Raw genomic sequence first — 57,671 nt, 5'->3', positions numbered from 1 at the left:
CGGTTCCGGAGCGGGCGCCTCCTTCGTATCCACAGCAGAACTGGACCGTACGGTACGGTCGCTCACCGCGCGGGCGCTGTCGCACGACGCCTTCGCACTCGCCCGACGCCTCGACGCAGCCGGCCACCGGGAGACGGACGCCTGGAACGCCGTATGGCAGCTCTACCGCACAGCGACCACCCAGGCGGACCGGCTGGCCGGCAACCTCCCCGCCGACGAACGGATCGACCGCCCCGCCGAGGTCCACGAGGCATGGCAACGGCTCTCCGCCCGCATGACCACCACCAGTGGGCCGCCGGCCAAAGCACAAACTCTGGTGGTGACCGGCTTCGAGACGGTGAAGCAGCGCTACCACGCCACCGCCGACCAACTCGGTGAGCTGACCCGCCACCCCCTGTGGCAGCGCGCCACCACCGCCTTCGAAACCGCCCAGGAAGTACTGGACAAGGCCCGCCTGGGCACCTACCGCCTGTCGGCGGACGACACCACCCTGGGCACGGTCCGCATGCTGTGGGCCCGCACGGTCGAGCTGATCGCCCAGGCAGCCCGCGCGCTGCTGGACCGGCTCGACCGGAGCCGTAACAGGGACGGACTGCGCTGGAACACCGTCCACCTCCTCCACCACACCGCAGAGGAACACCTCTCCCACCTGCGCGGATACCTCCCCGCCGAGGAGAACACCCCGCTGGGCACGTACTACGCCTCAACGGCCGACTCACCCACCCCCGCCGAGAACCGGGACGAACTCCACCGCGCCGCCGAGGTGGTGACCGAAGCAGACGTCGTCTCTCCGACCACCTTGCAGAACCGGATGGACATCAGCTACGCCGAGGCCGGCAAGCTGCTCCGGCGCCTGGAAGACCTGGACATCGTCGGAGCACCCCAACGCGGACGCCTGCGCGAAGTCCGGGCTACACCCGAAGAAGCGACCCGCGTCATCAACGAAGCCCGCGCCGCGGAGGAAGCCGCCCCACACTGGAACCCCACCCACGAACCCTTCCGCACCCGCTGGTTCACCGAAGTCCGCGCAGCCCTCCCCCACAACCCCACCCCGGACGGCCAGCTCACCCGCACCGAGCTGATCACTCTCCTCTTCCAGGAAAGCCGCCACGTCGCCCTCGGCCAAACCGACCGGGACGACGCAGGCCAGCGCGCCAACCAGGCCATGGAGCTGTACCTGAACGGCCGTAGCGACGAGATTCCCGCATTGCTGGCAGGGCAGGCCGAACACAAGGGGGAAGACACCCTGACCTACTCCGCCGAGACGGAGACCACCGCGCAGGACCGACCGCACGCCTCAAAGAAAACACCGTCGGCCCCTGACCCGAACCGACATGCTCAGCAACAGCTCCACGATCCGCAACGACACCTGGCGGGCGTCTCGACCGGCCGCCGGTAAGCTTGGCGTTTAAGGTCCGGCGTCGAACGCGGCTCGAACTTCGTTGGCGTTTTCGCAGTTCAGCGGACGTGAGAGCGGCCTCCGACTGATCCTGTACTCCGTCACAGAGGCAGAAGAATCAGTGCGAAGGCCGTGGTCGTGTGCCTCGCACCAGGCAGAATGAGCGGCATGGCCAGCGAGGGGAACGACAGCTTCAACCTGCCGCGAGGGGCGACAGGTTTCTACCGGCCGAAGGACCCCCCCTTCCCGAGACTGACCTGTCGGCGTTCCGCGCCGTTCTGTATGCCGCTGCCCGCGTCGCTGGAGGCGAAGTAGGTGAGGTGGACGAGCGGGCATACCCCCGGACCTTCCACACCGCAACGGTCGTCGGACGCGAAGGCGAGAACATCGTCCTGTGCCACGCCCACTACCCCTGGGTCGCCTTCGCCAAGGCGCGGCAGGACTGGTATGGAGAGGGCTTTCTCGCGCCGCCGCCGTGGGCTCACGTCTTCGCCAACGCGGGCTTCACTGTCCTGAGCAGCGAACGACTCGCTACGCCGCTCTCCGACCTAGACACCTCAGTGCTCACGCAGGGCGAGTGGCGTGAGGTCCGCTTCTATGGCATCACCACATTGGGTGGAGTCCTCTTCAACGCGTGGGACTGACATACCGGCAGGAAGCGCCGCTGGACGCCAACCGTTAAATGACAGGCTAAACGTCAAGAACGCCTCCGGCGGGCCACCCTGCGGAGGGGGAGGGGCGCCTCGGTCGGGTTCCGGCGGTGGCTGGTGGCGGGAGGGCTCGCGGGGTGGGGTCCCTCCTCGGACGCCGCTCCGCACCCTGCCAGACGCCGCCGGGGGCAAACCGCGCCCCCGGCGACGCCCGGCCACACCGTGATCGCCGCCCAAGGAGGGACCCCACCCCACTCGGCCCGGCCATGGGCGGGCGCGCGCCGGCACGTCGCGTCAGTCCGCTGGTCGACTTCGGCAAATCACCCGTTCGGCACGTGCGCCGGTACCCCTGACATGAGATCAAAGATGGTTCAATAAAGGTGTTGATCGGGAGGGCAACCCCGGTCAACACCCCCCCAAGAGGCAATCGCCCCTTGGACACCTCCCCTTCACCAAGGAGAGCCATATGGCGACGATGACCGTCGCGCGCCACAACCTCAGCGTTTCCGCTGTGGAGACCATCAGGGTGGCGATGCGTCAGTTCGACACCCGCCGGGGAGCCCTGTGGGGCGACCTGCTGCACTTCCTCGCCCGCCACGACCGGGCCGTGTTCGTCATGGACAGCGACCGCGTACTGAGCCGTGACGAAGTAGCTCCCGGCAGCGCGGCCCCCGCCGACGTACTCGAAATGCCCTGGCGGGCCACCAGCGCCGAAGCGGTGGCGTGCCTGACCTCGGCCGGGTACATCTCGGGGCGGCCGACCCTCCTGCGCCACGACTCGGCGCACGACACCTACCTCGACACCGGGCGGGCCTTCGAAGCGATCACCGTGCCGAAGCCGTTCAAGGTGGTGACTGTCGCCTACCGGCACGGCGACGGCCAACTGGCGCACGACTGGACGCTGACCGGAGTGGTCGGTGTACCGGCGGGCAGCTACGTCACCGCCTCCACCGGCGACGTCCGGATGACCATCCGCGCCATCGGCTACACGCAGCAGACCCTGGTGCTGAGCGGCCCCGGCGTGTCCCGGGCCCAGGCCGAGTGCCGGACGTGCGGCGGCCGGTGGCGGGCCAAGGACGGATCGTGGCGGTTCCGCCCGGAGCGGCTGAGCGACGCCTCGTGGTCGTACGACGCCGCCGAGGACCACCGCGACGGCAGCATCGCCTGCCCGGCTGGCGACTGCGCCGGACGCGTCGGCTTCCGCATCTTCTGACCCGGTGCGGGGCGCGGAGAGGGCAACCTCCGCGCCCCGCACCGACCACCCCCATCCCACCCCTTCACCAAGGAGAAGAACCCGCATGACCACCACCCCCACACCCGCGACACTCGCGCCGCTGGACGTCATCCGGGCCGCGGCTGCCGTCGTCGCCGTACGCGGTGGCTACCGCTCCGTCCGCTGCACCGGCGAGACCGAAGTGCCGACCGCCCGGGAGGTCGCGAACTACCTGTCCGGCGGAGAACTGTCCGAGGTGGAGGACCGGACGCACATCGATGCCGCCGTCGCCGAAGCCGCCGACACGGCCGCCGCCGTGTGCGCCTGGTGCATCGCAGGGGCGGGCGAAGGCACGAAGTACCGTACGCGGCTGGCCCGGCTGGTGAAGTCCGGCCGCATGGGGGAGCGGGATCTCGCCCTCGTCGCGTCGGCCGTGGGTGCCTGGCTGAACGACCGCCAGCGCGCGGAGATCGAGACCGAACTGGCCCTCGACGCCCGCCGCTCCCGCCACCGGGGCCAGCTCGGTGAACGCCTCACCTTCACCGCCGAAGTCGTCGCTGTGATCCCGCTGCCGGACCGCTACTACGGCAACGCCGTACAGCATCCCCACCTCGTCAAGCTCCGCGACACCACCGGCAACGTCTACCTCTGGCAGGCCACCACCGAACGGATCCCCGAGCGGCACGCCACCGTCGAGATCGCCGGAACCGTCAAGGCGCACACCAAGTACCGGGGCATCGCGCAGACGAAGCTCTCGTACTGCCTGTGGTCCCTCACCGAGCCCTCGTTCTTCTGAACCACACGGGCACCACGAAACGGCGCAGGGCAACGCGCCACCAACCCCCCTTCACCAAGGAGAAATCGACCCGATGAACCACCCCGACCACCCCAACGACCACGAGCCCGAGAACTGGAACGAGCCCGCCATCCCCCGGATCCCCATCCCCGGCCCCCGCAAGCCCGGCCAGACCGGCGGCACCCCGTCCCCCGATTGGCCGCTCCCGCACCCGACCGGCGACCAGGACTGACCCACAACCACACGCACAAAGTGCGCCGCAGCCCGCCCACGGGCTGCGGCGCACTGCCGTACGAAAAAGGGACGGCCGGCACAAGCGGGCAACCGGCCGACCGTCCGCCTACTGAGCGAATCCCCTTCACCAAGGAAACAACGCAACCGTAGGAGCACCCATCGTAAGCGAGCAGCCCCTCATTGCGTCACACTTGCACACCGAACGATCCATGCCCGACGAAACGAGACCCCGTGGACGCCGAGCCGGCAGCCGACGCCGCTACGCAGCCGGCCACCCGCGCCGAACTCGCCGCAGCGTTCGGAGTCAGCGTCTCCACACTCGAACGCCTGTGGGCCCAACGCGACACCAACGGCCACCCACCGCCCGTCGCCCGTTCCACCGGCCAGCCCGGCCCGCCGCGCCCCCGCTGGCCGGTCGGCGAATGGGGCAGATGGTACGAGGCATATCTCGCCGAACGCCGAGGTGCCACCAGCCGCACCGGCAGCCCGGACGACCTCGGCGGCCCGGCCGACTTCGCCCGCGCCTGCGGCCACGCCGACACCTCCACCATCAGCCACTGGGTGAACGAGCCACCCGCCGGGTTCCCGGAGCCCGACGACTGGATCGACCTGCCCAGCGGCCGGCGACGCCCGCAGTGGAAGCTGAGCCGGATGTGGGCATACGCGGACCGCCGCACCTACCGGGGCCAGCAGGGCGGCCGGCGACCCCGGTCCGAGTCCGACCCGCGCACCGAACTTGCCCGCCGGGCCCTCGCCGCCAACCCCGAAGCACGCAATTCCGAACTCATCCCGGGGTTGCAGAACGAACACCCCGCCTCGCGCTCCACCTGGAATCGCATTCTCAATACCGCACGCAAAAACCCCGGCTGAAACAGAGTGATACGGCTTTCCCATTTCCATTCGCGACGCGCCACGAATATGTGGCCACACGACCCCGTACCCCGTGATGCTGTCGCCCATCGCACCGCACCCACAATGCGTACACATGGAAAGGGAAACCGTGACAGCGAACCGGATGATCGAGCTGCCGATCGAAGAACTGAACCCCTGCCTGATCGGGGTAGCCATGGAAGTAGGCACCCCGGACGGAACCCGCGCCGGTTTCCGCCTCGCCCGATACGAGAAGACCGTACGCGACGACCAGCCGATCTGGATCCTCTTCAGCACCGCCCACCCCTGGCGGACAGAGATCCACGGCGGCAACCGCATCGTCTGCGCAATGAAGCAGGAAGCAGCCGGCCGGACCAACGACTTCTACCCGCCCCAGGCCCCACCGCTGCCGACCGTACCCTCCGCGCCGCCCGCACTGCTCCACCCACACCCGGCCTGGATGCCGCCGGCCCCTGCGCACCAGTAGCACCACCCACAGCACAAACAACCGGTGGCCCCGCCCTGACGCGGTAACAGTCAGAGCGGGGCCACCGCCATGATCACGGCCCGACAGCCACCCCATGGCGTTCCGAAGCCGACCCCTCCGCCGTCCTGAACGTGCGCACGGCCGACTCGGCAACGCCCAGCCGCCCGGCGACGGAGCGAACCCGCTCCAACGCCAGCATCTGAGCGACGATCCGCCCCATGCCCTCACGCAACCTGCCGATGTCCTTCTCCGACTCGGCAAGGACCCGGGCCGCGTACACCTCGACCCTGCGCCGCGCCCCTGCCTCAATGTCGGCGATCTCGTCCTCCGCCGTGAACCAGCTGGTCGCCAGGTCTTCCAGCCGCTGCTCCCGCGCCCGCCGTTCCACAGTCCGGGCCCGGGCCTTCTCCCGCGCCTCTACAGCTCGTGGCTTCCTACGTCCCGTCATTTCCTTTCCCCTTTCATGACACCGAACGGTCGCCTTCTTGGGCCGATCATGCCGCGAGCGGAACAGAAAGTCGGTAATGCGGGGAATATCGTCGCGGCATGGTTGTCCCATGTGCGCTCAGGAGAGCCCACATGGGACAACCATGAACGCGGAGCGGACCGTTTTCCTTCCGGGGGTAATACGCCCCGGAAGGAAAACGGTCGAAGCTCTTGCATTCACAATGTCACGAGGTAGTGTGCGCTCATGATGACCATTCACAAGCTGTCCGCAGGTGATGGTTATCTGTACTACACGCGCGAGATCGCCACCGCCGACGAACGCCGCACCGGCCGTCGCGAGCTGAGCGACTACTACACCGCCGAAGGCAATCCCCCCGGCGTGTGGACCGGCTCCGGCACCGCCGAACTCGGCGTGTCCGGCGAAGTCACCGAACCCCAGATGAAGGCCCTGTTCGGCGAAGGACTCCACCCCGACGCCGACCGCATCATCGAGGAGGCCATCGCCGAGGGCTGTACGCCGCCTGAGGCCATCCGCCGAGCCCGCCTCGGCCGGCGCTACTACCAGTACGAACAGACCGAAGGCCCGCTGGCCGCCCGCATCCAGGACACGATCGAGCAGTTCGAAGCACGGAAGGGCCGGGCCGCCACCGACGAGGAGCGCCGCAAACTCCGGGGCACAGCCGGCGCTTCGGCCTTCCGCGAGGACTTCGGCCGCTCACCGAAGAACGCCGAAGAACTCGCCCGCTACATCACCGCGAACACCCGCTGCGACCGCCGCCCGGTCGCCGGCTACGACCTCGTCTTCCGCAACAAGTACGGCTCCATCCTGTGGGCCCTGGGCGACGAGGAGGCCCGCCTCCAGGTCGAAGCCGCCCACGAACAGGCCATCGCCGAAACCCTCACCTGGATCGAGAAGAACGCCCTCGCCACCCGCACCGGCATCAACGGCATCGCCCAGGAAGACGTACGCGGCGGGCTCATCGCCGCCCGCTACCGCCACTACGACAGCCGGCTCGGTGACCCCCTGCTCCACGACCACGTTGTCGTCGCCAACAAGGTCCGCGGCCTCGACGGCAAGTGGCGCTCCATCGACGGCAAGCTGCTGTACGCGATGGGCGTGGCGGCCAGCGAGCTGTACAACCAGCGTGTCGTCGAGGAACTGTGCCGCCGCCTCAATGTCCGCGCCGAAGAGCGCGAGGTCACGCCGGGAAAGCGCCCGGTGACGGCCATCAGCGGCCTGGACGACGACCTGATGGACGCCTTCTCCAAACGCGCCCAGGACATCCGTGCCCACCTCGAACGCCTCCTGGACGAGTACCGGGACCGCCACGGCAAGGAACCGGACGTCCGCACCCGCCTGGCCCTGATCGAACGCGCCGCGCAGCAGACACGCCCACCGAAGAAGAAGGCCCGCGCCCTCACGGACCTCCGCGCGTCGTGGCGCGCCGAGGCGGTACGCCTCTTCGGCGCCACCCGCATCAACGGCTTGCTCGACACCAGCCGCCGCGCCACCACCGAACCGGCCGCCGAGGTGGACGTGGCCGAGACGGCGAACACCGTACTGGAGGTGGTGTCGGGCGAACGCGCGGTGTGGGGCCGCCGCCACCTCCTCGCTGAAGCCCGCCGCCAGATCGTGCGGATCACCGAAGGCCGGGGAGACACCGCAGGACTCGCCGAAATCATCACGCAGCATGCGCTCGACGAGGGCTCGTTGAACATCACCCCGCCGGATCTCCATACCCCGTTCGCGCCGCTCCGGCGGGCGGACGGCACGAGCGTCTACCGCCGCCGCGAGTCCGAGCTGTACACCTCACCACAGGTACTGGCGGACGAGGAACACATCCTGGACGCGGCCCGCCGCCCGGTTGGACCGGCGTGTTCACCGGCCCAGTTCACGGTGACCGCCGACCGTTTCGAGGGCCCGCAGCTCGACCCCGGCCAGCTCCGCCTGGCCAAAGCGTTCTCCTGCTCGGACCGGCTGCTGGTCGCCGGCATCGGCCCGGCCGGATCGGGCAAGACGACCGCCCTCCAACTGGTGCGCGACGCGGTCGCCGCAGGCGGAGGTCAGCTGATCTGCCTGGCTCCGTCCAGCCGGGCGGCGAAGGTGATGGAGAACGACCTCGACACCGTCGCCCACACCCTGCACAGCTGGCTCGCACACCGCGACCGCCTGGCGGAAGGCCGCCGTATCCGGTCGGACTTCACCCTCCGGCCAGGAGACGTGATCGTGGTGGACGAGGCGGGGATGGCCGGCACCCGCAACCTCGCCCGCGTGGTGGCCGAAGCCGTGGCGGCCGGGGCCCTCGTCCGTCTGATCGGCGACCCGGCCCAACTCGGCGCGGTGGAGTCCGGGGGTGCGCTGCGCCTGGTGGCGAACGAGGTCGGCGCGGTGGAACTGGAAGCCCTTCACCGCTTCCGCACCGAAGGAGAAGCCGAAGCCACCCTGGCGTTGCGCGACGGCGCCCCGGAGGCGGCTTTCCGCTGGCATGTCACCCACGACCGGATGGTGGGCGGCACGGCGGAGGCGATGCTGGACTCGGTGTTCACTGCCTGGCAGACGGATACCGAAGCGGGTCGGCTGTCGTTGATGATGGCGGATGGCACCGACAGCGTCCGCGCGCTGAACGCCCGGGCGCAGGCGTACCAGCTCGCCTCCGGCAACCTCGACCTCACCCGCACCGTGGCCCTGCGCGACGGCCTCCACGCAGCGGCCGGCGACGTGATCGTCACCCGGAAAAACGAACGCCGCCTCCCGCTGAACGGCGCCCGTGACTTCGTGAAGAACGGCGACCAATGGCGCATCGAACGCCTCGACCGATCCGGCAACGCCCAGGTCCGTCACACCGGCCACGGCGGCCGGACCGTCCTCCCCGCCCGCTACCTGCGCCGGCACGTCGAACTCGGCTACGCGAGCACCACCCACCGCACCCAGGGCCTGACCGTGGACACCGCCCACGGCCTGATCACCGCCCGCACCAGCCGTGAGGCCGCGTACGTGATGGCCACCCGGGGCCGCCACACCAACCACCTTCACGTGGCGGCGGAGGAGGGCCAGACGATGCACGACGTCCTGGACACCGTCGCCCGCTCCAGCCGGCCCTCGATCTCCGCCCACGAAACGATCCGTAACGAACAAGACCGCGCCTACGGCATCGCCCAACTGGCGGCCGAATACACCGACGCCCACCACCGCGCCGACACGGCGCGCCTCCACAACCTCACCCGCCGCACCCTCGGCGACGCCGCCGAGCAGTTCATCACCACCGACGCCTGGCCAGCAGTCGAACGCGCCCTGCGTACGGCGGAAGCGGACGGCTGGAACGCTTCCCGCATCCTCACCCGCGCCTACACAATGCGCGGCTTCACCGATGCCGAAGACCCATCAGCCGTCCTCGCCTGGCGCATCCATGCCCACATCACCGAAGCCCGCGCCACCGCCGAACGCACAGCCCACCACCCCCGCCCACTGAAAGACCTCAGCAACGAAACCCTCGCCCGCCTCCTCCAGAAAACCCCCGGCGACAAGACCGCCGAAGCCCGCCACCGACTACGCCTCGCCCAGCACACCCACGACCCGTACGCAGCCCGAGCAGCAGCCGAAGAACTCGCCCACCTACGCCGTACGACCTTCGCGGGCCGCGAACGCCTCAACCCCGCCCGGATCATCGCCGAACGCATCCGCGCCGAACAACGCCTCCGCCACCGCCTCCCGGACGGGCCGCCCCGCGAGCTCGACCACACCGGCCCGCTTCCCGACTGGCTGACCCCGTGCACCGCCCTCCACCACCCCGACACCCCCAACGAATGGCACGCCCACCTCACCGAGCGAAGAACCGCACTGACAGAACGCCTCGCCCACAACGGCGCTCTGCTCGCCACCGAGCTACCTGCCTGGACAACGCCTCTCGGCCCCGTCCCTGATGAAGAAAGCCCGCTCCGCGTCACCTGGAAACACACCGCAGCGCTGATGGACGCCTGGCGCATCCGCACTGGTATCACCGACCCGGCGACTCCGGGTATCGGCGACCAGCCAACCAAGCCCGAAGACGCCCGCGCCTGGACAGCCCTCCATCATCGCATCCAGCAAACCGCTCGCCGCACCCGCGCTCACGCGGCGGCGAAAGCCCGCCCCAACGATCCGACAACAGCAACGGGAATCGCCGTTCGTGCGGCGGAGAGCATCAGCAGATCCCTGCTGAATACCATGTCCACTAACCCCATCGAGCGACGGGCGATCATGACCGCCGCCCGCGCTTTCGCCTCCGCCGCTCTGCGCTTCGTGCTGGAAGGAACAGAACCATCCGAGTCCTGGATCCTTCAGATTCCCCCGCCCGGCGACGATGAAGCCCAACAAGCCCAATGGCGGCAACTCGTCACAGCCGTAACCATCTGCCGCACCATCCACCCCATTCCCCTCGCTGAAACCTCCTCCGACCTCTACCGAATGGCGCTCAACAGAGCCGTCACCCTTTACCAACGCTCCCGAGTCCAACAACATCCCACCCAAAACCACCCCGTCAAAGCCACAGTTGAGAAACACGACCCCCGACGCCAACTGCCCGGCACTGTCGGCCACATCGCGGAGGTTCACACGGACACTGAGACGGGTCGCGGAAGGGCCCTACGGAGATTCCCCCGCTGATCAAAGCGGTCGTCATGCGCCAGGTTATTTGAGCTGCGGCCACACCGAGGTGGATGGACGAGCTCTGCAACGGCAGCGTAGAGGAGAGGCGTTGGCTCACCTCCGCTCGCGCGGAGAGCACTCACCGCGACGGTGAAGCTTCCAAAGGGATAACGACCCACCTCCGCTCGCGCGGAGAGCACCCGGGTACCGGAAACGCGCAGCGCATCTGCATCGACCCACCTCCGCTCGCGCGGAGAGCACACGTTGAACACCGCGGTCTTCATCGCGAACGTCGACCCACCTCCGCTCGCGCGGAGAGCACACCGTGTAGGACACCTGGGTCTGCCGCCGTTCCGACCCACCTCCGCTCGCGCGGAGAGCACTGGTCAAGACGGGAGATCACGCGCTGAATCGGCGACCCACCTCCGCTCGCGCGGAGAGCACATGCGGCTGGACCAACCCTCACCCTGGGCCTCCGACCCACCTCCGCTCGCGCGGAGAGCACCTGCGGATGAACGGCGTCCCCCGGGTCATCGCCGGCCCACCTCCGCTCGCGCGGAGAGCACTCCGCGTTGGCCTTCCTCAGGGCGGCCTGCTGCGACCCACCTCCGCTCGCGCGGAGAGCACACCATGCGCCACTTGCCCCGGCCCGGCGCCGCCGACCCACCTCCGCTCGCGCGGAGAGCACGGTCACGTCTTACCGCAGGTCAGGGCCGGTATCGACCCACCTCCGCTCGCGCGGAGAGCACCCGCCGCAACCACCACCGAGAGGACCGTATGACGACCCACCTCCGCTCGCGCGGAGAGCACCGGTACAGCGGCAGGCGACGGACGAGTCATACCGACCCACCTCCGCTCGCGCGGAGAGCACCGGAGGCCGTCTGTGTTCGAGCAACTCGTAGGCGACCCACCTCCGCTCGCGCGAAGAGCACGTCTCGGCCGCGATGGCGTGGTCGGAGGTGACCGACCCACCTCCGCTCGCGCGGAGAGCACATGGCCGGCCCCAGGCCGACCTGGTGGTGCTCCGACCCACCTTCGCTCGCGCGGAGAGCACGGGAGCTGATCGAGGAAGGCCCCCGGTGGGGCCGACCCACCTCCGCTCGCGCGGAGAGCACCCGCTTGCTCATGCCGCCTTGCCTCCCTGGTTCGACCCACCTCCGCTCGCGCGGAGAGCACGCGCCCCCGGAAGTCCGTCGCCGAATGGGATGCGACCCACCTCCGCTCGCGCGGAGAGCACCGGAGAGGGAGCAAGTTAGTGGATAAGTGCACCGACCCACCTCCGCTCGCGCGGAGAGCACGAGCGCGGCAAGGAGTGGCGTGGCCACGGCTACGACCCACCTCCGCTCGCGCGGAGAGCACCCGAGCCGGTCACCGACGCGGTCGCCAAGCAGCGACCCACCTCTGCTCGCGCGGAGAGCACCCGACCGAAAGGCACCACAGCATGAACACCCCCGACCCACCTCTGCTCGCGCGGAGAGCACGCTGCGGGGCCGGCTGACTTCGGTGGGGTTCAACGACCCACCTCTGCTCGCGCGGAGAGCACGCCTGCACCGCACCACGTGGATGCTGGTCGGCGACCCACCTCTGCTCGCGCGGAGAGCACCCTTTCTGAACTGCGGCGTTAGAGGCGCTTTGCTGTTTCTTTACGATTCGATCGCAGCGCTTGAGGAGCACAGAACATGGCGGGGAGTGTATGACACGGGCTTCGGTTCCCGTGCCGGACAGGTTGCTCGAAGGCCGCTGTCAGTGGCGGCTGTTAGACATGCTGTCGTGATGGATCGTCGCGATGTCGTGTCTGTGGACTGTCGGTTCTGGGGGAAGCAGAAGGGGCTGAAACGCCCGTACCCCGTGGTGGGACACCTTCTGGATACGGGGGCTGTGTTCGGGGTGCTCTGGGATGTTGTCCTGGGGGGCCGGATGCGCAGGCGGATCGCCGGGGCTCTCGGGTTGTCCACCTCTGAGGCACGCTCGGTGTTGTCCTTCTGGGCGGCGCTGCACGACATTGGGAAGATCTCGCCGCCGTTCCAGGCACAGGTGGCCGAGGCGTTCGGCCCGATTCGGGACGATCCCACCTACCTCTTCGCGCCGGGGGCGGACGGGCTGAAGCAGTTCCGCCATGAGACGGCGACTCACTGGGCCCTCGCCGGGCTCTTCGCGGAGGCGGGATATCCGAGCTCCACCCAGATGCGGCGGGCGGTAAGCCATCAGATTGCGCAACTGCTCGGGGGCCATCACGGCCGGTACGGCGCGGTGCTGAAGGCCAAGGAGTTGGCTGCGGCGAGTGCCTATCAGCGGGGTCTGGGTGAGGAGGGATGGGCGAGGCAGCGTCGCGCTCACTTCGATGAGGTGCGCCGTGTGATCGGTGCGGCAGCCGTGCCGCAGAGCGGCCTTCCGCCGGAGTTGGCCGTGGTCGTCAGCGGGTTGGTGGTCGTAGCTGACTGGCTGGCGAGTTCGACGGGGCACGTTGAGGCGATGCAGCCGCCAGCGGCATGGCGAGGGACTCCGGCAGAACTCGATGATCACTGGCGCAAGGCTCAGGAATCCGCCCCTGACTGGGTCAGGAATGCGCGGCTGGGGCGCGCCGCCTTCGCGGCCGAACGGTTCACGGACATGTTTCCGTTCCACCCCAACGCGCTTCAGCGAGATATCGAGAAGCACCTCCCACGCCACGTCGCCGAGCGTGGCCCGGGGCTGGTCCTGGTGACGGCACCCACGGGGGACGGCAAGACGGAGGCCGCGCTGTTCGCGGCATCGGTTCTGGGCCGGGCCGCCGATGCCCGGGGCCTGTATTTCGCCTTGCCAACCATGGCCACAGCGGACGCCATGTTCCCCCGGGTGGCCAACTTCGCCGACAAGTCGCTCACCGGTGAGCGCGCGCTGACCCTGTTGCACTCGATGGCCTGGCTCAGCCCCGTCTACACCGCCGCTGAGAATGCCGATCGCGAGACGGAAGAAGGGGAGGTGAGCAGCGACAGCGCGACGATGGTCGAAGCTGGGGCCTGGCTGAGAGGGGCGAAGCGGCCACTTCTCGCCTCACTGGGGACAGGCACGGTCGACCAGGTACTCGGCGCCGTACTGCCGGTGAAACACAACGCGCTGCGCCTGTTCGGGCTGGCGGACAAGGTGTTCGTTCTGGATGAGGCCCATGCGTACGGCCCCTGGATGCACAAGCTGCTCCTACGGTTGTTGGAGTGGCTGGGCGCCTTGCGGGCGCCGGTGGTTCTGCTCTCCGCCACGCTGACGGGCAAGACAGCGGCCTCGCTCGTTGACGCCTACCGTCGTGGGGCCGGCTTCGTCGAGCCCTCGGCTGTCGAGCCACGGTATCCGGGTTGGGTATTTGCCGATGTCGGCACCGGCGAGGTGATCGACCCGCGCGGTACCGGCACCGAGCGCCCCAGAACCTTGGACCTCTCGCTCCGGCCGGTGTACTGGGATACGCGCGAGGAGCCGGCTTCACCGGTGCGAGCGGGTAGCAGGCGGCAGGCTCTGAAGGAGGCGCTGCGCCCGCTGGTGTCGGAGGGCAGCGGGACCGCGCTGGTGTGCTGTACGACGGTGGCCGAAGCACAGGCCACGTATCGCTATCTCTGCGAGGCGTTCCCTGAACTCGTCCGCCACGACGGAGGGCTGAGGCTGCTGCACTCGCGCTATCCGGGCGTGGAGCGGCAGCGGATCACCGCCGACTGCGAAGCGGCATACGGCAAATCCGCCCAGCCGGCGAATGAGCTGTCTCCGCGTCCGGCGTCTGTTCTTGTGGCCACAGCGATCATCGAACAGTCGCTCGATCTGGACTTCGACCTGGTCATCAGTGACTTGGCGCCGCTGGCACAACTCCTCCAGCGCGCCGGCCGGGGCCGCCGCCATCACCGCGGCCAGCGAGGCCGCCCCGCATGGGCCATGCCGGAGAACCGTCCGCAGCTGGTGGTCCTGGAGCCCGTGGATGGCGAGGAAGTGATGACTGTTCCCCCAGGGCTCGCAGCCGTGTACGACGAAGGGCTGCTGCGCCGCACCGCGCTGCTGCTGAGTGAGTGTGAGCAGGACGGCATCGAGGTGCCCGGCGATGTCCAGCGTCTGATTGACGCCGTGTACGCGGACGACTTCGTCGACGGGCTCGACGCGGCTACTGCCCGCGAACTGCGTGAACTGGATGTCGAGCGGATGGCTGAGCAGTCCGCCGAGGAACACCTAGCCGAGATGGTCTCCATCTGTGCTCCCGCAGATGTCAGGGGGAATCTCTACGAGCTGAGTCGACGAGACATCGGGGTGACCGAGGAACTGCTCACAACGCGTCTCGGTGCTGATACCGGGCGGGTGCTCTGCCTGTACGAGCAGGCGAACGGCCGTCTCACCCTCGACGCTTCCGGAGAGCTACCTCTTCCGCTCGGTGGTTCCCAGGGGCCAACGCCGAAGGAGCTCGCCCAGATCATCTCCTGCACCGTCCCTGTCCCCGATAGGTGGTTGACCGGAGCCGACGAGAACTTCAACCGGCCCGCCGGGTGGAGAAATCGGCCAATCCTGGAGGACCTGGTGGCGCTGGTGATGCGACCGGACGGAGAGGGGGTGTGGGCCTGTGACCACGGTGAACGAACCATCCGGATCTCGGAAGTGGGACTCGAGGTTGAGTGACGCGATCTCGCTATAACAGCCTCCACCAATAGCCTTTAGCCATACGATGACTTCGGCCAGTTGGTGGGCTTCCCGCGTGCACGGGGAAGCCCACCAACCGCACACCTCCGCCCGCTTACGCGGGCACGGGGAGCTCCAGGCCAAAACAGCCACCGCCGATAGCCGGCTGACCCCCGTTCATCCACGGGGACCCCTTCGCCTTCATTGTGGACTGTGACAGGAGCCACACCTCCATGAGTACCTATAACTTGTTGGACGAGCAGTGGATCCCCGTGCGATGGGGCGCCAAGGCAGGCACTCCTCCCTCCAACGATCTGCCGCTTCACGTCGGCCTGAAGGAACTGTTGCGGCGCTCCCAGGAGATCGCCGGACTGGCGGTTCCCGAGCCGCCGGCACATGCTGCGCTGCTGCGGATCCTGTACGCGCTCACTGCACGGGTGACCGGGCTGGACCGCGCAGGCACCACCGACTGGGGTGAGCGGCGCGAGACGGTTCAGGACGCGGGCTGCCTGCCGCTGGACGGCATTGACGAGTACGTCAGTCGGTACCGTCACCGGTTCTACGTGTTCGATCCGGACGGCGGGCGACCGTGGATGCAGGACGCGCGGCTGGCGACGCAGTGTGACCCGAAGAAGTCCGCCGGCGTCAACAAGCTGATCGTCACCCGCCCCTCAGGCAACAACCATGCCTGGTTCCGGCACGGCACCGACGCCTCCCCGGACCTGCCGGGGGTCCCCGAGGCCGTGACGAACCTGCTGATCTGGCATTACTGGGGTCCGTCGGGACGCTGCTCGGCTCGTGAGGTGAACCGGGTATCCAGCGCCAACACCGCAGCGGGGCCTCTGCGGACAGCGCTGTCCTACCACCCCGAGGGCGAGAACCTCTTCGAAACACTACTGGCGGGACTGTTGCCGCCCTCCACCTCCGTCAATCCCGATGAGGATCAGTGCCCTTGGGAGTGGGAGGACATGCCGGACCCCGCCGGTGAGCCCCGCCTGCCCAAGGGCCCCTGCTCCCGGTGGACCGCGTGCTCTCAGCACGCCCTGCTCCTGGTCCAGGACGAGGAAGACCCGGAACTCGTGCGTGACGCGTTCATCACCTGGGCGTACCGCACCGGGCGCATTCCGCGGGACGACGCCTACCTGATCTGGCAGACGAGCCAGCAGAACAATCCCTACCCTCGCCCGGCCGATTCACGGCGGGCTCTGTGGCGGGATCTGGACGCGCTGCTTCTGCATCATCCCGTGGGTTCGGCTCAGCCCAAGCACCCCAGGGTGTTCGACTCTGCTGCCGAGGTCTCGGAAGATCTGCGGGTGCGGGCCCTGGGATTCGAGCAGGACGGCCAGGCCCGCGATGTTCAGTTCGTCGACGCCTCGACCCCTCCGGTGCTGGGCTTCGTCGAGGCCAAGTCCCCGCAGACCGCGCCGGCTGTCGCAACGCTGCGCCAGCTCGGCGAACGGTACGGGTTCCGACTGCGGCGAGCGGTGAGGCAAGCCTGGGCCGCCTACCGGGATGATCCGAAGGCGAAGGCTGACACCTGGGTGAAGGAAGCAGAGGCTCGCTACTGGCCCGGTGCCGAGGAAGAGTTCTGGGCTCGCTTCCGCCGTCTGGACCAGACAGGGCAGGTGTTGAACGCCGGACTCGACGAGGCGGCGGCGCGATGGGCATTCCTACGGATCGCCGAGGACGCCTATGACACGGTCACCCGCACCGTGGTCCGGACCCAACGCGGTGCCAGGGCTGTGGCCGATGCCCGGCTCATTCTCCGCCGCCCCGGCCAGAGCACGTAGCCGATGCCGTCCGCGATGACTTCCCCGAGATCCGCGAAGGAGTATCCACGATGACGACACCCCTTACTGTTTCCGACAACCCGTCCGCTCCACGTCAGATGCGCTTGCGCTACACCTCCTGGATTGCCGAGAGGTGCCGGGATGACCCTGGGATGCGCAGGCAGCTCGCAGGCGGGCTTCGGATGCCACTGGACCACAAGCGTGTCCAGCCGATGCACCGCTACGTCACCAGGTGGCTCCCCAAGGGGGCTTCCGATGAAGAGCAGCGGGCGTATTACACGGTGGCCGCTCTGATTGCGGCCCAGCCTCGTATTCGGCGCGGCACGGATGAAGAATCCGTGCCCGCTGCCGACAGCGGATCGCAGGACCCGGACCAGCACGCGGACGCCGACGGGGCCGCCGCTCCCTCCACCGCCCCCGCCAAGTCGGCGCCCTACGGTCAAAGCCTCGGCAGTGCCTTCGCACATGCGGCCATCGACGCACCAGCACGCGAACGTGTCATGCGCACCGAGACCGCAGAACGGACCCTGCATCTGCTGACCCGGCAGAGCACCAACGGCCTCCATCGGCATCTCCCCGCAGCCGTGCTGTACCTGCGGGACCTCGACGTTCCCGTGGACTGGGCGCAACTGCTCCAGGACCTCATCAGGTGGCCAACGCAGTCGGGCCGGATCTCCCGTCGCTGGCTCCAGGACTTCCATCGTCTGCGCACCCGGGAGGAGGAACGCCTGAGCGAAGAGAAGGACGAGCAGCAGGTCGCCGATCCGGGTGACGCCGAGGACTGACGTTCCACTCCGCTGTCACTAGCTTCGTACAACCCCTATCCGCGTCTCCAAGGAGAGCACAGTGATTGAGTCTGCCCGCTTCATCGATATCCACCTTCTCCAGTCGGTTCCGTTCGCCAATTTGAACCGAGATGACCTTAATAGTGTGAAAAGCGTGCAGTATGGCAATGTTCTGCGTACCCGGGTGAGCAGCCAGTCCTGGAAGAGGGCGGCCCGTGAACTGTTCCAGGAGCGCATCGGGCAGGAAGCCGTGCGCACTCGCCGGATCGGCGAACGGGTCACCCGGGAACTGGAGAGCCGGGGCTGGCCCACCGATCTCGCCCAGCGGGCCGGCGCCCACGCGGCTGCAGGCAGCAGCATCAAATTCGAATTGGCCAAGGACCGCGAGAACCCGAAGCAGACCGTTCCCAACAAGGTTCTCACCAACGCCATGGTCTACGTGCCCGAAGCGGCCGTCAGCGATCTGGCCGACCTCGCCGCCGAGCACCGCGATGCCCTGGAAGCGGCCAAGGACATCAAGAAGCCGGCAGACAAGAGCGTCCTGCCCAAGGACCGCATCGAGGCGATCCTGCGTTCCCGCAACGGTGTCATCAACCTGTTCGGCCGGATGCTCGCCGAGGTCGACGACGCCGGCGTCGACGGCGCTCTCCAAGTCGCGCACGCGCTCACCACCCACGAAACGGACGTCGAACTCGACTACTTCTCCGCCGTCGACGACGTCACCGCCGCCTGGGACGACAGCACCGGAAGCGGCCACATGGGGCACGCCGAATTCAGCGCCGGCACCTTCTACCGCTTTGCCACGGTCGACCTGCGCGATCTGGCCGCGAACATCGGCGACGACGAACGGGCCGCCCGTGAGTTGGTGACCGCGTTCCTTGGGTCCTTCATCGAATCGCTGCCCCAGGCCAAGAAGAACTCCACCGCGGCCCACACCATCCCGGGTCTTGTCCACCTGGCCGTCCGCTCTGACCGCCCGCTGTCCTTCGCCGCCGCGTTCGAGAGGCCCGTTCGTTCCGCGCGCGGTGGTGGCTTCGAGGCCCCCTCCGTCAAACACCTCGATGACTACGCGCTGAAGGCGAACACCCTCCTCGGAACGGGACGGATCCTCACCAGCGGCTGGGCCAGCCCGGAACACACAGAGCTGGAAGGCCTGGGCACGAAGCACAACGCATTCGACGATCTCATCGCCGCCGCCGTGAACACGGCCCTGAACCAGGACAGCACCGGGGCCACCGCGTGACCAGCGACAACACGCGGAAGACAACGACAGGCCCCGGGCTGCTGCTGCGCCTTTCCGGCCCTCTACAGTCCTGGGGCGAGCACAGCCACTACAACGACCGTGACACCGCGCGCTTTCCCACCCGGTCCGGAGTCATCGGGCTGCTGGCCGCCGCGCTGGGACGCCGCCGAGGAGAACCACTGGACGATCTCGTCCGCCTCTCCCTGACCGTGCGCGCCGACCGGCCCGGCGTCGTCCTGACGGACTTCCACACCGTCGGAGGTGGCCTGCCGCCCAGCGGTACGGTCACCACGGCCGAAGGCAAGAAGCGCAGCGGCGGCACAGGAACCCTGGTCACCCGCCGTGACTACCTCGCCGACGCCGCCTTCACCGTCGCCATCACCGGCACGGACAACACCCAGGACACCGAGACCCTGTCCCGGTGCGCCCGCGCGCTCCGATCCCCACAATGGCCGCTCTACCTCGGACGCCGTTCCTGTCCGCCGGAAGGCCCCGTACTCCTGGGCCTGACCGGCGACCCTCTCCGGCACCTCATCTCCCTGCCAGTGGCCGCCAATCCCCCAAAGTCACAATCGCGCGTGGGAGTCGAGTTCCTCTCCGAGCAACCCCTTGACCGCCTCCCCGTCCCGGACGAGCTGACCACACCCGACAGTCACGATGCCTCCCATCCGTCCGGCAAGGTGAAGGACGACCCCCTGACCTTCCACGCACGGCAGCGCGCCTACCGAGAGCGCGACTTGTACCGGCGGACCCTGCTGCTGCCCGAAACGCAGTACGCAGGAATGGGCACCCAGCAGCTCACCCGACTCGCGGACTACCTCCGCGACCACCTCGACGGCCCGGAAGGGAGCCTCACGTGACTCTCTGGCTGACACGCATCGTCCCCAACCCGCACTTCGTCGACGCCCAGCGCGAAGTCCACCGCAAGGACGGCGGCATCCGGCTGCACCGCCGCCTCATGTCTCTCTTCCCCGACCACGCCGGTGAGGACGCCCGAGCCCACTACGGAGTGCTCTTCCGCACGGAGAACACCCCCGCCGGCGCCCACCTACTGCTCCAGAGCACGCACGAGCCCGACCTCAGCCGCCTCCCCGAGGACTACGGAACGGCCATCACCCGCTCCCTGGACCCCTTGCTGAACGCCGTGCGCACCGGACTCCCCGTTCGCTACCGCTGCGTCGCCAACCCGATCCGCAAGCCCGGCGCCACCACCCGCGCCCTCTACAACCTGCCCGCCGTCGTCCCCCTCACCGGCGACGCGGCGGACGACTGGTGGAACCGTCAGGCCGAGGCTGCTGGACTGAAACCCCTGACCCTCAACGCCGTGCCGCTCGACACCGTTCACGGCCGACGAGGTACACACGGGCCGGCCGCAGAACAGGTCATCCGGCACGCCCGTACCCAGTTCGAAGGCACCGCCACCATCACCGACCCCAACTTGCTCCGCACCAAGATCACTTATGGCATCGGCCGCGGCAAACCCTACGGATGCGGACTCCTGAGCATCGCCCCCGCCAAGGCCACCGGATGAAGCGCACCACCACACCCGAACCACGCCGGCACACCCCCACCGAAGCCCGCCGCAGACTCGCTGCGCCCACCCTCGCCATGCTGCCCCGCATGGCGGACTCACTGTCCTTCCTCTACTTGGACGTCGTCCGCATCCACCAGGACGACACCGGCGTCCGCGCAGAGATCACCACACAAGAACGCGGCACCGAGAGCGTCTACATCCCCACCGCCGCCCTCAGCTGTGTCCTCCTCGGACCCGGAACCTCCATCACCTCCCGCGCACTGGCCACCTTCGCCCGGCACGGAACCACCGTGCTGATCACGGGCTCCGGCGGCGTACGGTGCTACGCCGCAACCACGCCCGGCTCCCTCACCACGCTCTGGCTCGAACGACAGGTCAGGGCATGGGCTGACGACGAGAAGCGTCTTGCCGTCGCACGCCGGATGTACGAACTCCGCTTCGGCCCGGGATCCGTCACCGAGGGCGCAACATACAACCAACTGCGCGGCATGGAAGGCGCCCGGGTCAAGGCCCATTACCAGTTGCTGGCCCGCCAGTACAAGATCGGCCGATTCCGCCGCTCCTACGACCCCGACTCCTGGGACAGCCAGGACCCCGTCAACCTCGCCCTCTCCTCAGCCAACAGTTGCCTCTACGGCATCGTCCACGCCGCCATCCTCGCCCTCGGCTGCTCGCCGGCCCTCGGCTACATCCACAGCGGGAACCAGCAGTCCCTCGTCTATGACCTGGGCGACCTCTACAAGGCCGAACTCACCATCCCATTGGCCTTCTCCCTGCACGACTCGACCAACCCCGAAGCCGAAGCACGCCGCTCCTTCCGCAACGGCCTGCGCCTCTTCAAACTGCTGCCGCGCATCGTGACCGACCTCCAGCAACTCCTCGACCCGGAGAACGCTTACGAAACGCCAGACCCCGAGGAAGAGCTCGTCGACCTGTGGGACCCCGTCACGGGAATCGTCCCAGGGGGCGTAAACCACGGAACGGCAACATGACCGCTCAGATTAGAGGTCGTGACACATGTCGTCCATGATCGTCATCTCTGCCACAGCCGTCCCCGATCACCTTCGCGGGGCGCTGGCCCGCTGGCTCCTCGAAGTCACACCGGAGCTGTATGCCGGCACAGTCTCCGCCCGCGTGCGCGACGAACTCTGGGCATCCGTCATCGCCACCATCGGCGACGGCCACGCTGTCCTCATCCATCCGGAGAACAACGAACAGGGCTTCACCCTCCGCACAGCAGGAACCCGACGCCGCAATCCCATGGACTTCGACGGCCTCACCCTCATCGCCTTCCAGAAAGGTCAAGAAACGGCAAAGCCCTCCTAGAAGCCCAGGTCAAAAAGGGTGCTCTCCGCGCGAGCGGAGGTGGGTCGGGGCCGATCCAGCCGTTCAAGCGGCGGTCGAGGTGCTCTCCGCGCGAGCGGAGGTGGGTCGGAACAGGTAGTCGATCCCGGTGTCCTCCAGGCGTGCTCTCCGCGCGAGCGGAGGTGGGTCGCACTCCGGCCGCGCTGTCCTCGCCACCGCCGCGTGCTCTCCGCGCGAGCGGAGGTGGGTCGCCCGAGGAGACGGTGTTCGCCGCGCAGGTGCTGTGCTCTCCGCGCGAGCGGAGGTGGGTCGATGTGGCCGCCATCGAGGACCTGCGGGCCCCGGTGCTCTCCGCGCGAGCGGAGGTGGGTCGGCGCGCCAGCTGGCGCCGCAGCAGACCCGGTAGTGCTCTCCGCGCGAGCGGAGGTGGGTCGCACCTCGCTCCTCGGTGCTGACCAGCAGCACTACATCGTGCTCTCCGCGCGAGCGGAGGTGGGTCGGCGCCGCTGGGAGCGACCTGGTAGACGGCGATGTGCTCTCCGCGCGAGCGGAGGTGGGTCGTCCGATCTGGAGCGGCTGACCGAGCAGCTGACGTGCTCTCCGCGCGAGCGGAGGTGGGTCGATCCACTGCCCGAGTGGCTGCGCGACCAGCGCGTGCTCTCCGCGCGAGCGGAGGTGGGTCGATTCTGATGGTGGAGGTCGGGAGTGCCCGGCGTGCTCTCCGCGCGAGCGGAGGTGGGTCGTGGCTGATCGCCTTCGCGTGCGGGCATGAGGGGTGCTCTCCGCGCGAGCGGAGGTGGGTCGCGGCTGCCGCTGAGGCTGGCCGTCTCGCCGCGTGCTCTCCGCGCGAGCGGAGGTGGGTCGTCGACCACCCAGCAGATCATGTGCGCGCTGATGTGCTCTCCGCGCGAGCGGAGGTGGGTCGGCGTCCCTCCTCCTGGCGCTGGCCGGCGCCGCGTGCTCTCCGCGCGAGCGGAGGTGGGTCGGGTGAGCACGCGCCCGAGCACCGCCGGGCGCTGTGCTCTCCGCGCGAGCGGAGGTGGGTCGGGAAGGAAACTGGCTACGGTCTATAAGGACCGGTGCTCTCCGCGCGAGCGGAGGTGGGTCGCCCGGGTGGCCCGTCACGTGGCAGTACGCGTAGTGCTCTCCGCGCGAGCGGAGGTGGGTCGGCATCCCTTCTCCTGGCGTTGGCCGGCGCCGCGTGCTCTCCGCGCGAGCGGAGGTGGGTCGCGTCAGCGTTCGAGGAAGAGCCGTCCGCCGCCGTGCTCTCCGCGCGAGCGGAGGTGGGTCGCTCGGGGCGAAACGCGGCTTCGACGTCACCAAGTGCTCTCCGCGCGAGCGGAGGTGGGTCGCGGTCGGCCCGGCGCAGCGCCGACTCGAAAACGTGCTCTCCGCGCGAGCGGAGGTGGGTCGACCTCGTGAGCAGCGGTCAGTGCACCGGTGTTGTGCTCTCCGCGCGAGCGGAGGTGGGTCGCCGACGATCCCGAATGGATCTACTGGTTCGACGTGCTCTCCGCGCGAGCGGAGGTGGGTCGGCCGGCCGCCACACGCTCAGCAGCGCGGGCGGGTGCTCTCCGCGCGAGCGGAGGTGGGTCGGGGCTGCCGGGGTGGCCCGGCCGTTGGGCATGCGTGCTCTCCGCGCGAGCGGAGGTGGGTCGGACACGGCAGCCGAGGTGCTGACGCGCGACCAGTGCTCTCCGCGCGAGCGGAGGTGGGTCGCGCTGGGATGACCACAGCCAGCCCGACGTGCAGTGCTCTCCGCGCGAGCGGAGGTGGGTCGCCCCGGCCGGCGGCGGCGCGGGGCGGGGGCGCGTGCTCTCCGCGCGAGCGGAGGTGGGTCGATTCAGCGATTCAGCACCAGGTCGGCGCGGTAGTGCTCTCCGCGCGAGCGGAGGTGGGTCGCCGTGCTGGAAGAGATCGCCTCCGGCGGTCCGGTGCTCTCCGTGCGAGCTGCAGCGGATCGCCTGCCCAACAGGTACGGGTGCCGCTACCGCCTGATCTCCGTGCGAGCACAGAGATCGGGCGGCACGAGCTTCACGAGACGAGCTCATGTCTGGTCGTTGCACAGTGGACTTCTTGTCCAAGGGCCACATCCGAACTGTCCTGGCCATTCACCACAGGACAAGTGGGCGGCCTTCAGCCTGCACCGTCCCGATAAGCATGCCGATAGTGTCTGCGGGTTCGCCAGCTGCGCAGGCGCCGCGGATTGCCTTGGCGATGGCTCGGGAGCGCCCGGCGGGGCCTCGGGTGTCTGCGAGGGGGCTGTGGGGGTTGTGGCGGCGGGTGGACCATTCGGTGCGGTTTTGGGCTTTGGTGCCGGGGCGTAGGTGGGTGGGGTTGACGCAGCCGGCTTCGTCGCACTGGTGGCACAGGACGAGGTCCGTGGTGGTGGGTGGGCCGTGGAGCAGGTGGTAGGCGAAGAGGTGGGCTGGGACGGTGCCTCGGCGGGTGGGGCCGGGGAGGGTGGCGGCGCGGAAGCTGCCGTGGCCGGTGGAGGAGATGGCTCCGAGCCAGTGCCAGCAGGTGGTGGGGGAGAGGGCGTAGTACTTCGTTTCGAAGCGGGTCCGTACGGCTGGGTTTGTTAGCCAGGTGTGCCAGAGCGTGGTGGGGATGGGCATTGCGGTGCCTGTGGGGTGGGTGTGGGGTGGGAGGCGCCAGGGCCCAAGAAGTGCCTGGTCAGGGGCGTTTGCGCGGCAGACTGTAAATCTGCCGGCTCAGCCTTCCCAGGTTCGAATCCTGGCGCCGCCACACTGGGAAAAGTAGCCCCTGACCTGCGGAAACGCGGTCGGGGGTTTACTTGTTGGAGTACTCGGCCAAATCGGCTGCATGTCCCGTTCTGTCCCACCGAATTCCGGCGGCATGGCGGGCACGGGACTCGAAGGAGTCCCCTCGGACCTGTGGGCGGCGGCGCCGCCGGTGCGGTACACGTTGCGGTCCGCGCAGTGCCATGTGCGGCAGACGGAGATCACCGATTCGCTGGTGGAGTTGTTCATCCAGCTGGTGCAGGGGATCAACACGCGGGCGGAGAAGAAGGTCGAGGGCGAGTTCACCAAGGACCTCAAGCGGGTGCGCGGCAGGGAGGGCATCCTGCTGCGGTTGGCGGAGGCCGTGGTCGCCGAGCCGGGCGGCATGGCCCGCAAGGTGATCTTCCCGGTAGCCGGAGAGTCGACGCTGAGGGCGCTGGCGGCGGTGGACGAGGCCCGATAGCGGACGCGGGTGCGCACGGTGCTGCGGTCGTCGTACTCGGGTCACTGGCGGCGGATGCTCGCCCCGCTGCGGGGGGCGCTGGAGCTGAAGTGCAACATCACCGCCCACCGGCCGGTGATGGACGCCATCGACCTGCTGAAGCGGGTGCCGGGGGCGGGGCGGTGGCAGAACCCGGAAGACGACCTGCCGCCGGACTCCGAAGGCAACCGCGACGTGCACTACGACGCGATCCGCCGGCCCCAGGACCCCGGGGCGTTCTTCGGGCGTTGCAGAAGCGGCTGTGGTAGGCCCTGACCCGCTTCGACACCGCGTTGGAGCTGGGCACCACGGGCGGGGTGGACATCGTCCGCAAGCACGGCGAGCCGTGGATCAGGGTCGTCGTACTGCCGCTGGTCCCTCACGGACCTCGCCCTGTCCTGATGAACTCCGAACCGGACTTCGACCCACAGCATCCGGGTGACGACCTCTCCGAGGAGACTGGAACGAACCCGTCATCCTGGACGGTCGGCACAAGGGGGCAACCGGCGGACCGTCCGCCTACTGATGCGCATCCCTCATCAAGGAGCGTAGGGCCGGTCATCGTCGCGAGACCCGGACACGTGAGTGCGAGGTCAACGGACGAAACGCGCTGGCGGCGAGGTGCCGAGCGTGTGAGCCTGTTCCAGCACCCGGCGACGAAGGTGAGCGGAAATGACGAAGGACGAAGCCCTCGCACAGCTCCGGAACTTGGCCGGTGACCGGGTCTTCAGAGGCCAGGTCGGGTCTGATCGCCTGATCCAGGCCGGACTGGACGCTCTGATCGCCGGGGTAGAGAGCCCATCGCTCCCTCTCCTGGCCGGCCTTCTCCGAAATGAGGAATCCGAATCCCCAGAGCTGTTCGATTCTGTGCTGGAAGAATTGGGGCTGTTCTTCAAGCTTCCGGATGACCCCAGCGCCGCCAGGTGGGCGTCCGCGTACTGGATCGCCGGTCGTATCGTGGATGGATCCCTTGATCCGGCTACCGGTACGTTCATCATCTGGATCGACATCGCCCGGGAACTCGGCTATCCGGAAGCCCTGGAGCCTCTGGTTCATTGCGCCATCAACCTCGATGACTGGCGGGACCACTGGGATGTCTCCATCGAGGCGCTGCAGGCGGAGGCGATCGAGGCCGCCGAGCAGTTCTTGAGCCGGCGTCCCGCGGAAACGTCGACGGTCAGCCAATTCCCGACCCCGGAGGGCACGTAACAGGTCTGGGGAATAGCGGTGTCGCCGCCGGCGGCGGCGGTCGAACGGGGGCGGCCGGTCATCAGACGAACCGTACTGTTCCTCGCCCGGTCGACGAGCCGGGTCCCCGGTTCGATGCCGAATGCGAAGAGAGCAACGTCTTCTGGGCCCGGGCCGGCATCGAGGTCGCGCCGCACCGGGACCAGGGTCGAGGAACTGCTGGAGGCCAGCCACCTGAGGCTTTGTCAGTACCAGGCGTCGACCGGTGAGATGGTGCCGTTGCTGTGCAGATCAGCCCGTCCAGGACCGGCATCCCCGCCGACCCCGACCTGGTCGCGGTCCTCGCGCGGGTCAATCGCCGCATCAAGGGTCCCGAAGGGCGGGTGCCGCTGCTGAACCGGTACGACGGTCATGAGCGGGTCTTCGGCTCGCCGATGCCCCGGCCCTCCCAGCACCGGCTGCTGGCCATCTCCCCCGACCGCTGCGGGCAGGACTTCCGCGACCACTTCAGCCTCCACCAGGTCGCTTCGGCACCGGGGACCGCCCCTACGGAATCCCCTGCCAGCATGAAAAGGCCTGCGTCAGATGTCCCATGCTCTGCCGTGACCTGGCCCAGGAACCGCGCCCGCTGGAAGGCGTATCGGGGAGGCCCGGCGGATGCAGTGGCTCGGCGAAGTATCTGGGTTGCAGGGAGGCCCGCGACATATCCCGGGCGAGAATGAGCAGGCCGAGCGCCTGCGAGCCCATGCCGGTCACGGAGCAGTTGGCTGACGGAGCCAGGGCTCGATGCACCCACGCCCGGCCGTCGATGGCGCCCGTGCGGGAAGTGAAGGCCGAGATCGGCCACGGGTCAGATTCTGGAGGCCGACCACGCGCGGCAATTCCAGCGGCTCGTAGGACCTGCTGCCCGGACGGGCGGTGCAGACGATCAGCCGCTGGTCATGCTCCGGGTTCAGCGGTATCTCGCAGTCCAGCTCCAGTGGGCCGACGACCGGATGTGCGGCGCACGGCGACGTCGTGGGTGTCCCACAGCGCCGAGAACTCCTTGCTGTGGGCGCGGAGCCGACGGACGAGCCCAGCAAGCCGCGCGTCGTCCGGGCGGCTGCCGAGTGCGGCACGCGGATCCGCCACTGCTGTGCGAGCGGTACGGTCACGGTTCTCCGCCGGGAAGAGTCCCCGCGCGGAGGGGTCCGTGAAGTAGCGCCAGGCGATGTTGTGCCCCTTCTCGGGGCGGGCGGACGCGTCAAAGTCAGCCCTGGACGCTCGGCGCATTGATGTTCGCCACGTCCGCCGGCAATCCCGACCCCCCGGCGACTCGGCATGTTCCTCGACATCCGCGAAGCCGTACGAGGCGTGCGGGAGGCCGGCTGCTGAGCCGATGGGCCGCACTTGAGGGTGACGTTCACGTCTTGGTGAGGACGAAGAACAGGAAGCACAGGAACCTGCCGGACTCCTTCTGTTCGAAGACTTCGGGGAACCGTTCGCGGGTGCCGGGTCCCGGGGACGGTTCACTGATGACGTCGATCCGGAAGCCGGCGGCGGTGAACGCGTCGGTGATCGCGTGCAGCGGCCGGTCCCAGAAGGTCATCAGGTGCTTGGTGCCGTCGATTTCCCACCACTGGGAGGTGGGGCGGGTCGCGAAGTAGTGGGTTCCGGGCGGTGCCGTCAGGTGCTGGACGAAGGGGTGGTGGACGGACCCGATGAGGCGGCCACCGGGCTTCAGCACGCGCCGCAGTTCGGCCAGGGCCGTCGTCCAGTCCTCCAGGTAGTGCAGGACCAGGGAAGCGACGACGTCGTCGAACTCGGCGTCGGCGAAGGGCAGTGGGCCGCCCAGTTCGGCGCGTTCCAGTGCCACGTCGTCGCCGAGCCGCCGCCGGGCCTGCGCCAGCATCCCGGCGCTGGAGTCGAAGCCGGCGACGACGGCGCCGCGCTCGCGCAGGTCCTCGGCCACGGGGCCGGCGCCGCAGCCGGCGTCGAGGATCCGGCGGCCCGCCACGTCGCCGGCCAGGTCCACGATCGCGGGGCGCGCGTAGTAGGCGTTGAGCAGGCTGTTCTCGTTGTGGTCCGCGTACGCCTCGGCGAAACGGTCGTAGTCGTTCACCCTCTCCCCGGGCCCCGGAGGCGCCTCGACGGGACTGACCGCCATCTGCCGGTTCGGTGGGACATCCGCGTGCTCTGCGGGGCTCTCGGGAGCGGCGGTCCGGCCGGTCGTTCCGGGACGGTTCGGCATCGTTGACCTCGTTCGTTCGGGCCACAGTTGGGAGTGGCGGGAGATCCGCGGATCCCCGGGCTGCGAAGGGGACAGCGAAACGCTGGACGCGTGATTGAGATTTGTCAATCACTTGCGGTCCGGCCCTTCCCCGGGCTGCCCGCCCTTCAGTACGCTGCTGGTCATGACCGAACGCCGCCCGGCGACCGACGCGGAGGCCAAGGCACTCGCCTCCGCCCTCCGCCTGCGCATCATGCGCATCTGCGTACGGAAGCCGCACACGAACAAGGAGATCGCGGCCATCCTCGGCCGCGACCCGGCCAGCGTGCTGCACCACACCAGAACGCTGGTCCGCACCGGATTCCTGGAGGCACAGGAAGAACGGCGCGGCGCGCGCGGCGCACGAGAGATCCCGTATCTGACGACGTACAAGAGCTGGCACCTCGAAACGCCCGCGCTGGACCGGTCGATGCTCGACGCGTTCCTGGAGGAACTCGCCCTCGTCCCCGACGCCGAGGCCGAGGGCACCAGGATGGCGCTACGCCTGCCGCCGCCGCAGATGGAGGAGTTCCGCACCCGGCTCAAGGACCTGCTGGACGAGTTCGCCGCCCGCCCGGACGACCCGGCCGCGCCCGCCTGGTCGCTCTTCATGGTGGTGCACTCCGACCCGAACCGGCCCTGACGACGGCGTCCGGCAGCCGCCCTGCCCTCGCCCAACGCAATGAGCCGACCCTCAGTTGGCCGCACGATCCGCCGGGGAGGCATCCAAGGCCCGCGTCGCCGCCGCCCCAGCGACTCTCATACATGGTCGGATGTGAGAGTTCCGCGAGACCCCGGGCCACTACTTGGGGAAGTTCGCTGTCCTGGAAATCAAGCCCGATCAGACCGCATCGGCAAGAAGAACATCACGGCCACCCGAACGCGCCCGCCGAACGAGGGACGGGCAGACCGCCGCGAAGCACCGCACTCTGCGCTTCGTTCCCGTCCGCGCCGACCGGCTCCCCGGCCGGCCCTGGCGGCAGGGGAGCCGCGCTCTGGCCGCCGTGCCCGCGCCCCGCACCGAGCGGCCGGTGAGGATCGGGTACGCGCGCACGTCCACCACCCGCCAGGAACTGGCGAGGCAGCTCGAAGCTCCGCCACGCGGGGCACCACCAGGTCTTCTCCGAGCAGGTCAGCACCCGCGTCAAGGTCACCGGCATCTACGACCCCAACCGCATGGGCGCCACGTTCTTCGCGGTACAGCGACATCCGGGAGAAGACCGGCGAGGCCGAGGGCAATCACGGCGTACGGCCGAACGACAAGGGTGTCTCCGCCACCGAGACCGCCAGAAGCTCGCCACCAGGATGGGGAGGAACCCCGGCATGCGTGCCGCGGTCGCCTCGCTCCACCGCACGCTCGCCGAAGCCGACCGGGCCACAGCGGACGACGGAATGCCACGGTGGCCTGGTCGGATGCGGCGGTGAGCATCGAGGGCGGGTCGGTGGAGGCGCTGTGGCACATCAAGGGACCCGCCTTTGAGCTGAGGTTCCGGACTCGGGATTCGTCGGTCCATCCGATGGGCTCCTCGGCTGGTCGCCCGGCGCGCTCACCTTCACTCGGAACGTGGCGGCTGCCGCTTCGCCGAGACGCCGTTCGCGCAGGTGTTGCGAGAGACCCGTGGCACGGCGGATGCCCGGTGTGGTCGTCTCACATCGTGCGGTGGGCGTCGATGAATGCTGTGGGGCGGCCCGGAGCGGTGGGGCTGGCGAGCCATTCCCGGATGTTGCCGCAGAGGTCGTAGACGCCTTACGGGCTGGACAGGCGCGCCGCCTTCTCCCACGGCAACGCGGTGGGCAGGGTACGGCCGGTCGGACCAGGTCGTCGCCCGGGCCGGGTCTCAGACGGGTTCCGTCGGGATCTTCGCGTAGCTCTCCCGGAGGGCGGTGAGCGTCGGGTGGTCGGTGCGCAGCGGGATGTCGTCGATGGCGGCGATGGGGCGGACGCCGATGCTGGTGTTGGTCGCGAACGCCGCTTGCAGGGTGGGGATGTCGTCCCGGTGCAGCGGTTTCGTGGCGCCGTGTCCGGCGTCCCGGAGCAGTTGGAGGGTGACGCCGGGCAGGATGTCGGCGTCCGGCCAGATGATGTTGCCGTCCGTGTCGATGAATCCGGCGTTCCAGGTGACGCCTTCGCTCACCAGCCCGTCGTGCGGGTGGGTGAACAGCGCGTCGTCGAAGCCGGCGCGCTGGGCTCGGCGGCGGTGGTGGAGCGAGGTGAACAGGCCGGTGTGCTTGACGGCCGCCAGGTCCCTTTGGAACGGGCGGGCTTGCACCGTCAGTGGTGGTGGCGGGAGGGCGCCGGCCGGGCGGATCGTCACCAGGATGTGTGGGGTGGCGTCGCCGCCGGTGTGGCCCAGGTCCAGGGCAGGGTCGAAGACGGTGACCCGTACGGTGCAGGGGCCGGGGGTGTCCTGGGCGAGCAGCGCCTGGCGCACGAGGGCGCGAACGCGCACCGCGTCCAGGTCGGCGTCGAAGACCGTGCGGCAGTCGCGCGCGAGCCGTTCGAGGTGGAGCGTCAACCCGCGTACCGCGCCGTCCTCCACGCGCATGGACGTGAAGTGACCGAGGTTGACGAGGGCGAGCGTCTGCAACTCCTCGGGCGCAACCGGCCTGCCGTCGAGTTCCGCCATGCGGCCAGTCTTTCATCCCGCCGGACGCGTACCGGCGGCGCTGGGTCATGGGGAGCGGTGACCGGCCACGGGCATGCTGGTCGGGGCCGGTTCCGCCCCACACGATCATCTTCCCCGTACGGCGGAGGACGGACGGTCGGCACAAGCGGGCATCGCACCGTCCACCTGCGGACGCTGGTCCCTTCTCAAGGCCGCAGGGCCACGCGTCGTGGATGGATCACTTGATCCGGCCGCCGGTACGTTCATCATCTGGATCGACATCGCCCCGGAGCTTGACCACCCGGAAGCCCTGGCCCCGCTCGTCCATCGCGCCATCAACCTCCACGACTGGGCGGTCCGGGGCATCAGTAGCCGGCCGCCTTCGAGCAAAGTAACGGAACGGTCGTTGTGAATGACTGATCCGATCCCAATTGACGCGTTCTCTCTCCTTTCGCCCGATGGCATCACTTCGTGCATCGCGTCGTTTTCTGTCGAAATTGAGAAGGTGAGAGCGCTGGATTCGGGGAGCGATAGTGGTGCATTGATGGGCCATATTGTCCGGACCGGGGTTGCCCCATTTTTGGCCTGTGCAGTGCGACAAGATTCCACCTAATGGAGAAAGCGCATGCGGACTGTTCTCGGTGTCATGGCGGCCCGGGCCCCACCGGCGTAACGGCTCTGAAGAATGTGGCGACCGGTAATTGCCTGGACGGCAAAGGCCGCGGTGACGTGTACGCCATCAGCTGTAACGGCGGCAACTGCCAGCACACCATGGTGGCCCATTTCAACTGGCGCCCCGGCCTCACCCGGGTGAGGGAGAGGGTTTCCGGAGGTTCGGTGGGATCGAGGGGCGCGGGATCGCTCGACCCGGTGCTCCGAGCGGGCCGCAGTTCCGGCCGCTCGGTGCGGAGCGGTGCGGACACCTCGTCGCGAGTGGCCTCGTTCAGCGCCGTCGGCCCGGCAGCAGGGCGGGCTGCTCCGTGCGCTGCGCCGCAGCCGTGGGGGTGGTGCGTTCCCGAGTATTGACACCTCTATGCGCTGGCCCTACTTTCTGTGTCATTCATTGGTACAGCTTCCCACTTAATGGGACGATGAGGAAGTGGCCGTGCTATGACTCTCAGTGTGGACGCCGCTGTCCACAGCGCCGCGGCGAAGATTCTCCGGCGTGTGGTGCCGCTCTTCGCGGTCATGATGATGTGCAACCAGCTCAACCGCTCGAACATCGGTTACGCCCAGACGCGTCTGGAGGCGGACCTGGGGATCGGGGCGGCGGCGTACGGGCTCGGCGCCGGACTGTTCTTCGTGGCCTACACGTTGTGCGAGGTCCCCAGCAACATGCTGATGGAGCGCTTCGGCGCACGGGTGTGGCTCTCCCGCATCTGCGTCAGCTGGGGACTGGTGTCCGCGGCCATGTTCCTGGTCCAGGGGACGACCAGCTTCTACGTGCTGCGGTTTCTGCTCGGTGTCGCGGAAGCCGGCTTCGTTCCCGCGGTTCTCTTCTACATATCCACCTGGCTGCCCAGCGGCTATCGGGGCCGGGCCAATGCCCGCTACGCCGTCGGCGCGCTGGTGGCCTTCTCGATCTCGGGGCCGCTGTCCGGGCCGCTGCTGAGCATGGAGGGGCTCTTGGGGCTGCACGGATGGCAGTGGATGTTCCTGATCGAGGGCGGACTGTCGGTGGCCGTGGGCATCTTCGCGTGGTTCTGGCTGGACAACAGGATCGAGGAGGTCACCTGGCTGACACCGGCGGAGCGGGCCGCTCTGTTGGCGCGGATCGCCGCCGAGGACGAGAAGGTCAAGCAGACGTACCACGGGGGTTCGCACAACTTCCTGGGCGTCCTGCGCGATCCGAAGATCGTGCTCTTCACGTTCGTGTACTTCACCGTGCAGATGTCCATCTACGCCAACACCTTCTGGCTGCCGTCGATCGTGAGCGACATCCCCGGCACGAACGCCTTCACCGTGGGTTTTCTGTCCTCCCTTCCCTGGCTGTGCGCGATCGCCGCGATGTTCGCCATGGCACGGCTGGGAGACCGCAAACCGTGGCTGCGGAAGCGGATCTTCGTGTGGCAGCTGATGGTCGCCGGCGCCGGGACGATGGTCGCGGCGCTGGTTTCGCCCTGGTGGGCACTGGTGTGGCTGTGCGTGGCCGCCACGGGGTTCAAGTCGATCAGCCCGGTGTTCTGGCCGATGGTCCAGCGCACGGTCAATCCGATCACCGTCGGCATCGCCATCGCCGCGATCAATTCGGTGGCCAACCTGGGTGGCTTCATCGCGCCGTACGGGTTCGGCCTGGTCAAGGAGCACACCGGCTCGACCCAGCTCGCGCTGATCGCACTGGGAACGCTCTCCTTCGTGGCCGCCGCGTTCGCCCTGCGGATCAAGGACGGCGGTGATCGGTCGATGCGTTCAGCGGTACCCGATCCCATTGACGGGGACGTGAAGGAGGTGACGCGATGAGTGCAGCCGGCCGGGGTCATCCGCCGGGCGGTACGTACCCCAGCTCGGCGGAGAGTTCGGCGCACACCTCGGCGACGACCCGCCCGTAGGTCTCGATCGAGGGGATCATGCGCTCGGCGACTCCGGCGACGCTGATGGCGGCGACCGGCACCCCGGCGTGGTCGTACACCGGGGCTCCGCAGCAGGCGCTGGAAGTGTCGAATTCCCGCAGGTCCTGCGCGTAGCCGCGGGTGCGGGTGCTGATGATCTCGGCGTGCAGGGCGGAGACGGTGGCGGCGGTGACGGGCGACGCGGGGGAGCGCACCAGCTCCATCAGCAGCTCTTCCAGCCGGCTGTCCTGCTGGGCGGCGAGATAGGCCCGCCCCAGTGAGGTGCTGTGCATGGGGCGGGCCGCACCCAGCTCGGCCGTGACGGCGGCCGGGCGGGGGCCTCGTTCGCGGTGGATGAACACCATGTTCGTCCCGTTGGGAACCCCGAGGCTGACGGTTTCCTGGGTGACGGAGACGAGCCGGCGCAGCGCGGGGGTGGCGGCGTCCAGGAGGTTGGTCGAGGCGACGGCGGCGTTGGCCAGGCGCATCGCGTTCGGGCCGAGCCGCCAGTGGCCGGTCACCGGGTCCAGGCTCAGCCAGCCGTGTCCGCGCAGCCGTTCGACCAGGCGGTACGCGGTGGAGCGGGACAGCTCCAGCTCCTTGGCCAGCTCGGCCGTCGTACAGCTCCGGGCGGTGGCGAGGTGGTCGAGAATCGCCAGCCCCCTGTCCAGTGCGCCCGGGCCGCGCTCGGCGGGTGTCGACATGACGCTCCTCATAGACCGACTCGGCTTCTCACTGATTGAGAATACCGGGCTCTTGTGCCGAGCGGGAGCCCCTTGCTAGGTTCCCTCTGTTCATTCATTGGGACTGTGATCTATTTAATGGGACGGTGAACTGCTGCATGGCTTTCGAAGGGATACCACCCACGGCCGGCCCGGACGCCCGTACGCTCCCACCCCTCGCCGCCGAGGTCCGCGACAAGCTCTCCCGGATCTCCACCGCCACCCTGGCCACCCGCCTGTTCGCCCTCGGCCTGCGCCAACAGTTCCTGGTCGGCGTCGCCCCGCTCAACAAGGAACACGGCGGATTCGTCGGCGAAGCCTTCACCATGCGCTTCATCCCGGCCCGGGAGGACATCGACACCCTCGACTCCCTGCACCAGGAGGACAACCTCCAGTGGCTGGGCGTCGAGTCGCTCGACCGGGGCCAGGCGCTCGTCATCGACTCCCGCAACGACATCAGCGCGGCCTCGGCCGGCGACATGCTCATCACCCGGGCCCTGCACCGGGGCGCCACCGCCGTCATCACCGACGGAGCCTTCCGCGACGGGCACGTTCTCACCACACTCCCCATCGCGACATACGCCCGCGCCGTCACCGCCACCAGCCGCCTCACCAGCTTCCACGTCGCCGACCTCCAGGTCCCGATCGGCTGCGCCGGCGTCGCCGTCTACCCGGGAGACGTCCTGGTCGGCGACCGCGACGGCGTCATCGTCATCCCCCGCCGGCTCGCGGCCGGCCTCGCCGACGAGGCGCTGGCGCAAGAGGAGCTGGAGGCGTGGCTGCACCACCGCGTGCACCGCGGGGAGCCGCTGCTGGGCGGCCTCTACCCGCCCAGCGAGGAGACCAGGAAGCAGTACGCGCGGTGGAAGGCCGCGCAGGACAGCGAACAGGACAACCAGGAGGCCCACCGATGACCACCTTCGCCAACCTGGACGAAGCCGCCCGCCGCCGGCACATGGAACGGACCATCCGCAGCTACTTCGACGGCTGCAACGCGGCTGACGTCGACACCATGGCGGCCTGCTTCACCCCGGACGCCGTCCACTACTTCCCGCCCGGACTCGACGGCCCGTGGCACGGCGCACGGACCATCGCCGAGAACTGGCGCCAGCTCGTCCTGACCATCGGCTCCGCCTGGACGATCGACCGCCTGATCGCCGACCCGGCCACCCACCAGGCCGTCATCGAATGGACCCACTACAAGACCGCCCGCAACGGCTTCCTGCGCGGCGACGAGTGGTACCTCTTCGACGCCGACACCGGCCTGATCAGCGAAATCCGCGCCTACTACGCCTCCCGGGGCGACGGCCGCGACCACATCGAACTCGAAGGCTTCGACTACGCCGGCCGCGGCTACCACCTGTCCTGCCCCGTCGAACGCCCGCACCCGCACGCCGCGGACCCCACCGCCCAGCGGCCCGCCACGACCCAGGAGAGCACCGCATGACCCCCGCCCCCGTACCCGCCGCCGCCCCCGCCGACTCCGTGCGGCTCAAGCCCTGGGCCCAGCCGCCCGGGGAGGCGACCACCGACCGGATCACCGGCGTACGTCTGCGCCTGGTCAACCTGCCCCTGCACGCGCCGATATCCGACGCCAAGGTCCTCACCGGCCGGCAGAAGCCCCTCACCGAGATCGCCTTCCTCTTCGCCGAGATCACCGCCGAATCCGGCCACACCGGCCTGGGCTTCGGCTACTCCAAGCGGGCCGGCGGCCCCGCCCTGTACGCCCACGCCATGGAGATCGCCCCCGAGCTGCTCGGCGAAGACCCCAGCGACATCTCCCGCCTGTGGTCCAAACTCGTCTGGGCCGGCGCGTCCATGGGCCGCAGCGGCGTCGCCGTCCAGGCGCTGGCCGCGCTGGACATCGCGCTGTGGGACCTCAAGGCCCGCCGCGCCGGCCTGCCGCTCGCCAAGCTGCTGGGGGCGCACCGCGACGCGGTCAGCGTGTACAACACCTCCGGCGGCTACCTGTCGATGCCCACCGGACAGGTTCTGGAGAACGTCGATATGGCGCTGGCCCGCGGCATCGGCGGCATCAAGCTCAAGGTCGGCTCCCCGGATCCGCGGATCGACCTGGAGCGGGTGCGCGCCGTACGGGAGCACATCGGCGACCACGTACCGCTGATGGTCGACGCCAACCAGCAGTGGGACCGGCTCACCGCGATCAAGGCCGGCCGGCGGCTTGAGGAGTTCGGCCTCACCTGGATCGAGGAACCGCTCGACGCCTACGACGCCCAGGGGCACGCGGATCTGTCCCGGGAGCTCGACACCCCGGTCGCCACCGGTGAAATGCTCACCAGCTTCGGCGAACACGCCCAGCTGATCGAAGCCCGCGCCGCCGACTTCGTACAGCCCGACGCCCCCCGGGTGGGCGGCATCACCCCCTTCCTTCAGATCATGCAACTCGCCGACTACAAGGGCCTGGCCCTGGCTCCGCACTTCGTGATGGAGATCCACCTCCACCTGTCGGCCGCCTACCCGCGCACCGCCTGGGTCGAGCACTTCGAATGGCTGGAGCCGATGTTCAACGAGCGGCTGGACATGGCCGACGGCCGCCTGCGCATCCCCAACCGGCCGGGACTCGGCCTCACCCTCAGCGAGCAGGCCGGGGCCTGGACCGTCGCGTCGACCGAGATCTGAGATACGGGGGCGCAGGGGCGAACCGGCCGGTGGCCGTAAAGCATCGCCAGGCCGGACGACTTGATAACGAAGAGGTAAACCATGGCTCCATGGATCCGCTAGGGTTCACCCCGGACAACGCTTCCGTCGCACTGCCTTCCGTTGCGCGCTCCTGACCTGACTCGCCTCAGCGTCGCCTGCGCCCCGGACAGTACGGCGCGGGCGTCGCTCGTTCCTCGTGAAAGCGGAATCGAGCTTGAGCCCCCCTTCAGTCCCCGACCACGAAACATCACTCGTCGTCGCGGCCCGGTCCGAAGCCGCCGCCGGAACCGTCGCCCTGACGCTACGGCGCCCCGACGGCTCACCACTGCCCCGGTGGCGGCCCGGCGCCCACATCGATCTGCTGCTCGGCCACGGGCTGGTGCGCAGCTACTCCCTGTGCGGTGACCCGCACGACCGCGCCGCATGGCGCATCGCGGTCCTGCGCACCGCCCGGAGCCGGGGCGGATCGACGTACGTGCACGACAGTCTGCGCACCGGCGCGTCCGTCCACGTGCGGGGCCCTCGCAACACCTTCGGCCTGAGCCCGGCCGGCCGCTACCGATTCGTGGCCGGCGGCATCGGCATCACCCCCATCCTGCCGATGGTCGCGGCGGCCCGGGCCGCGGGCGCGCACTGGCGGCTGCTCTACGGTGGCCGCTCCCGGTCCTCCATGGCCTTCCTCGGCGAACTCGCCCGGTACGGCGACTCCGTGGACGTCCGGCCGCAGGATGTCCACGGCCTGCTGGACCTCGACGCCTTCCTCGGAGCCCCCGAGGACGACACCCTCGTGTACTGCTGCGGGCCGGAACCGCTGCTGGCCGCGGTGGCGGAGCACTGCCGCGCCTGGCCTTCCGGAGCACTGCGCATCGAACGGTTCAGGCCACGGGAGCAGCAGCCCCGGAGCACGGACCGCCCCGTCGAGGTGATCTGCGCGCGGTCCGGCGTCACCGTGCACGTACCGCCGCAGACCAGCGTCCTGCGGGCGGTACGGGAGGCCGGGGTCGCCGCCCCGTCCTCCTGCGCGGAGGGCATCTGTGGCACGTGTGAGACCGAGGTGCTGGAAGGCGTGCCCGACCACCGCGACTCCGTGCTCGGCGAGGAGGAGCGGGAGTCCGGCGAAACGATGCTGATCTGCGTCTCCCGCGCCCGCACCCCGCGCCTGGTCCTCGACCTCTGACCCCCCGGCCCCGACCCCGACCCCGACCCCGACCCCACTCATTTCCACCGGAAAGCGGAGCGATGAGCACCCCTGAGACCGACCGGACGACGGCCGAGACCACCCCGAGCGGCTGGTACGTCGATGACCGCTGCCTGAACTGCAACATCGCGCGTCAGTACGCCCCCGGGCTGATCGCCTACACGGCCGGCGGCGACTACGGCGGCGTCTCCACGGTCGTCCGCCAGCCGCGGACCGAGGAGGAGACGCGGCAGATGTACCAGGCTGCGCACGCCTGCCCGACCCGGTCCGTGCACCCGCCGGCCGACGCGTGGGCCGCGGACTCCGACCCCTACCCGATGCCGCTGGACCCGGACGGCGTGGTCCTGCTGTGCGGACACGCGTCGCCGCAGACCTACGGTGCCACCTCGTACCTGCTGCGCCGCCCCGACGGCACGGCGATGATGATCGACACCCCGCGCTGGCGGCCCGCGCTCGCCCGCCGCTACGAGCGGGCGGCGGGGCGGATCACCGACGTCCTGCTCACCCACCTCGACCATGTGGCGCACGGCCGCAAGTACGCCGACGCGTTCGGGGCCCGGCTGTGGATCCACGAGGGCGATCTGCACGCGCGGCCCGACGCCGACTCCGTCATCCGGGGCACGGAACCGGTGGAGATCGGCCCCGGGGTGATCGCCCACCCGTTTCCCGGCCACACCGAGGGCAGCACGCTCTTCATCGCGGACGAGCGGTTCTGCTTCAGCGGCGACGCGTTCTTCTGGTCCCGGTCGCAACAGGACCTGGAGGTCGCCGACAGCGTCGTCTACGACTCGATCGCGACGCTGGCCGCGTCAGTGGCCCGTGGTGCGCGGGAACTGACCTTCGAGTGGGTGCTGCCGGGCCATGGCAGCTTCCACCATCTGCCCGCCGAGGAGATGCGGGAGCGGATGCGGGCGCTGGGCCGCCGGGCGGCCGGCTACCCCGTACAGGAAGTCGACTACGGCAAGGTCCGTTACTGACGCTCCGTCACTCGGCCGCCTTCCGCGCCCACACCCGTACCCACATCCACATCCACGTCACCGGCCCCGGGCGCGCCCATGCCCCGGGGCCGGTGCCCCAGCCGAGCGGAGCCATGACAGAAACCACCGCCCCAGCGCAGGCAGCACCGGGCCACCCCAGCCCCTGGGCGGCGCTGACCGCCCTCTCCCTGGGCCTGTTCATGATCGTGATGGACGTCTCCCTGGTGGCCGTGGCCGTCCCCGCCATGGTGCGTGGCCTCGACGCGGACCTCACATCGGTCGTCTGGGTGACCAGCGGATACCTCCTCGCCTACGCCGTGCCGATGCTGTTCACCAGCCGCCTCGGCGACCGGTACGGACCCAAGCGGGTGTACGTCGCCGGGCTCGCGGTCTTCACCGCGGCGTCCTGCGGCGCCGCTCTGGCCGGCGACGTCAACACGCTGATCGCCCTCCGCGCCGTACAGGGCCTCGGCGCGGCGCTGCTCACCCCGCAGACGCTGACCCTCATCACGCATCTCTTCCCGGCCGGTGACCGGGGCCGGGCGCTGGGCGCGCTCGGCGGCGTCTCGGGTCTGGCGACCGTCGCCGGCCCGCTGCTCGGCGGCGTCCTGGTGGACGGCCTCGGCTGGCGGGGCGTCTTCTGCGTCAACGTCCTGATCGGCGCCGGAAGCCTGGCCCTGGGGCCGCGCGTGATATCCGACGTCCGCCCGGGCGGCGCCACCCGCTTCGACCTACCCGGCGTCCTGCTGTCGGGCTCCGGGCTCTTTCTGGTCGTGTTCGGCCTCCAGAACGGCGAGAGCCACGAGTGGGGCCGGCTGATCGGCCCGGTCACGGTGCCCCAGACCGTCACCGCCGGAGTGGTCCTGCTGGCCGCCTTCGTCGCATGGCAGGCCAGAACCCGCGCCGAGCCACTGATGCCGCTCGGCGTCCTCGGGAACCGGGACTTCTCGGCGGGCACCGTGGTCACGGCGATCGTCGGGTTCGTGCTGACCGCGATGTTCCTGCCACTGGTCATCCATCTCCAGTCGGCTCTCGGCCTGACCGCCACCGAGTCCGGCCTGCTCACCGCCCCGATGGCGCTGCTCTCCGGCCTCATGGCCCCGTTCGCCGGCCGGCTCTCCGACCGGATCGAAGGCAGATATCTCCTGGTGACCGGCCTGGCCGGAATGGCGGCGGGCCTCGCCGTCACCGCCGCGTCCTTCGGCACGGACCGCCCGCCCTGGCACCTGCTGCCCGGTCTCCTGCTGACCGGCCTCGGCATGGGACTCGTCCTGGTGCCCGTCAACAATGTGGCGATGCGGACGGTCCCGGCCGAACTGCGCGGTGTCGCCTCCGGCATCTTCTTCACCGGCCGCCAACTCGGCTCGGTACTGGGCAGCGCGGCGGCCGGCGTGCTGCTCCAGAGCCGGATCGCGGCGCGGGTGGCGCAGGAGGCGGACAAGGCGGCGACGAACCTGCCCGCCGCCCACCGCTCCGGGTTCACGGCGAGCCTGCGCGGCGCGGCCGAGACCAGCCAGGCCGGCGGCGTCCGTCCCCGGCTGCCCGACTCCCTGCCCGCCGATCTGCTGCCCCGGGCCCAGGACCTGGCGGAACACGCCGCCCACACCGGCCTCGCCCGCGCGGCGGCGGACACGCTGCTGCTGGTGGCGGCCGTGGCGCTGCTCGGACTGCCGGCGGCTGCGGCCGTGCGCAGGACGAAGCGCCGCGCCGTGGACGACTGAGCGGGTTCTCGGCAGTCGGACGACGTGCCACCTGGCCGCGGGCCGCGCAACGGCCCCTTCCAGCACGAGCCGGATCGGCGGTCAGCCCCCTGCCCGCCGGCGAATCCGGTGCTCACCTCGGGCTCCCGTGTGCCGTGCCGCTTTCCGTGGATAGGGTGGATCGTGATCGATCGTGATCGACAGGGACGGGCTGGGCGAGGGTGGCGGACGGCGTGGGTGGTGCCGGGGAGAGCACAGGTGCGGGCACCGGGCGTCCGACGTCACGGGACGTCGCCCGGCTCGCCGGTGTGTCGCACACCGCGGTGTCCTTCGTGTTCAACGGCCGGGCGAAGGGCAATCTCTCCCAAGCCACCCAGGAACGCATCCGGCAGGCCGCGGAAAGGCTGGGCTACCGCCCCGACCCGGTGGCCCGCGGGCTGCGCCGCCGCCGCACGGCCGTGATCGGGCTGGTCACCGATGAGATCGCGTCCTCGCCGTTCGCCGGCCGGCTGCTGCGCGGCGCCATGGAGACCGCCTGGAGCAGCGACCATCTCGTCCTCACCGTCGACTCCGGCGGTGACCCGGCCAAGGAGGACGCGGCCGTCGCCGAACTGCTCGACCGGCGGGTGGACGGCATCATCTACGCCGCCATGTCGCTGCGCCGGGTCCGGGTCCCCGAGGGCCTGCACCGTACCCACTCCGTGCTGGCCAACTGCCTGCCCGAGGACGGCTCCCTGCCCGCCGTGGTCCCCGCCGAGCGCGCCGGTGGCCGTACCGCCGCCCGGCTGCTGCTCGCCGCCGGCCACCGCCGGCTCGCCGTGATCGGCGGCCTGGACGACATCGCCTCCGTGGAACGTACCCGCGGCTTCCGGGAGGCGCTGCGCGCCGAGGGCGTCACCGTGCCCAAGGAGTGGATCGTGCGCGCCGGCGGCGAGATCTCCATGGGGTACGCGGGGGCGCTGCGCCTGCTCGACGGGGTCGGGCCGGCCCGTCGCCCCACGGGTGTCCTGTGCTACAACGACCGGGTCGCGGCGGGGGTCCTGCACGCCGCGACCCGGCTCGGGATCGAGGTGCCCGCCGAACTGTCGGTGGTCGGCTACGACGACCAGGAGCACATGGCCGCGTTCCTCACCCCGCCGCTCACCTCGGTCGCGCTGCCGCACCGGGCGATGGGCGAGGCGGCGGCCCGGCTGCTCCTGGACGCCATCGAGGCGGGCCGCACGCCGCCCGCGACCGTCCGGCGGCTGGCCTGCCCGCTGGTCAGCCGCGCCTCCGTGGGTCCGGCGCCCACCCGGTGACCCGGGCCCCCGGACTGTCGACGACGAGTTCGGCGGTGTCGCCGGGGCGTTGGTAGACGCGCTCGGTGACCATGGCCCGTTCGGCGACGAAGAGTTCGAGGAGCGAGCCGTCGACGAGCAGCCGGAGCGCGAGTTCCGGCCCCTTCGGTACGCCTACGGTGATCGGTGCGGAGCCTTCCCCGCCGGTACGGGGCCAGCCGGTGCGGTCCAGCACGACGGTTCCGGAGGCGGGGTCCGCCCGTACGGTCAGCTCCCGGCCCGCCGCGTTCCGGAGCAGGCTCACCGTGGTCGGTCCGGACGCGGTGACCGTCAGGTCGTACGTGTGGGGCAGCGGGACCCGGCCCGGCGCGGTGACGAACGGCTCGGCCGGGCGCAGCAGGTCGACTTCCGGGGCCGGAGCCACCCGCAGCGACCCGTCGGGGTGGACGTCGACGACCCGTGGCGCGGTGAGTACGCCCGCCCATCCGGCCCGCTGCGTCTCCTCGTGCGGGCGGGCCTCCCACGACCAGCCCCACAGCAGCGCGCGGTCCGGCTCCTGGAGTACGGAGGGGGCGTAGAAGTCCCGGCCCTGGTCCAGCCGGCCGCCGGCGCGCGGTCCGAACCGCAACATGCCCTGGGAGTCGGTGTGCAGACGGCCCGTGAGATAGCCGGTGGAGCGGGGGTCCCCGTCCCACAGGGACACCACGAGCACGTGGTCGCCGCCCGCCGTCCGGTACAGGTTCGGGCACTCCCAGCCCACCGGCGCGTCGCCGAACACGCCGTACGCCACCGGGTCCTTGCCGTCCAGCAGCACCCCGGCGAACCGCCAGTCGGTCAGGTCGGCGCAGTCGTAGAGCAGGACCGACGGCGTACCGTCGGCGTGCCCGGCCCCGACGAGGGCCCAGCGACGGTCCGCGTGGTGGAAGACGAACGGGTCGCGGAACATCACCACGTCCAGCCCCGGCGGCGGCCCCGCCACCACCGGTGCCGGCAGCGGCTGCCACTCGGTCAGCCGCTCGTCGTCCGGGTCCGCCGCCCGCGCCAGGCAGATGGTGCCGAGTCCGGCGTGGGCACGGTCGACCCCCGTGTAGACGGCGGTCGGGGTGCCGGCGTCGTCGACCACGCAGCCCGACCAGCAGCCGGCCTCGTCGGGGCCGCCCGGCGTCGGGGTGAGGGCGACCGGGTGGTGTTCCCAGTGGACGAGGTCGCGGCTGGAGGCGTGGCCCCAGTGGATGCCGGCGTGGATCGGGGCGTCCGGGTTGTACTGGTAGAAGAGGTGCCGGCGGCCCAGCCAGCGGAACGGGCCGTTGGGGTCGTTGATCCAGCCCGCGGCCGGACGGATACGGAACCTGGGCGCGTGCGGGTCGTGGCTCATCGGTTGACTCCTGCCGAGGTGATGCCCTCCCGCAGAGGGCGCTGGCCGACGACGAACACGGCGACGGCGGGAAGCATCGAGAGCACGACCCCGGCCAGCACCACCGAGATCGATCCGGTGCCGAGGTTGCCCTGGAGGGAGACCAGCCCCAGCGGAAGGGTGTGGTTCTGGCTGGAGGTCTCCAGGATCAGCGGGCGGAAGAACTCGTTCCAGTGGTAGTTGAAGGCCAGCACCCCGACGATCGCCAGGCCGGGTGCGGCCAGCGGCGCGTACACCGAGCGGAAGATCCGCCAGGGCCCCGCGCCGTCCAGCATGGCCGCCTCGCCCAGGTCCTTCGGCATACCGAGGAAGTACTGGCGCATCAGGAACGTGCCGAAGGCCGTCGGGAAGGCCGGGATGATCAGGCCCAGGAGCGTGTCGGTGAGACTCATCGACTTCAGTACCAGGAACACCGGAACGATGGTGACCTGCAACGGCACCATCATGGTCGCCAGGACCAGGCCGAAGAGCGGCTTCTTGAAGCGGAACTCCAGGCGCGCGAAGGCGTAGCCGGCCAGGCCCGCCGTGATCATCTGGCCGGCGGCGATCAGTGAGGTGACCAGCGTGGAGTTCAGGGCGAGCAGCCACACGTCGAGCTGCTCGAAGACCCCCCGGTAGGCATCGGCCGTCGGCTGCGTCGGGATGATCCGCGGGGGCAGGTCGAAGGACTGGGCCGGGGTACGCAGCGAGGTGGCGACGGTCCAGATGACCGGGCCCAGTGTCAGCAGCGCGCACCCGGTCAGTGCGGCGATCCTGGCCCAGGGGGTGAGGGAGTGACGTACGCGACTCACGGTGGGGGTTGCTCGGCTCATGCGGCTCACCGGCTCACTGGTAGTGGACGAAACGCCGGCTGAGCCGGAACTGGAGGGCGGTGACCGCCATGATCAGCGCGAAGAGCAGCACGCCCACGGCGGACGCCTCGCCGAAGTCGAGCTGTTCGAAGGCCCGTTGGTAGATCACCATGACCACGGTGCGGGTGGCGTCGCCGGGTCCGCCGTCGGTGAGGACATAGGGCTGTTCGAAGACCTGGAGGGCGTTGATGATGCCGACCACCGACGCGACGAGGAGCGTCGGCGACAGCAGCGGCAGCGTGATGCCCAGGTGCTTGCGCAGGCCGGTCGCGCCGTCGAGCGCGGCGGCCTCGTGGATCTCCTTGGGGATGTTGTTCAGACCGCCGACGAACAGCAGGAACGAGAAGCCGAACTGCTGCCAGACGTAGACCAGGATCACGGTGACCATCGCGGCGTGCTCCGAGGTCAGCCAGGGTACGGGCGCGACACCGACCAGGCCGATCAGCCAGTTCACCACCCCGAAGTCCTGGTTGAACAGGTACTTCATCACCACCGAGACCGATGCGGCGGACAGCACCACCGGGAAGAAGAACGCCGAGCGGAACACCGACCGCAGCCACACCGGCATCCGCCCGTTCAGCGCGAGCGCCAGCACCAGCGCGATCAGCAGTTGCAGCCCGACCGCGAGGACCATGAACAGGAGCGTGTTGCGGAAGGAGACCAGGACGGTCGAGTCGGCGAAGGTCGTACGGTAGTTGGCGCCGCCGGCGAAACGCGGCGGGTCGATCACGTTCCAGTGGAACAGGCTCAGCACGACGGACCCGATGATCGGCACGACCGTGAAGACCAGGATGCCGGCGATCGTGGGCGCCAGGAACAGCGCGGCCAGCAGCCGGGCGCCGCGGTCGCGGACCGCCGGCCGCCCGGCGGCGGCGGCGGTGGGTGGCGTGGCGGGTCGCGGGCGTACGGCCGGGGCCTGGGTGTCCGTCATATCTCACGCTCCATCGCCTGCTCCAGGTCGCTCTGCATCCGGCGCAGCGCGGGACCCACCGCACGCGGTGCGGCCAGCGCGGTGCCGGTGTGTTTGATCAGGACATCGGTCACCTCGGCGACCTGCGGCGGCGCGGGGATCGGGCCGGTGTCGGGAAACCGGTCGAGGGTGTCGTAGAAGACCCGCCAGTGTGCCGGGCCGCTCTCGGCGTAGCGGGCGGCGTTCAGCATCGAACGCCGGGCCGGGGTGGTCTGGTTGCCGCGGAACAGCCGGGTCATGGTGTCCTCGCGGGCCGCGTACTTGATGAACTCCCAGGCGGCTTCCTGCTTCTTCGAGCTGCGCAGCAGCGCGTAGCCCGCCGCGCCGAACTGGTGGCGCCGGGTGCGCCAGCGCGGGAAGTACTGCACGTCGTAGCCGGTGGCCGGCATGCCGGCCGACTGGAGTCCGCCCGCCCAGAATCCGCCCGCCGGGGTGACGCCGACCCGGCCGCTGGAGAACACCCCGACCAGATTGGTGCCGCTGCCGCCCTCGGGCCGGGAGCACAGGTTCTCCTGGACGAGGGAGGCGAGGTAGTCGTACGTCTCCTCGACCCGGTCGGCGGTGGCCTGCGGGGTCGTCCAGCGGAAGCCCCCGCCGCGCCCGCGCCGGTCGGCGGACGGGTAGAAGGTGTCCCACAGCCAGGAGCCGCCGGGCGCCTTCGACTCCTTCAGCAGGTTGGTGCCGGCCGCGAAGAGCCAGGGCACGACGCCGCCCCACAGCCGGTTGGTCCAGAAGTACGGGGTGAAGTGCGCGTCGCCGGAGCGTTTCATCTCCCGCAGCAGTTCGGTGAAGTCGTCGCGGTTCCAGTCGGTGGCCGGGAAACCCGCGCCCGCGCGTTCCAGTACCTGCTTGTTGAGGTACATGTCGGCCGCGTTGAACTCCATCGGCAGCTGGTAAAGGCTCCCCTCGTACATCATCGACTCCACCAGCGCGGGGTGGACGTCGGCGAAGTACTCGCGCAGCTCGGCCGCGTCCCGCCGTACCCAGCGGTCCAGGGGCACGCCGAGCCGCCGGGCGAACAACTGCACGCCCTCGGTGGCCACATACACCAGGTCGGGGGCGGTGCCCGCCGCGATCTGGGTGAGGATCTTGGCGAAGAAGTCCGACCAGTCGACGGCCTGCACCGCGTTCACCCGCAGCGGGATGTCGGGGTGGAGCCGGTGGAAGCCCTCGGTGAGGGCGGCGACGGTGGCCGGGTCGAAGGCGGAGCCGAGGGTGGCGACGACGAGGGAGCCGTCGTTGCGGCCGGGGATGTCGGCTCCGGTGAGCCGGTCCCAGCTCGCGGCGGTGGCGGCCAGGGCGGCGGCTCCGGCCCCGTACGCGCCGTACCGCAGCAGTGTGCGGCGGAGGAGGTGCGAGTCAGTCATCAAGCGGGCCTAACTCGTGTTAGATCAGGGTTGATGCCCAGATGATGAGAACCGGGCGGCAGAACTGTCAAGGGTCGGGAACGCTTGACCTTTAACGAGTTAGGTCTACAGTCCTCGTTCACGTGAGCCGATTTCTCACGCCCTCCGCGCCGTGCGCCGCCACCGGCCCTGACGGGCCGCCACGAGAGGAACGATGTGTCATGCCCGGAACATCGGGGATTTCCAGGAGATCACTGTTCGCGGGATCGGCGGTGGGCACCGCCGCCGCGCTGCTGCCCACCGGAACGGCCACCGCCCACAGCGGCACCACGGCTGCGGCGAGCGGGGCGAGTTACCGCGCGGCCTACCACTTCACCGTCCCCGACCAGTGGATGAACGACCCGCAGCGGCCGGTCTGGATCGACGGCGAGTACCACTACTACTACCTCTACAACGCCGACTACTTCACCGGCGTCACCGGCACCGCGTGGCGCCTGGCCACCACCAGGGACCTGGTCTCCTTCACCGACCGCGGGGTCGCCGCGCCCAAGAACACCACGCCCAACGGCGATCTCTGGTCGGGTTCGGCGGTGGTCGACACCGGCAACACGGCCGGATTCGGCGCGGGCGCGGTCGTCATCATCGTCACCATGTCCCCCGGCGGTGGCACCGACCGCCAGGAGCAGTTCCTGTACTACTCGACCGACGGCGGTCGCACCTTCGCCCCGCACGGGAGCGGCCCCGTCCTGCCCAACCCCGGCGTCGCCGACTTCCGCGACCCCAAGGTGATCCGCGACGAGGACCGGGGCCGCTGGGTGATGGCCCTCACCGAGAACAACAAGATCGGCTTCTACCACTCCGACGACCTCAAGTCCTGGACGTACGTCAGCGGTTTCGTCCACGACGGCATCGGTGTCCTGGAGTGCCCCGACCTGTTCCGCATCACCGCCGCCGACGGCACCGTGAGGTGGGTGCTCGGCGCGAGCGCCAACGGCAAGGGCTCGGGGCGGCCCAACACGTACGCCTACTGGACGGGTTCCTTCGACGGCAGCGCGTTCACCGCCGAGGCGCGTGACCCGCAGTGGCTCGACCACGGCTGGGACTGGTACGCCGCCGTCACCTTCGAGAAGCGGAGCGCGAGCGGCGTGGTGGACCCGGCGGCCCGGTACGCGATCGGCTGGGTGAACAACTGGGACTACGCCGACACCACCCCCACCATCGACTGCGACGGCTTCAACGGCACGAACTCCATCGTCCGCGAGATCACCCTCAAGAGGGCGTCCGACAGCACCTACTACCTCGCCTCCCGGCCCGTCGCCGGTCTTGACGCGCATGTCTCGCGCACCGTGAACCTGGGCGATGTGACCGTGGACGGCACCAGGCTGCTCGACTACACCGGCATCTCCTACGAGGTGACGACCGAGATCACCTGGTCCCGGCTCACCGGGGCCGGGCTCCAGCTGAGGCGCTCACCCAACGGCGGCCGGCACATCGATGCCGGGATCTACGGCGACTACGCCTTTCTCAACCGGCGCGGCACGGTGAACGCCGACCCGTCCGGCAGGTGGCAGGAGAGCCGGACCCCGTTCGACCCGTCCGCCGGCACGGTGCGGTTGCGGATCCTGGTGGACCGCACCTCGGTGGAGATGTTCGTCGACGACGGCCGTTACGCGCACACCAGCCAGGTGTTCCCGTACCTGCTGGACACCCGGCTCGCGCTGTTCACGATCGGCGGCGGCGCGGTGTTCCGCAACACGGTGATCCGCGAGTTCACGGTGTGAGGCCGGCCGGCCCCGCCGTCAGCGCGCCGGACGGGGCCGGGGCCGGGGTCGTAGGTCGGCGCCGGTGGGGCGGTCGGGGGCCGCGATCCGGACGAACTGGTCGACGGCGTCCTCCAGGGCGTCGAGGACCCCGGGAAGCGCGGCCTCGATCGCCTCCGGCGTGACGTCGTCCCGCTGGTAGCCGGACGCCACCAGGCGTTCGGCGGTGTCGAGGATGTGCGGGCGCTGGGCGGGGTCGGAGACGGCGGTGGCCAGGGCGCCGACCAGTACCAGCTGCATGCCGCGCAGGATCTCGTCGTGGGGGACCGGGCGGATGAGCCCGTGCTGGTCCATGACGGACAGGGCCTGGCGCAGGGCCTCGGCCGGGGGGGCCGGTGGGGCGGGCGGTGCGAGCGGGGGGCCGGCCAGGAAGGGGGCCAGGTCCGGGTTGTCCAGGGACGCCTCGATCTGGTGCCGCACCAGGGTGCCCAGGCGCAGGAGCGCCGGGTCGTGGCTGAGGTCGTCGGCGAGGCGCGCGAATTCCCTGGCGATCTCCAGCACGAGTACGGCTTCGCGCAGCCGGGTCTTGGAGGGCCAGTAGAGGAAGACCGTGCCCTTGCCCACCCCGGCGCGGGCGGCGATGTCGTCGATGGTGGCGTGGTCCGCCCCGGTCTCGCGGAACTGGGTCCTGGCTGCGGTGAGGATCGCCGCCGCGCGGTCCTGGGTGGGGCGTGCCATGGGTTTTCCGTCCTCCTCGGGTTGTCCCCGCATGCTAGCCGGGCCATTTTTGACTGAAGTCTTGAGATGAGTCAATAATGGGAGCGGCACCTACCAGAGAGGATCGACATGAGTAAGCCACGCGCCCTCGTCGTGGGCATGGGCATCGGAGGTCTGGCCACCGCCCTGCGCCTGCACGACATCGGCTGGGACACGCTGATCGTCGAGAGGGCACCCGCGCGCCGTTCCTCCGGCTACTTCATCGGCCTGTTCGGCGCCGGCCGGGCCGCCGCCGAGCGGCTGGGCGTCCTGGACGCCATCGGCGACCGCGTCGACCCCGTCAGCACCTCCTTCGACATCAACCGGAAGGGACGGCGCCGGGCCGGCCTCGGATACGGCGACCTGCCGGGCTCGCCGCGCATGCTGCTGCGCGGCGACATCGAGGCCGCCCTCTACGAGGCCGTCGCCCCCCTGACCGAGATCCGGTACGCCACCACCCCGCACGCCATCCACCAGGACCCGGACGGCGCCGACGTCACCCTGCGGACCAGGACCGGAGCCGGGGCGGGGACCGGGGCGGGGACCGGTGGCGAAGAGGGCTTCACCGAGACCACCGAACGCTTCGACCTGGTGGTGGGAGCGGACGGCCTGCGGTCCACCGTGCGCCGGCTGGCCTTCGGCCCCGACCCCGACTACCTGCGCCCCTTCGACCACATCATCGGCGCCACCCTGCTGCGCGAGCCGGTCCCCGGCTACCGCAGCACGGACGGCCTCGTCCTCGCGGAGCCCGGCCGCTCGGTATGGGTCTTCCCCTTCACCGACCACCGGCCGGCGGTGCTCTTCTCCTACCGGACCTCCGACGAGGACGCCCAGTTCCGCCGCCCGCCCATCGAATCGCTGCGCGAAGCCTTCGGCCCCGGGCCCACCGGACCGGTGCTGGAGAACCTGCTCCAGCAGTTCGAGGCGGCCGACGAGTACCTCTTCGACTCCGTCCACCAGGTCGTCATGCCCCACTGGCACGCCGGCCGGGTGGTCCTGCTCGGCGACGCCGCCTGGTGCCTGACGCTCTACTCCGGCATGGGAGCCTCCACCGCGATGGCCGGCGCCGACCTGCTGGGCACCAACCTGCAACGCAACCCCGGCAACATCACCAGGGCACTGCGCGAGTGGGACCAGAAAATGCGGCCCTTCATCGAGACCCACCAGGAGATCGGCCGCAAGGACCTGGTGATGTTCGTCCCCCAGACCCGCCGCGACAAGGCCACCAGGACCCTCACCCAGACCCTGTTCGGAACCCCGGTCGGCAAGCGGGCCATGAAGACCTTCGCCGTGAAGTCGTTCGAGGACAAATCCATCGACATCGCCGCGTCCTGACCGCCGGATCCCACTGGTACCGGGGTACCACCCGGGCCGCGCAGGACACCCCCGCGGTCCCACGGATCACGCCCGACGGCCGCCTAGCGTCGGACGCACCGGCCACGGGTGGGCTCGCGGCCCGGACCGGCCCCAGCACACGAGAGGCGATCTCCATGATCGAAGCCCAGCAGCTGACCAAACGCTACGGGGACAAGACCGTCGTCGACGGACTGAGTTTCACCGTGAAGCCGGGCGAGGTGACCGGGTTCCTCGGACCCAACGGCGCCGGCAAGTCCACCACCATGCGGATGATCGTCGGCCTCGACACCCCCACGGCCGGCACCGTCACCGTCAACGGCCGCCCCTACGCCCGGCACGCCGCCCCGCTGCACGAGATCGGCACCCTGCTGGACGCCAAGTCCGTCCACCCGGGGCGCAGCGCCTTCGGGCACCTGATGGCGCTCGCCCACACCCACGGGATCGGACGGCGCCGGGTGGCGGAGGTCATCGAGATCGCCGGGCTCGGCAGCGTCGCCGGCAAGCGGGTGGGGGCCTTCTCCCTCGGCATGGGACAGCGGCTCGGCATCGCCGCCGCCCTGCTGGGCGATCCGGCGGTCGTCATGCTCGACGAACCGGTCAACGGACTCGACCCCGAGGGCGTGCTGTGGGTACGCAACCTCCTCGCCTCGCTGGCCGCCGAGGGCCGGGCCGTGATGCTCTCCTCCCATCTGATGAGCGAGACCGCGCTGATCGCCGAACACCTGGTGATCATCGGACGCGGCCGGCTGCTCGCCGACACCACGGTGGCCGACTTCACCCAGCAGGCCGGCGGCGGCGGAGTCCAGGTCGCCACCACCGAGGCCGGCCGGCTGCGCCCGCTGCTGACCGGCCCCGGGGTCACCATCACCTCCACCGACGCCGACCGGCTGCTGGTCACCGGGCTCACCGCCCACGAGATCGGGCTGATCGCCGCCCGGCACGGCATACCGCTGTACGAGCTGACCCCCAGGTCCGTCTCTCTGGAGGACGCCTTCATGGAGCTGACCCGCGACGCCGTCGAGTACCAGAGCGCGCCCGCCACCGACCCCGTACGAAAGGCCGCCTGATGCCCGCCGCCACCACCACCATCCGCCGCCCCGGGCGCCCCGGCGGCGCCCGGGACACCGACGCCGCCGCTCCGGCCGCCCGCAAGGTCACCGCCCGGGGGGTGCTGCGCTCGGAGTGGACCAAGTTCTGGTCACTGCGCTCCTCCCTGATCACCCTGGGAGTGGCCGCGTTCCTGCTGACGCTGTTCGGCGCCATCGCGTCCTTCACCTACAGCGCGGACGGCTCCGAGGCCGGCATGCCCCCGCCCCCCGGCCCCGGCGGCGCAGACGGCCCCAGCGACGCCGTCTCCCTCGCCCTGATGGGCGTCACCTTCGCCTCCCTCGCCATCGGCGTGCTCGGGGTGCTGTCCTCGGCCGGCGAGTACACCACCGGCATGATCCGCTCCACCCTCGCCGCCGTCCCGCGCCGGCTGCCCGTGCTGTGGGCCAAGAGCGCGGTCATCGGGCCCATCGCCGGAGCCCTGACCGCCCTCGGCGCGCTCGCCGCCTTCCAACTGGGCTCCCTCGGCCTGGACGGGGACGACATCGCACTCACCCTCGGTGACGACGGGGTGCTGCGCAGCCTGGCCGGCGCCGGACTCTACCTCGGTCTGGTCGCGGTGTTCGGCGTGGCCCTGGGGATGCTGATCCGCTCCACCGCCGGCGCGATCGCCGCCCTGGTCGGCATCCTGCTGCTGCTGCCCGGCCTGGCCTCGCTGCTGCCCGATTCCTGGTACGACACGATCAGCCCGTACTTCCCCAGCAACGCGGGCGGCGCCGGGTACGCCCTCACCGAGTCCGCGGACACGCTGGCGCCCGGCGCGGGGATCGCGGTCTTCGCCGGCTGGGTGGCGCTGGCCCTCGCCGGCGCGGCGCTCCGGCTGGCCCGCACCGACGCCTGAGGGACGGAACGAGGCCGAGGACGACGAGAACGACGACGAGAACGACGAGAACGACGAGGGCGACCATGAGCCGGCGCCGCGGATCCACCACGGAGACCTCCCCCTGGGGGCACCCGGCCCTGGAACAACTGGTCCGCAGACAGCGGCTCCTCCAGGGCCTCGACCGCCGCCACCCATGGCTGCTGGACACCGCCGTGGTGCTGCTCGTCGTCGGCATCACCGTCACGCACCTGCTGGTCGGCGGCGACAACACGCCCTTCGGCGCGGCGGAACCCCGGGACCAGGTGCCGAACAGCGTCCTGCTGCCGTGCGCCGCCGCCCTCGCCCTCCCCCTGTGGTGGCGGCGCAGCGCCCCCGCCGTCACCCTCGTCATCGTCTCCCTGGCCTCGCTCACCCAATGGACACTGGGCGTGTGGCAGCCGGCCGGGATCAGCGTACTGATCGCCCTCTACAGCCTTGCCCTGCGCGGCTCCCCCCGGGCACTGGCGCTCGGCGCCGCCCTCGTACTCGCCGAAGCGGTCGCCGCCGTCTGGTTCCTCACGGACGTGGAGCACCCCCTGGTCGGCCTGTTCTTCCTGCTGGGCACCCTGACCGCCGCCATCGCCACCGGACTGACCCTGCGCATCCGCCGGATGTACCTGGCCGCGCTGGAGGACCGCGCCGCCCGGCTGGAGATCGAACGCGACCAGCGGGTACGCCTCACCGCCGCCGAGGAACGCTCGCGCGTCGCCCGCGAGATGCACGACATCCTCGGCCACCATCTTTCCGTCATGGTCACCCTCGCCGACGGCGCCGCCGCCCTGGCCGCCCAGCGCAACGAACAGTCCGCCCAACCGCTCGGCCTGCTCGCGGACACCGGCCGGCAAGCGCTGAACGAACTGCGCCGCGTGCTGGGGGTGCTCCGCGCCGACCAGGGCCCCGGCGAGCGGCCCCTCACCCCGCAGCCCGGGATCCACGACCTGGACGCGCTCCTGGCCCGGGTCCGCGCGACCGGCCTGCCCGTCACCTACCGGACCGCCGGCGCCATCGAAACGCTCGGCCGTGGCGTACAGCTCACCCTGTACCGCATCGTGCAGGAAGCACTCACCAATACCCTCAAACACGCGGGCCCCGACGCCACCGCCGAGGTCATGGTCGCCCTCGACGACGGACGGGTACGCGCCCGGATCAGCGACACCGGACGCGCACCGCACGCGCGGGCCGCCGACCCCGGACACGGCGTGGTCGGCATCCTCGAACGCGCCGCCATGTACGGCGCGGACGTCGGCGTCGGACCGCGCGAGGACGGACCCGGCTGGATGGTGCGCGTGGAATTCGACATACCGGCGACAGGAGAACCCCCGTCATGACCACCGTGCTGATCGCCGACGACCAGCCGCTGCAACGCCTCGGCTTCCGCATGCTGCTGGAGAGCACCGCCGGGCTGAGCCCGGTCGGCGAGGCCGGGCACGGCGCCGAAGCCGTCCGGCTCACCGCCGAACTGCGTCCCGATGTGGTGCTGATGGACATCCGCATGCCCGGCATGGACGGCATCGAGGCCACCCGCCGGATCATCGCGGCCGGCGGCCGTACCCGGGTGCTCATCGTGACCACCTTCGATCTCGACGCGTACGCGTACGAGGGACTGCGGGCCGGCGCCAGCGGCTTCCTGCTCAAGGACTCCCGCCCCGAGGAACTGGTGGCCGGCATCGAGGCCGTCGCCACCGGCGACGCCGTCGTCGCCCCCAGCCTGACACGACGGCTGCTGGACGCGTACGCCCACCAGGTCCTCGCCCCCGCCGGGCGGGCAGCGGCCGACGAGGACCCGAGGCTGCGGACGCTCAGCGACCGTGAACGGCAGGTGCTGATCGCCATCGGCAACGGCTGGACCAACACGGAGATCGCCGAACGGCTCACCCTCACCGAGTCCACCGTCAAGAAACACGTCGGCCGGGTCCTCACCAAGATCGGCGCCCGGGACCGCATCCAGGCCGTCATCATCGCCTACGATGCCGGCCTGGTGCGGGTCAAGCCGTAGCGCCCCGCCCGTCGTTCAGGCGGTGCGGTAGGCGTCGATGATGGTGACCGTGGACACATTGCCCTCGCCGTCATCGAGCACGGCGCGCAGCGACACGCTCCGGTCGGCCGGCGGGTTGTTGACCAGAATCCGGCCATTGCTGACGGCGGCCGGCCGCCAGGTGGCGCCGTCCGTGAAGGAGACATAGACACTCAGCCAGCTGTCGGCCGCCTCGGCGGCCGGCCCCTCGACGCTGACCGGCACCGGGAAGCCCCGCTGGTCGGCCGGGGCGGTGCTGTCGTGGTCCAGGTGCGGGGTGAAGCGTGCCAAGGAAGCGGGCAGCGCGGCGGTTTCGCCCGCTCCGGTGCCGGCGGAGGTGAAGGTGAAGGAGGTGGTGACCTCAGTGCTGGTCGGATACCGCTCCGGGTCGCGGGCGACATGGGTCACCAGCTCGTACTCGGCCTCACCGGCGGGGAGATCGAAGAGCGCCGAGTCGATGGGATCGTCCGAGGTGGCGTACAGGGCTCCGTCGCGATACAACTCGGTCCAGGTGTCGGTGGTCGGATTCTCCACGGAATTGCCGTGGCCGTCCGCGAACGGATCGATCCTGCCGTGCAGTTGGTTCCCGGTACGGAAGAGGCCGTGGCACTCCGGAGCGACGCGGGGTCCGAACACCCCGATATTGAGGTCGACGTCATAGGTCTGGCCGGCGGCGTACTTCCGGAACTCCCCATCGATGTCGGTCCAGGGCGACCACTGGTGCATCACCAGACGCCACTCGGCCGGCCGCGTCCACGTACACCGCCACGGTGGCGGGTGCGTAACGGGTGATGGGCTGGATGGCCAGGTAGCCCAAGGGGGTCGCCCGCAGAATCCCGTAACCGTGCTGGGCGGAGCCCATCCTGGTGACCAGCTTCGCCATCTCGCTCAACCGGACGTCGCGGGTCACCCCAGTGAAGAACGCGTCCTGCTGGTACGCGATGGCGTGATAATCGGCCGTGCCACGGCCCAACTCATTGCCGAGAGTCCAGCTGGCGAGCGCCTTGCCGGCGATGTTCACGCCGTCCGGCGGGGAACCGATCTGCGCGGTACGGAGATCCACCGACACCCGGCGGAGCCACAGGCCCTGGCCCAGGGACCACGGAACGGCATCGGTGATGGAGTACTCCACCACGAATGCCTCCTCCTGCGCCGCCGGGTCGGGGAAATCGAAGGTGACGCTCTTGGCGTCGGCAGCGTGGAAGGTGAGGCGGGTGTCCCGTGAGACGTTCACCCCCGGCCGGACGAGGAAGTCGGTGCCGCCGGTTACCTGGTTGGTGATCATGGTGCTGATCGAATAGTCGCCCTCGGGGAGCAGCACCGGGTTCTGGCTGCCCCCGAAAAGGTAATCCCCGTTGCTCAGATCGATGATCGTCACGTTCCAGAAGGGGAGGGGATTGCCGTCGCGGTCGTAGGTGGTGACGGTGAGTTCGAACTCGGCCGCCTGTGGCTGCACGGCTTCCCCGGCTGCGGCTGATTCAGGGGCGCCGTCCAGCGCTACCGTGGCGACCCCCGGCGCGATGGCGCGGCTCATCCCCGCGGCGTCCGCCGGCCGGGTCAGCTCCTCCCAGATCGCGGGGGCCCGCTCGGCGGTGAGGGTCACTTCGGCGGGGTCCTGGGCGTGGTGCTCCTCGGTGTGGGTGACGGTGAGGGGCAGCCCGTGGGGGTGGGCCTGCTGGGCGCGGCTCAGTTCGCCGATGTCGAAAAGGCGCTCGTCCACGGCACCGGATGCGACGAGCGGGTAGGCGTCCAGTGGGATCACCAGGGTGGTGTCCTTGGCGGCGGTGGTGTTGACGGGGATGGACTCCCGGCCATCGGCGGCCACCATGGTGGAGACACCGCCTTCGCCGTCCGTGAGGACCCGGTCACCGGTGATCAGGGTGACCCACTGGGGTTCGGCCGCGGTGCGTCTGAGGTGCGGCTCGTCGCAGATGGATTCGCTTCTGTAGGGGGAGCCGGCGGATTGCTGGGCGGTGGCCGGCACCGTGGCGCCGATGGCCATCGTGAGGGCGATGGCTCCGATGGAGAGACTGTGGTGTAAGGACATCAGCGTTCACCTTTCGGGATGGGTGGGAAACCCATGGCCGTCCGTGCTGCGGAGATGTTGTCCGCAGCACGGACGGCCCGACACTGATGATCATGAAGTAATCGACCAAGAACGGAACTTTGCTTTCCGGTTGGTCCAGTTCCGGTCGAAGGTAAGACAGTCCTCGTCAAAAGACGGACGCCTTACAGGAAATCACCGGTCTCCGCGTCGATGATCACCCAGTTGGGGTGGTCCGAGGTGGCGCAGTCGCCGAGCCTGAGCGGGCGGTCGGACGTGGTGGCGTCCGGGCCGTCGACCACCATGCACAGGTGGTTGCTCTTGCTGTTACGGAACCAGTAGTTGCCGTTCTCCTGCGGGTCGAGCCACCACAGCTGGTTGTCGTCGGTGTTCTCGACGCACTTGTACTGGAACAGCTCCTTCCCCTCCTTGTGCGCCCCCTGCCCGGGCAGATCCACGCAGAAGTCGGCCCAGACGTTGCGGATCGAGAAGAGCGGCAGCCCGCCCGGTCCCCCTTCGGGGAGCCTCACCTGGAGGTTCCATCGCTGGCTCCGCTGGTCCGGCTTGCACGGGTGCTGCTCCACCTTGTAGCCCGACTGGGGGGCCGCGCCCGGGATGTCCGCGCAGCGGGTGGTCGAGTTGTTCCGCAGCCAGACATCCCCGATCGGTACCACGGGGCCGCTCTCGGTCTCCGGCTCGCTCTCCCCGCCGCCGTCCCCGCCGCCGTCTCCGTCGTCGTCGGGGCTGTCGTCCTCCGTCTCCACCTGGACGGGCGGTTCCGGGTCCGGGGTGACCTCGGGCTCGGGGGTGGGGAGCGGCGGGTCGGTGGGGGCCGGGAGG

General features: G+C 69.9%; 49 protein-coding genes, 1 tRNA gene and 2 CRISPR repeat arrays (1 of these 52 running past the window's edge). Of the genes, 36 read left to right on the top strand and 14 right to left on the bottom strand.

The window, feature by feature from the left end; translation table 11 throughout:
• The 7 genes from AC5WRL_RS24900 to AC5WRL_RS24870 form a co-directional block, all read left to right on the top strand.
• Positions 1–1,399, top strand: the end of a protein-coding gene (locus tag AC5WRL_RS24900; RefSeq protein WP_496090899.1) for a helicase-like domain-containing protein. The gene continues 11,363 nt to the left of window position 1, outside the view; only the last 1,399 of its 12,762 coding nucleotides appear in the window; its start codon lies beyond the left edge, outside the window; the stop codon is at positions 1,397–1,399.
• 320 nt (positions 1,400–1,719) lie between these two features.
• Positions 1,720–2,043: a hypothetical protein gene (locus AC5WRL_RS24895; protein ID WP_496090898.1), complete on the top strand. Its 324-nt coding sequence runs from the start codon at positions 1,720–1,722 to the stop codon at positions 2,041–2,043.
• A 472-nt stretch (positions 2,044–2,515) separates the two neighbouring features.
• Complete coding sequence (locus AC5WRL_RS24890; RefSeq protein WP_496090897.1) at positions 2,516–3,262, top strand: hypothetical protein; 747 nt, start codon at positions 2,516–2,518, stop codon at positions 3,260–3,262.
• 85 nt (positions 3,263–3,347) lie between these two features.
• Positions 3,348–4,058 (top strand): hypothetical protein, encoded by a 711-nt coding sequence (locus AC5WRL_RS24885; protein ID WP_496090896.1) that lies wholly within the window; start codon positions 3,348–3,350, stop codon positions 4,056–4,058.
• Between the two features lie 73 nt (positions 4,059–4,131).
• On the top strand, positions 4,132–4,290 hold the full coding sequence (locus AC5WRL_RS24880) for a hypothetical protein (RefSeq protein WP_496090895.1): 159 nt from the start codon (positions 4,132–4,134) through the stop codon (positions 4,288–4,290).
• A 233-nt stretch (positions 4,291–4,523) separates the two neighbouring features.
• Entirely contained in the window at positions 4,524–5,162 is a 639-nt protein-coding gene (locus AC5WRL_RS24875; RefSeq protein ID WP_496090894.1) for a hypothetical protein, read from the top strand.
• Positions 5,163–5,277: 115 nt separating this feature from the next.
• Positions 5,278–5,649, top strand: coding sequence for a hypothetical protein (locus tag AC5WRL_RS24870; RefSeq protein ID WP_496090893.1), 372 nt, complete (start codon positions 5,278–5,280; stop codon positions 5,647–5,649).
• A 73-nt stretch (positions 5,650–5,722) separates the two neighbouring features.
• Here AC5WRL_RS24870 and AC5WRL_RS24865 read toward each other — a convergent pair whose 3' ends face one another.
• A complete protein-coding gene (locus AC5WRL_RS24865; RefSeq protein ID WP_496090892.1) occupies positions 5,723–6,097 on the bottom strand; it encodes a hypothetical protein in 375 nt (124 codons plus the stop codon).
• Between the two features lie 243 nt (positions 6,098–6,340).
• Here AC5WRL_RS24865 and mobF point away from each other — a divergent pair, with 243 nt between their 5' ends.
• The 13 genes from mobF to AC5WRL_RS24800 all read left to right on the top strand — a co-directional run bounded on the left by mobF (position 6,341) and on the right by AC5WRL_RS24800 (position 26,434).
• A complete protein-coding gene (mobF, locus tag AC5WRL_RS24860; RefSeq protein ID WP_496090891.1) occupies positions 6,341–10,738 on the top strand; it encodes a MobF family relaxase in 4,398 nt (1,465 codons plus the stop codon).
• A 92-nt stretch (positions 10,739–10,830) separates the two neighbouring features.
• A CRISPR array of direct repeats spans positions 10,831–12,323; the repeat unit is 29 nt; unit sequence CGACCCACCTCCGCTCGCGCGGAGAGCAC.
• 170 nt (positions 12,324–12,493) lie between these two features.
• Positions 12,494–15,343, top strand: a complete 2,850-nt coding sequence (gene cas3, locus AC5WRL_RS24855; protein WP_496090890.1) for a CRISPR-associated helicase Cas3' — start codon at positions 12,494–12,496, stop codon at positions 15,341–15,343.
• A gap of 233 nt (positions 15,344–15,576) precedes the next feature.
• A complete protein-coding gene (gene casA, locus AC5WRL_RS24850; protein ID WP_496090889.1) occupies positions 15,577–17,133 on the top strand; it encodes a type I-E CRISPR-associated protein Cse1/CasA in 1,557 nt (518 codons plus the stop codon).
• A 50-nt stretch (positions 17,134–17,183) separates the two neighbouring features.
• Positions 17,184–17,918 carry a type I-E CRISPR-associated protein Cse2/CasB gene (gene casB, locus AC5WRL_RS24845; RefSeq protein ID WP_496090888.1) on the top strand — a complete coding sequence of 245 codons (735 nt, stop codon included), beginning with the start codon at positions 17,184–17,186 and terminating at the stop codon, positions 17,916–17,918.
• A 61-nt stretch (positions 17,919–17,979) separates the two neighbouring features.
• Entirely contained in the window at positions 17,980–19,161 is a 1,182-nt protein-coding gene (gene cas7e / locus AC5WRL_RS24840) for a type I-E CRISPR-associated protein Cas7/Cse4/CasC (protein ID WP_496090887.1), read from the top strand.
• Complete coding sequence (gene cas5e / locus AC5WRL_RS24835) at positions 19,158–20,021, top strand: type I-E CRISPR-associated protein Cas5/CasD (protein WP_496090886.1); 864 nt, start codon at positions 19,158–19,160, stop codon at positions 20,019–20,021. The genes cas7e and cas5e overlap by 4 nt, the downstream gene beginning before the upstream one ends.
• Positions 20,018–20,692: a type I-E CRISPR-associated protein Cas6/Cse3/CasE gene (gene cas6e / locus AC5WRL_RS24830; protein ID WP_496090885.1), complete on the top strand. Its 675-nt coding sequence runs from the start codon at positions 20,018–20,020 to the stop codon at positions 20,690–20,692. Before cas5e ends, cas6e begins: the two co-directional genes overlap by 4 nt.
• The gene (gene cas1e / locus AC5WRL_RS24825; RefSeq protein WP_496090884.1) at positions 20,689–21,687 is read left to right on the top strand and encodes a type I-E CRISPR-associated endonuclease Cas1e; all 999 of its coding nucleotides are present in this window, start codon (positions 20,689–20,691) and stop codon (positions 21,685–21,687) included. Before cas6e ends, cas1e begins: the two co-directional genes overlap by 4 nt.
• Before the next feature lie 25 nt (positions 21,688–21,712).
• Complete coding sequence (cas2e, locus tag AC5WRL_RS24820) at positions 21,713–22,021, top strand: type I-E CRISPR-associated endoribonuclease Cas2e (RefSeq protein WP_496090883.1); 309 nt, start codon at positions 21,713–21,715, stop codon at positions 22,019–22,021.
• Between the two features lie 18 nt (positions 22,022–22,039).
• Positions 22,040–23,902: direct repeats of the CRISPR family, unit length 29 nt; unit sequence GTGCTCTCCGCGCGAGCGGAGGTGGGTCG.
• A gap of 745 nt (positions 23,903–24,647) precedes the next feature.
• A tRNA-Tyr gene (locus tag AC5WRL_RS24815) sits at positions 24,648–24,748 on the top strand.
• 78 nt (positions 24,749–24,826) lie between these two features.
• On the top strand, positions 24,827–25,207 hold the full coding sequence (locus AC5WRL_RS24810; RefSeq protein WP_496090882.1) for a hypothetical protein: 381 nt from the start codon (positions 24,827–24,829) through the stop codon (positions 25,205–25,207).
• Between the two features lie 9 nt (positions 25,208–25,216).
• On the top strand, positions 25,217–25,501 hold the full coding sequence (locus AC5WRL_RS24805; RefSeq protein WP_496090881.1) for a hypothetical protein: 285 nt from the start codon (positions 25,217–25,219) through the stop codon (positions 25,499–25,501).
• A gap of 396 nt (positions 25,502–25,897) precedes the next feature.
• Positions 25,898–26,434, top strand: coding sequence for a hypothetical protein (locus tag AC5WRL_RS24800; RefSeq protein ID WP_496090880.1), 537 nt, complete (start codon positions 25,898–25,900; stop codon positions 26,432–26,434).
• Between the two features lie 224 nt (positions 26,435–26,658).
• Here AC5WRL_RS24800 and AC5WRL_RS24795 read toward each other — a convergent pair whose 3' ends face one another.
• The 3 genes from AC5WRL_RS24795 to AC5WRL_RS24785 form a co-directional block, all read right to left on the bottom strand.
• Positions 26,659–26,826 (bottom strand): hypothetical protein, encoded by a 168-nt coding sequence (locus AC5WRL_RS24795; protein ID WP_496090879.1) that lies wholly within the window; start codon positions 26,824–26,826, stop codon positions 26,659–26,661.
• Between the two features lie 526 nt (positions 26,827–27,352).
• Positions 27,353–27,685 carry an MmyB family transcriptional regulator gene (locus AC5WRL_RS24790; RefSeq protein WP_496090878.1) on the bottom strand — a complete coding sequence of 111 codons (333 nt, stop codon included), beginning with the start codon at positions 27,683–27,685 and terminating at the stop codon, positions 27,353–27,355.
• A gap of 130 nt (positions 27,686–27,815) precedes the next feature.
• Positions 27,816–28,559: a class I SAM-dependent methyltransferase gene (locus AC5WRL_RS24785; protein ID WP_496090877.1), complete on the bottom strand. Its 744-nt coding sequence runs from the start codon at positions 28,557–28,559 to the stop codon at positions 27,816–27,818.
• 247 nt (positions 28,560–28,806) lie between these two features.
• On the opposite strand from AC5WRL_RS24785, the gene AC5WRL_RS24780 reads away from it, so the two are divergent.
• Complete coding sequence (locus AC5WRL_RS24780; protein WP_496090876.1) at positions 28,807–29,304, top strand: ArsR/SmtB family transcription factor; 498 nt, start codon at positions 28,807–28,809, stop codon at positions 29,302–29,304.
• 1,195 nt (positions 29,305–30,499) lie between these two features.
• Here the strand turns inward: AC5WRL_RS24780 and AC5WRL_RS24775 are convergent.
• Complete coding sequence (locus AC5WRL_RS24775; RefSeq protein WP_496090875.1) at positions 30,500–31,288, bottom strand: aminotransferase class IV; 789 nt, start codon at positions 31,286–31,288, stop codon at positions 30,500–30,502.
• 208 nt (positions 31,289–31,496) lie between these two features.
• Between AC5WRL_RS24775 and AC5WRL_RS24770 the strand changes: the two genes are divergently transcribed.
• Both AC5WRL_RS24770 and AC5WRL_RS24765 read left to right on the top strand, forming a co-directional pair.
• Positions 31,497–31,679: a hypothetical protein gene (locus AC5WRL_RS24770; RefSeq protein ID WP_496090874.1), complete on the top strand. Its 183-nt coding sequence runs from the start codon at positions 31,497–31,499 to the stop codon at positions 31,677–31,679.
• A 698-nt stretch (positions 31,680–32,377) separates the two neighbouring features.
• Positions 32,378–33,727 (top strand): MFS transporter, encoded by a 1,350-nt coding sequence (locus tag AC5WRL_RS24765; RefSeq protein ID WP_496090873.1) that lies wholly within the window; start codon positions 32,378–32,380, stop codon positions 33,725–33,727.
• Positions 33,728–33,743: 16 nt separating this feature from the next.
• On the opposite strand, the gene AC5WRL_RS24760 is transcribed toward AC5WRL_RS24765, so the two are convergent.
• Entirely contained in the window at positions 33,744–34,520 is a 777-nt protein-coding gene (locus AC5WRL_RS24760) for an IclR family transcriptional regulator (RefSeq protein ID WP_496090872.1), read from the bottom strand.
• A 137-nt stretch (positions 34,521–34,657) separates the two neighbouring features.
• Between AC5WRL_RS24760 and AC5WRL_RS24755 the strand changes: the two genes are divergently transcribed.
• The 7 genes from AC5WRL_RS24755 to AC5WRL_RS24725 all read left to right on the top strand — a co-directional run bounded on the left by AC5WRL_RS24755 (position 34,658) and on the right by AC5WRL_RS24725 (position 42,372).
• Positions 34,658–35,452 carry an RraA family protein gene (locus AC5WRL_RS24755; protein ID WP_496090871.1) on the top strand — a complete coding sequence of 265 codons (795 nt, stop codon included), beginning with the start codon at positions 34,658–34,660 and terminating at the stop codon, positions 35,450–35,452.
• Positions 35,449–35,985, top strand: coding sequence for a nuclear transport factor 2 family protein (locus tag AC5WRL_RS24750; protein WP_496090870.1), 537 nt, complete (start codon positions 35,449–35,451; stop codon positions 35,983–35,985). The genes AC5WRL_RS24755 and AC5WRL_RS24750 overlap by 4 nt, the downstream gene beginning before the upstream one ends.
• Positions 35,982–37,178, top strand: coding sequence for an L-talarate/galactarate dehydratase (locus tag AC5WRL_RS24745; protein WP_496090869.1), 1,197 nt, complete (start codon positions 35,982–35,984; stop codon positions 37,176–37,178). Before AC5WRL_RS24750 ends, AC5WRL_RS24745 begins: the two co-directional genes overlap by 4 nt.
• A 235-nt stretch (positions 37,179–37,413) precedes the next feature.
• A complete protein-coding gene (locus tag AC5WRL_RS24740; RefSeq protein ID WP_496090868.1) occupies positions 37,414–38,376 on the top strand; it encodes a PDR/VanB family oxidoreductase in 963 nt (320 codons plus the stop codon).
• 62 nt (positions 38,377–38,438) lie between these two features.
• Positions 38,439–39,374 carry an MBL fold metallo-hydrolase gene (locus tag AC5WRL_RS24735; RefSeq protein WP_496090867.1) on the top strand — a complete coding sequence of 312 codons (936 nt, stop codon included), beginning with the start codon at positions 38,439–38,441 and terminating at the stop codon, positions 39,372–39,374.
• A gap of 113 nt (positions 39,375–39,487) precedes the next feature.
• Positions 39,488–41,095, top strand: coding sequence for a DHA2 family efflux MFS transporter permease subunit (locus AC5WRL_RS24730; RefSeq protein ID WP_496090866.1), 1,608 nt, complete (start codon positions 39,488–39,490; stop codon positions 41,093–41,095).
• A gap of 212 nt (positions 41,096–41,307) precedes the next feature.
• Complete coding sequence (locus AC5WRL_RS24725) at positions 41,308–42,372, top strand: LacI family DNA-binding transcriptional regulator (protein WP_496090865.1); 1,065 nt, start codon at positions 41,308–41,310, stop codon at positions 42,370–42,372.
• Here the strand turns inward: AC5WRL_RS24725 and AC5WRL_RS24720 are convergent.
• The 4 genes from AC5WRL_RS24720 to AC5WRL_RS24705 are packed head-to-tail and all read right to left on the bottom strand — an operon-like array spanning position 42,335 to position 46,953.
• Positions 42,335–43,726: a glycoside hydrolase family 32 protein gene (locus AC5WRL_RS24720; protein ID WP_496090864.1), complete on the bottom strand. Its 1,392-nt coding sequence runs from the start codon at positions 43,724–43,726 to the stop codon at positions 42,335–42,337. The genes AC5WRL_RS24725 and AC5WRL_RS24720 overlap by 38 nt on opposite strands.
• Positions 43,723–44,577 carry a carbohydrate ABC transporter permease gene (locus tag AC5WRL_RS24715; protein ID WP_496090863.1) on the bottom strand — a complete coding sequence of 285 codons (855 nt, stop codon included), beginning with the start codon at positions 44,575–44,577 and terminating at the stop codon, positions 43,723–43,725. The genes AC5WRL_RS24720 and AC5WRL_RS24715 overlap by 4 nt, the downstream gene beginning before the upstream one ends.
• Before the next feature lie 13 nt (positions 44,578–44,590).
• Entirely contained in the window at positions 44,591–45,547 is a 957-nt protein-coding gene (locus AC5WRL_RS24710; RefSeq protein ID WP_496090862.1) for a carbohydrate ABC transporter permease, read from the bottom strand.
• Complete coding sequence (locus AC5WRL_RS24705; RefSeq protein WP_496090861.1) at positions 45,544–46,953, bottom strand: extracellular solute-binding protein; 1,410 nt, start codon at positions 46,951–46,953, stop codon at positions 45,544–45,546. The genes AC5WRL_RS24710 and AC5WRL_RS24705 overlap by 4 nt, the downstream gene beginning before the upstream one ends.
• 200 nt (positions 46,954–47,153) lie before the next feature.
• Here AC5WRL_RS24705 and AC5WRL_RS24700 point away from each other — a divergent pair, with 200 nt between their 5' ends.
• Positions 47,154–48,713 carry a glycoside hydrolase family 32 protein gene (locus AC5WRL_RS24700; protein WP_496090860.1) on the top strand — a complete coding sequence of 520 codons (1,560 nt, stop codon included), beginning with the start codon at positions 47,154–47,156 and terminating at the stop codon, positions 48,711–48,713.
• Positions 48,714–48,731: 18 nt separating this feature from the next.
• Here the strand turns inward: AC5WRL_RS24700 and AC5WRL_RS24695 are convergent, their stop codons facing one another.
• Positions 48,732–49,430 carry a TetR/AcrR family transcriptional regulator gene (locus AC5WRL_RS24695; protein WP_496090859.1) on the bottom strand — a complete coding sequence of 233 codons (699 nt, stop codon included), beginning with the start codon at positions 49,428–49,430 and terminating at the stop codon, positions 48,732–48,734.
• Between the two features lie 108 nt (positions 49,431–49,538).
• Between AC5WRL_RS24695 and AC5WRL_RS24690 the strand changes: the two genes are divergently transcribed.
• The 5 genes from AC5WRL_RS24690 (at position 49,539) to AC5WRL_RS24670 (ending at position 54,769) form a co-directional block, all read left to right on the top strand.
• Positions 49,539–50,783, top strand: a complete 1,245-nt coding sequence (locus AC5WRL_RS24690) for an FAD-dependent monooxygenase (protein ID WP_496090858.1) — start codon at positions 49,539–49,541, stop codon at positions 50,781–50,783.
• Positions 50,784–50,938: 155 nt separating this feature from the next.
• Positions 50,939–51,871 carry an ABC transporter ATP-binding protein gene (locus AC5WRL_RS24685; protein ID WP_496090857.1) on the top strand — a complete coding sequence of 311 codons (933 nt, stop codon included), beginning with the start codon at positions 50,939–50,941 and terminating at the stop codon, positions 51,869–51,871.
• On the top strand, positions 51,871–52,752 hold the full coding sequence (locus tag AC5WRL_RS24680; protein ID WP_496090856.1) for an ABC transporter permease: 882 nt from the start codon (positions 51,871–51,873) through the stop codon (positions 52,750–52,752). The genes AC5WRL_RS24685 and AC5WRL_RS24680 overlap by 1 nt, the downstream gene beginning before the upstream one ends.
• 65 nt (positions 52,753–52,817) lie before the next feature.
• Positions 52,818–54,101, top strand: a complete 1,284-nt coding sequence (locus AC5WRL_RS24675; protein ID WP_496090855.1) for a sensor histidine kinase — start codon at positions 52,818–52,820, stop codon at positions 54,099–54,101.
• A complete protein-coding gene (locus AC5WRL_RS24670) occupies positions 54,098–54,769 on the top strand; it encodes a response regulator (RefSeq protein WP_496090854.1) in 672 nt (223 codons plus the stop codon). The genes AC5WRL_RS24675 and AC5WRL_RS24670 overlap by 4 nt, the downstream gene beginning before the upstream one ends.
• 15 nt (positions 54,770–54,784) lie before the next feature.
• Here AC5WRL_RS24670 and AC5WRL_RS24665 read toward each other — a convergent pair whose 3' ends face one another.
• From AC5WRL_RS24665 to AC5WRL_RS24655, 3 genes are all read right to left on the bottom strand, one after another.
• Positions 54,785–55,513, bottom strand: a complete 729-nt coding sequence (locus tag AC5WRL_RS24665) for a hypothetical protein (RefSeq protein ID WP_496090853.1) — start codon at positions 55,511–55,513, stop codon at positions 54,785–54,787.
• On the bottom strand, positions 55,443–56,834 hold the full coding sequence (locus tag AC5WRL_RS24660) for a hypothetical protein (RefSeq protein WP_496090852.1): 1,392 nt from the start codon (positions 56,832–56,834) through the stop codon (positions 55,443–55,445). The genes AC5WRL_RS24665 and AC5WRL_RS24660 overlap by 71 nt, the downstream gene beginning before the upstream one ends.
• A 182-nt stretch (positions 56,835–57,016) precedes the next feature.
• The coding region (locus AC5WRL_RS24655) for an RICIN domain-containing protein (protein ID WP_496090851.1) at positions 57,017–57,671 on the bottom strand (655 nt) is incomplete at its 5' end.

This window comes from Streptomyces sp. NTD107, assembly GCF_059510435.1.
The sequence above is the reverse complement of the archived record's forward strand: the minus strand, read 5'-3'. Positions and strand labels throughout refer to the sequence as shown.

Bases quoted from the DNA above. Each gene is read 5' to 3' on its own strand.
- AC5WRL_RS24890 (WP_496090897.1), top strand. From the start codon at position 2,516: ATGGCGACGATGACCGTCGCGCGCCACAACCTCAGCGTTTCCGCTGTG.
- AC5WRL_RS24885 (WP_496090896.1), top strand. From the start codon at position 3,348: ATGACCACCACCCCCACACCCGCGACACTCGCGCCGCTGGACGTCATC.
- AC5WRL_RS24880 (WP_496090895.1), top strand. From the start codon at position 4,132: ATGAACCACCCCGACCACCCCAACGACCACGAGCCCGAGAACTGGAAC.
- AC5WRL_RS24870 (WP_496090893.1), top strand. From the start codon at position 5,278: ATGGAAAGGGAAACCGTGACAGCGAACCGGATGATCGAGCTGCCGATC.
- AC5WRL_RS24865 (WP_496090892.1), bottom strand. From the start codon at position 6,097: ATGACGGGACGTAGGAAGCCACGAGCTGTAGAGGCGCGGGAGAAGGCC.
- mobF (WP_496090891.1), top strand. From the start codon at position 6,341: ATGATGACCATTCACAAGCTGTCCGCAGGTGATGGTTATCTGTACTAC.
- cas3 (WP_496090890.1), top strand. From the start codon at position 12,494: ATGGATCGTCGCGATGTCGTGTCTGTGGACTGTCGGTTCTGGGGGAAG.
- casA (WP_496090889.1), top strand. From the start codon at position 15,577: ATGAGTACCTATAACTTGTTGGACGAGCAGTGGATCCCCGTGCGATGG.
- casB (WP_496090888.1), top strand. From the start codon at position 17,184: ATGACGACACCCCTTACTGTTTCCGACAACCCGTCCGCTCCACGTCAG.
- cas1e (WP_496090884.1), top strand. From the start codon at position 20,689: ATGAAGCGCACCACCACACCCGAACCACGCCGGCACACCCCCACCGAA.
- cas2e (WP_496090883.1), top strand. From the start codon at position 21,713: ATGTCGTCCATGATCGTCATCTCTGCCACAGCCGTCCCCGATCACCTT.
- AC5WRL_RS24810 (WP_496090882.1), top strand. From the start codon at position 24,827: ATGTCCCGTTCTGTCCCACCGAATTCCGGCGGCATGGCGGGCACGGGA.
- AC5WRL_RS24800 (WP_496090880.1), top strand. From the start codon at position 25,898: ATGACGAAGGACGAAGCCCTCGCACAGCTCCGGAACTTGGCCGGTGAC.
- AC5WRL_RS24795 (WP_496090879.1), bottom strand. From the start codon at position 26,826: ATGACCGTCGTACCGGTTCAGCAGCGGCACCCGCCCTTCGGGACCCTT.
- AC5WRL_RS24790 (WP_496090878.1), bottom strand. From the start codon at position 27,685: ATGCGCCGAGCGTCCAGGGCTGACTTTGACGCGTCCGCCCGCCCCGAG.
- AC5WRL_RS24785 (WP_496090877.1), bottom strand. From the start codon at position 28,559: ATGGCGGTCAGTCCCGTCGAGGCGCCTCCGGGGCCCGGGGAGAGGGTG.
- AC5WRL_RS24780 (WP_496090876.1), top strand. From the start codon at position 28,807: ATGACCGAACGCCGCCCGGCGACCGACGCGGAGGCCAAGGCACTCGCC.
- AC5WRL_RS24775 (WP_496090875.1), bottom strand. From the start codon at position 31,288: ATGGCGGAACTCGACGGCAGGCCGGTTGCGCCCGAGGAGTTGCAGACG.
- AC5WRL_RS24765 (WP_496090873.1), top strand. From the start codon at position 32,378: ATGACTCTCAGTGTGGACGCCGCTGTCCACAGCGCCGCGGCGAAGATT.
- AC5WRL_RS24760 (WP_496090872.1), bottom strand. From the start codon at position 34,520: ATGTCGACACCCGCCGAGCGCGGCCCGGGCGCACTGGACAGGGGGCTG.
- AC5WRL_RS24755 (WP_496090871.1), top strand. From the start codon at position 34,658: ATGGCTTTCGAAGGGATACCACCCACGGCCGGCCCGGACGCCCGTACG.
- AC5WRL_RS24750 (WP_496090870.1), top strand. From the start codon at position 35,449: ATGACCACCTTCGCCAACCTGGACGAAGCCGCCCGCCGCCGGCACATG.
- AC5WRL_RS24745 (WP_496090869.1), top strand. From the start codon at position 35,982: ATGACCCCCGCCCCCGTACCCGCCGCCGCCCCCGCCGACTCCGTGCGG.
- AC5WRL_RS24735 (WP_496090867.1), top strand. From the start codon at position 38,439: ATGAGCACCCCTGAGACCGACCGGACGACGGCCGAGACCACCCCGAGC.
- AC5WRL_RS24730 (WP_496090866.1), top strand. From the start codon at position 39,488: ATGACAGAAACCACCGCCCCAGCGCAGGCAGCACCGGGCCACCCCAGC.
- AC5WRL_RS24720 (WP_496090864.1), bottom strand. From the start codon at position 43,726: ATGAGCCACGACCCGCACGCGCCCAGGTTCCGTATCCGTCCGGCCGCG.
- AC5WRL_RS24715 (WP_496090863.1), bottom strand. From the start codon at position 44,577: ATGAGCCGAGCAACCCCCACCGTGAGTCGCGTACGTCACTCCCTCACC.
- AC5WRL_RS24710 (WP_496090862.1), bottom strand. From the start codon at position 45,547: ATGACGGACACCCAGGCCCCGGCCGTACGCCCGCGACCCGCCACGCCA.
- AC5WRL_RS24705 (WP_496090861.1), bottom strand. From the start codon at position 46,953: ATGACTGACTCGCACCTCCTCCGCCGCACACTGCTGCGGTACGGCGCG.
- AC5WRL_RS24700 (WP_496090860.1), top strand. From the start codon at position 47,154: ATGCCCGGAACATCGGGGATTTCCAGGAGATCACTGTTCGCGGGATCG.
- AC5WRL_RS24695 (WP_496090859.1), bottom strand. From the start codon at position 49,430: ATGGCACGCCCCACCCAGGACCGCGCGGCGGCGATCCTCACCGCAGCC.
- AC5WRL_RS24690 (WP_496090858.1), top strand. From the start codon at position 49,539: ATGAGTAAGCCACGCGCCCTCGTCGTGGGCATGGGCATCGGAGGTCTG.
- AC5WRL_RS24685 (WP_496090857.1), top strand. From the start codon at position 50,939: ATGATCGAAGCCCAGCAGCTGACCAAACGCTACGGGGACAAGACCGTC.
- AC5WRL_RS24680 (WP_496090856.1), top strand. From the start codon at position 51,871: ATGCCCGCCGCCACCACCACCATCCGCCGCCCCGGGCGCCCCGGCGGC.
- AC5WRL_RS24675 (WP_496090855.1), top strand. From the start codon at position 52,818: ATGAGCCGGCGCCGCGGATCCACCACGGAGACCTCCCCCTGGGGGCAC.
- AC5WRL_RS24670 (WP_496090854.1), top strand. From the start codon at position 54,098: ATGACCACCGTGCTGATCGCCGACGACCAGCCGCTGCAACGCCTCGGC.
- AC5WRL_RS24665 (WP_496090853.1), bottom strand. From the start codon at position 55,513: ATGCACCAGTGGTCGCCCTGGACCGACATCGATGGGGAGTTCCGGAAG.
- AC5WRL_RS24660 (WP_496090852.1), bottom strand. From the start codon at position 56,834: ATGTCCTTACACCACAGTCTCTCCATCGGAGCCATCGCCCTCACGATG.